Source organism: Alicyclobacillus pomorum DSM 14955 (genome assembly GCF_000472905.1).
Taxonomy (GTDB): Bacteria; Bacillota; Bacilli; order Alicyclobacillales; family Alicyclobacillaceae; genus Alicyclobacillus_A; species Alicyclobacillus_A pomorum.
Genome location: NZ_AXAR01000004.1, coordinates 57,672 through 114,009, shown reverse-complemented (window position 1 = coordinate 114,009; position 56,338 = coordinate 57,672). Strand labels below are relative to the sequence as shown.

The 56,338-nt window shown below is 56.0% G+C and carries 62 protein-coding genes and 3 tRNA genes (1 of these 65 running past the window's edge); 56 read left to right on the top strand and 9 right to left on the bottom strand.

Annotated features, from left to right (window positions below):
- The first annotated feature begins 456 nt into the window (after positions 1–456).
- The 3 genes from YWK_RS0105655 to YWK_RS0105645 all read left to right on the top strand — a co-directional run bounded on the left by YWK_RS0105655 (position 457) and on the right by YWK_RS0105645 (position 830).
- Positions 457–550: transfer RNA gene (locus YWK_RS0105655), tRNA-Ser, on the top strand.
- Positions 551–554: 4 nt separating this feature from the next.
- Positions 555–631, top strand: a tRNA-Met gene (locus YWK_RS0105650).
- Between the two features lie 124 nt (positions 632–755).
- Positions 756–830 (top strand) — tRNA-Thr (locus tag YWK_RS0105645).
- A gap of 35 nt (positions 831–865) precedes the next feature.
- On the opposite strand, the gene YWK_RS0105640 is transcribed toward YWK_RS0105645, so the two are convergent.
- From YWK_RS0105640 to YWK_RS0105625, 4 genes are all read right to left on the bottom strand, one after another.
- On the bottom strand, positions 866–1,048 hold the full coding sequence (locus YWK_RS0105640) for a DUF4025 domain-containing protein (RefSeq protein ID WP_026964040.1): 183 nt from the start codon (positions 1,046–1,048) through the stop codon (positions 866–868).
- Positions 1,049–1,242: 194 nt separating this feature from the next.
- Positions 1,243–1,554 carry a DUF1292 domain-containing protein gene (locus tag YWK_RS0105635; protein WP_026964039.1) on the bottom strand — a complete coding sequence of 104 codons (312 nt, stop codon included), beginning with the start codon at positions 1,552–1,554 and terminating at the stop codon, positions 1,243–1,245.
- Positions 1,555–1,666: 112 nt separating this feature from the next.
- On the bottom strand, positions 1,667–2,032 hold the full coding sequence (locus tag YWK_RS0105630; protein ID WP_026964038.1) for a YlbF/YmcA family competence regulator: 366 nt from the start codon (positions 2,030–2,032) through the stop codon (positions 1,667–1,669).
- 51 nt (positions 2,033–2,083) lie between these two features.
- Entirely contained in the window at positions 2,084–2,284 is a 201-nt protein-coding gene (locus YWK_RS0105625) for a hypothetical protein (RefSeq protein ID WP_026964037.1), read from the bottom strand.
- Between the two features lie 247 nt (positions 2,285–2,531).
- Between YWK_RS0105625 and YWK_RS22625 the strand changes: the two genes are divergently transcribed.
- Both YWK_RS22625 and YWK_RS0105615 read left to right on the top strand, forming a co-directional pair.
- The gene (locus tag YWK_RS22625; RefSeq protein ID WP_281172231.1) at positions 2,532–2,666 is read left to right on the top strand and encodes a hypothetical protein; all 135 of its coding nucleotides are present in this window, start codon (positions 2,532–2,534) and stop codon (positions 2,664–2,666) included.
- Between the two features lie 71 nt (positions 2,667–2,737).
- The gene (locus YWK_RS0105615; RefSeq protein WP_026964036.1) at positions 2,738–3,199 is read left to right on the top strand and encodes a hypothetical protein; all 462 of its coding nucleotides are present in this window, start codon (positions 2,738–2,740) and stop codon (positions 3,197–3,199) included.
- A 44-nt stretch (positions 3,200–3,243) separates the two neighbouring features.
- On the opposite strand, the gene YWK_RS0105610 is transcribed toward YWK_RS0105615, so the two are convergent.
- Positions 3,244–3,513, bottom strand: coding sequence for a DUF3055 domain-containing protein (locus YWK_RS0105610; protein WP_026964035.1), 270 nt, complete (start codon positions 3,511–3,513; stop codon positions 3,244–3,246).
- 43 nt (positions 3,514–3,556) lie between these two features.
- Positions 3,557–4,042 carry an IDEAL domain-containing protein gene (locus YWK_RS0105605; protein WP_026964034.1) on the bottom strand — a complete coding sequence of 162 codons (486 nt, stop codon included), beginning with the start codon at positions 4,040–4,042 and terminating at the stop codon, positions 3,557–3,559.
- A 283-nt stretch (positions 4,043–4,325) separates the two neighbouring features.
- On the opposite strand from YWK_RS0105605, the gene YWK_RS0105600 reads away from it, so the two are divergent.
- Positions 4,326–4,793 carry a cysteine hydrolase family protein gene (locus YWK_RS0105600; RefSeq protein ID WP_026964033.1) on the top strand — a complete coding sequence of 156 codons (468 nt, stop codon included), beginning with the start codon at positions 4,326–4,328 and terminating at the stop codon, positions 4,791–4,793.
- Positions 4,794–4,878: 85 nt separating this feature from the next.
- Positions 4,879–5,076 (top strand): hypothetical protein, encoded by a 198-nt coding sequence (locus YWK_RS0105595; protein ID WP_035466156.1) that lies wholly within the window; start codon positions 4,879–4,881, stop codon positions 5,074–5,076.
- Between the two features lie 39 nt (positions 5,077–5,115).
- Here YWK_RS0105595 and YWK_RS18500 read toward each other — a convergent pair whose 3' ends face one another.
- On the bottom strand, positions 5,116–5,484 hold the full coding sequence (locus tag YWK_RS18500) for a YgaP family membrane protein (protein ID WP_035466155.1): 369 nt from the start codon (positions 5,482–5,484) through the stop codon (positions 5,116–5,118).
- A gap of 162 nt (positions 5,485–5,646) precedes the next feature.
- On the opposite strand from YWK_RS18500, the gene clpP reads away from it, so the two are divergent.
- From clpP to YWK_RS18495, 8 genes are all read left to right on the top strand, one after another.
- Complete coding sequence (gene clpP, locus YWK_RS0105585) at positions 5,647–6,228, top strand: ATP-dependent Clp endopeptidase proteolytic subunit ClpP (protein WP_026964031.1); 582 nt, start codon at positions 5,647–5,649, stop codon at positions 6,226–6,228.
- A 5-nt stretch (positions 6,229–6,233) separates the two neighbouring features.
- Positions 6,234–7,307, top strand: a complete 1,074-nt coding sequence (locus tag YWK_RS0105580; protein WP_026964030.1) for a class I SAM-dependent methyltransferase — start codon at positions 6,234–6,236, stop codon at positions 7,305–7,307.
- Between the two features lie 253 nt (positions 7,308–7,560).
- Complete coding sequence (gene gap / locus YWK_RS0105575; protein ID WP_026964029.1) at positions 7,561–8,610, top strand: type I glyceraldehyde-3-phosphate dehydrogenase; 1,050 nt, start codon at positions 7,561–7,563, stop codon at positions 8,608–8,610.
- Between the two features lie 152 nt (positions 8,611–8,762).
- On the top strand, positions 8,763–9,911 hold the full coding sequence (locus YWK_RS0105570) for a cysteine desulfurase family protein (protein ID WP_026964028.1): 1,149 nt from the start codon (positions 8,763–8,765) through the stop codon (positions 9,909–9,911).
- Between the two features lie 8 nt (positions 9,912–9,919).
- A complete protein-coding gene (thiI, locus tag YWK_RS0105565; RefSeq protein WP_026964027.1) occupies positions 9,920–11,104 on the top strand; it encodes a tRNA uracil 4-sulfurtransferase ThiI in 1,185 nt (394 codons plus the stop codon).
- Between the two features lie 43 nt (positions 11,105–11,147).
- Positions 11,148–11,393 (top strand): hypothetical protein, encoded by a 246-nt coding sequence (locus tag YWK_RS0105560; protein WP_026964026.1) that lies wholly within the window; start codon positions 11,148–11,150, stop codon positions 11,391–11,393.
- Between the two features lie 303 nt (positions 11,394–11,696).
- Positions 11,697–12,341: an RsfA family transcriptional regulator gene (locus YWK_RS0105555; protein WP_245578519.1), complete on the top strand. Its 645-nt coding sequence runs from the start codon at positions 11,697–11,699 to the stop codon at positions 12,339–12,341.
- Between the two features lie 93 nt (positions 12,342–12,434).
- Positions 12,435–13,685, top strand: coding sequence for a Ger(x)C family spore germination protein (locus tag YWK_RS18495; RefSeq protein WP_051375190.1), 1,251 nt, complete (start codon positions 12,435–12,437; stop codon positions 13,683–13,685).
- A gap of 735 nt (positions 13,686–14,420) precedes the next feature.
- Here YWK_RS18495 and ymfI read toward each other — a convergent pair.
- Positions 14,421–15,191 carry an elongation factor P 5-aminopentanone reductase gene (gene ymfI / locus YWK_RS0105540; protein WP_051375188.1) on the bottom strand — a complete coding sequence of 257 codons (771 nt, stop codon included), beginning with the start codon at positions 15,189–15,191 and terminating at the stop codon, positions 14,421–14,423.
- Between the two features lie 170 nt (positions 15,192–15,361).
- Here ymfI and YWK_RS0105535 point away from each other — a divergent pair, with 170 nt between their 5' ends.
- The 33 genes from YWK_RS0105535 (at position 15,362) to YWK_RS0105370 (ending at position 49,430) form a co-directional block, all read left to right on the top strand.
- Complete coding sequence (locus tag YWK_RS0105535) at positions 15,362–16,693, top strand: acetyl-CoA carboxylase biotin carboxylase subunit (RefSeq protein WP_026964023.1); 1,332 nt, start codon at positions 15,362–15,364, stop codon at positions 16,691–16,693.
- 47 nt (positions 16,694–16,740) lie between these two features.
- The gene (locus YWK_RS0105530; protein WP_026964022.1) at positions 16,741–16,953 is read left to right on the top strand and encodes an acetyl-CoA carboxylase biotin carboxyl carrier protein subunit; all 213 of its coding nucleotides are present in this window, start codon (positions 16,741–16,743) and stop codon (positions 16,951–16,953) included.
- A 16-nt stretch (positions 16,954–16,969) separates the two neighbouring features.
- Positions 16,970–17,884: a hydroxymethylglutaryl-CoA lyase gene (locus YWK_RS0105525; RefSeq protein ID WP_026964021.1), complete on the top strand. Its 915-nt coding sequence runs from the start codon at positions 16,970–16,972 to the stop codon at positions 17,882–17,884.
- Positions 17,877–18,659 carry an enoyl-CoA hydratase gene (locus tag YWK_RS0105520; protein ID WP_026964020.1) on the top strand — a complete coding sequence of 261 codons (783 nt, stop codon included), beginning with the start codon at positions 17,877–17,879 and terminating at the stop codon, positions 18,657–18,659. The genes YWK_RS0105525 and YWK_RS0105520 overlap by 8 nt, the downstream gene beginning before the upstream one ends.
- Before the next feature lie 118 nt (positions 18,660–18,777).
- Positions 18,778–20,304, top strand: a complete 1,527-nt coding sequence (locus tag YWK_RS0105515) for an acyl-CoA carboxylase subunit beta (protein WP_026964019.1) — start codon at positions 18,778–18,780, stop codon at positions 20,302–20,304.
- Between the two features lie 235 nt (positions 20,305–20,539).
- Positions 20,540–22,177, top strand: a complete 1,638-nt coding sequence (bshC, locus tag YWK_RS18490; protein WP_051375186.1) for a bacillithiol biosynthesis cysteine-adding enzyme BshC — start codon at positions 20,540–20,542, stop codon at positions 22,175–22,177.
- 217 nt (positions 22,178–22,394) lie between these two features.
- Positions 22,395–22,826 (top strand): division/cell wall cluster transcriptional repressor MraZ, encoded by a 432-nt coding sequence (mraZ, locus tag YWK_RS0105505; RefSeq protein ID WP_026964018.1) that lies wholly within the window; start codon positions 22,395–22,397, stop codon positions 22,824–22,826.
- An 11-nt stretch (positions 22,827–22,837) separates the two neighbouring features.
- The gene (rsmH, locus tag YWK_RS0105500; protein ID WP_026964017.1) at positions 22,838–23,776 is read left to right on the top strand and encodes a 16S rRNA (cytosine(1402)-N(4))-methyltransferase RsmH; all 939 of its coding nucleotides are present in this window, start codon (positions 22,838–22,840) and stop codon (positions 23,774–23,776) included.
- A gap of 37 nt (positions 23,777–23,813) precedes the next feature.
- Positions 23,814–24,173: an FtsB/FtsL family cell division protein gene (locus tag YWK_RS0105495; RefSeq protein WP_026964016.1), complete on the top strand. Its 360-nt coding sequence runs from the start codon at positions 23,814–23,816 to the stop codon at positions 24,171–24,173.
- An 8-nt stretch (positions 24,174–24,181) separates the two neighbouring features.
- Positions 24,182–26,425, top strand: coding sequence for a PASTA domain-containing penicillin-binding protein (locus YWK_RS18485; RefSeq protein ID WP_084453504.1), 2,244 nt, complete (start codon positions 24,182–24,184; stop codon positions 26,423–26,425).
- Between the two features lie 124 nt (positions 26,426–26,549).
- Positions 26,550–28,502, top strand: a complete 1,953-nt coding sequence (locus YWK_RS0105485; protein WP_462934518.1) for a stage V sporulation protein D — start codon at positions 26,550–26,552, stop codon at positions 28,500–28,502.
- Positions 28,503–28,633: 131 nt separating this feature from the next.
- Entirely contained in the window at positions 28,634–30,136 is a 1,503-nt protein-coding gene (locus tag YWK_RS0105480; RefSeq protein ID WP_026964014.1) for a UDP-N-acetylmuramoyl-L-alanyl-D-glutamate--2,6-diaminopimelate ligase, read from the top strand.
- A gap of 13 nt (positions 30,137–30,149) precedes the next feature.
- Positions 30,150–31,127 (top strand): phospho-N-acetylmuramoyl-pentapeptide-transferase, encoded by a 978-nt coding sequence (gene mraY, locus YWK_RS0105475; protein ID WP_026964013.1) that lies wholly within the window; start codon positions 30,150–30,152, stop codon positions 31,125–31,127.
- A gap of 40 nt (positions 31,128–31,167) precedes the next feature.
- Entirely contained in the window at positions 31,168–32,526 is a 1,359-nt protein-coding gene (murD, locus tag YWK_RS0105470; protein ID WP_026964012.1) for a UDP-N-acetylmuramoyl-L-alanine--D-glutamate ligase, read from the top strand.
- Positions 32,527–32,671: 145 nt separating this feature from the next.
- Positions 32,672–33,766: a stage V sporulation protein E gene (gene spoVE, locus YWK_RS0105465; protein ID WP_026964011.1), complete on the top strand. Its 1,095-nt coding sequence runs from the start codon at positions 32,672–32,674 to the stop codon at positions 33,764–33,766.
- Between the two features lie 214 nt (positions 33,767–33,980).
- Entirely contained in the window at positions 33,981–35,093 is a 1,113-nt protein-coding gene (gene murG / locus YWK_RS0105460) for an undecaprenyldiphospho-muramoylpentapeptide beta-N-acetylglucosaminyltransferase (protein ID WP_026964010.1), read from the top strand.
- Between the two features lie 107 nt (positions 35,094–35,200).
- Complete coding sequence (gene murB / locus YWK_RS0105455) at positions 35,201–36,124, top strand: UDP-N-acetylmuramate dehydrogenase (protein WP_026964009.1); 924 nt, start codon at positions 35,201–35,203, stop codon at positions 36,122–36,124.
- A 5-nt stretch (positions 36,125–36,129) separates the two neighbouring features.
- The gene (murA, locus tag YWK_RS0105450) at positions 36,130–37,383 is read left to right on the top strand and encodes a UDP-N-acetylglucosamine 1-carboxyvinyltransferase (RefSeq protein WP_026964008.1); all 1,254 of its coding nucleotides are present in this window, start codon (positions 36,130–36,132) and stop codon (positions 37,381–37,383) included.
- A 22-nt stretch (positions 37,384–37,405) separates the two neighbouring features.
- Complete coding sequence (locus tag YWK_RS18480; protein WP_051375184.1) at positions 37,406–38,287, top strand: cell division protein FtsQ/DivIB; 882 nt, start codon at positions 37,406–37,408, stop codon at positions 38,285–38,287.
- Positions 38,288–38,290: 3 nt separating this feature from the next.
- Positions 38,291–39,007 (top strand): DUF881 domain-containing protein, encoded by a 717-nt coding sequence (locus YWK_RS0105440; RefSeq protein ID WP_035466204.1) that lies wholly within the window; start codon positions 38,291–38,293, stop codon positions 39,005–39,007.
- A 61-nt stretch (positions 39,008–39,068) separates the two neighbouring features.
- Positions 39,069–39,812, top strand: a complete 744-nt coding sequence (locus YWK_RS0105435) for a DUF881 domain-containing protein (RefSeq protein WP_245578518.1) — start codon at positions 39,069–39,071, stop codon at positions 39,810–39,812.
- The gene (locus tag YWK_RS0105430; protein ID WP_035466153.1) at positions 39,809–40,186 is read left to right on the top strand and encodes a small basic family protein; all 378 of its coding nucleotides are present in this window, start codon (positions 39,809–39,811) and stop codon (positions 40,184–40,186) included. Before YWK_RS0105435 ends, YWK_RS0105430 begins: the two co-directional genes overlap by 4 nt.
- Before the next feature lie 123 nt (positions 40,187–40,309).
- Positions 40,310–41,539: a cell division protein FtsA gene (gene ftsA / locus YWK_RS0105425; RefSeq protein WP_026964004.1), complete on the top strand. Its 1,230-nt coding sequence runs from the start codon at positions 40,310–40,312 to the stop codon at positions 41,537–41,539.
- Positions 41,540–41,584: 45 nt separating this feature from the next.
- Positions 41,585–42,679, top strand: coding sequence for a cell division protein FtsZ (ftsZ, locus tag YWK_RS0105420; protein WP_026964003.1), 1,095 nt, complete (start codon positions 41,585–41,587; stop codon positions 42,677–42,679).
- A gap of 231 nt (positions 42,680–42,910) precedes the next feature.
- Positions 42,911–43,933 (top strand): sigma-E processing peptidase SpoIIGA, encoded by a 1,023-nt coding sequence (locus YWK_RS18475; RefSeq protein ID WP_051375182.1) that lies wholly within the window; start codon positions 42,911–42,913, stop codon positions 43,931–43,933.
- The gene (gene sigE, locus YWK_RS0105405) at positions 43,860–44,582 is read left to right on the top strand and encodes an RNA polymerase sporulation sigma factor SigE (protein ID WP_026964002.1); all 723 of its coding nucleotides are present in this window, start codon (positions 43,860–43,862) and stop codon (positions 44,580–44,582) included. Before YWK_RS18475 ends, sigE begins: the two co-directional genes overlap by 74 nt.
- Before the next feature lie 303 nt (positions 44,583–44,885).
- Positions 44,886–45,665, top strand: a complete 780-nt coding sequence (sigG, locus tag YWK_RS0105400) for an RNA polymerase sporulation sigma factor SigG (RefSeq protein ID WP_026964001.1) — start codon at positions 44,886–44,888, stop codon at positions 45,663–45,665.
- 89 nt (positions 45,666–45,754) lie between these two features.
- Positions 45,755–46,048 carry a YlmC/YmxH family sporulation protein gene (locus YWK_RS0105395; RefSeq protein ID WP_026964000.1) on the top strand — a complete coding sequence of 98 codons (294 nt, stop codon included), beginning with the start codon at positions 45,755–45,757 and terminating at the stop codon, positions 46,046–46,048.
- Between the two features lie 70 nt (positions 46,049–46,118).
- On the top strand, positions 46,119–46,943 hold the full coding sequence (pgeF, locus tag YWK_RS18470) for a peptidoglycan editing factor PgeF (protein WP_051375180.1): 825 nt from the start codon (positions 46,119–46,121) through the stop codon (positions 46,941–46,943).
- A 79-nt stretch (positions 46,944–47,022) separates the two neighbouring features.
- Positions 47,023–47,700 (top strand): YggS family pyridoxal phosphate-dependent enzyme, encoded by a 678-nt coding sequence (locus YWK_RS0105385; protein WP_245578517.1) that lies wholly within the window; start codon positions 47,023–47,025, stop codon positions 47,698–47,700.
- 21 nt (positions 47,701–47,721) lie between these two features.
- The gene (locus YWK_RS0105380) at positions 47,722–48,021 is read left to right on the top strand and encodes a YggT family protein (RefSeq protein ID WP_245578516.1); all 300 of its coding nucleotides are present in this window, start codon (positions 47,722–47,724) and stop codon (positions 48,019–48,021) included.
- A gap of 2 nt (positions 48,022–48,023) precedes the next feature.
- Complete coding sequence (locus YWK_RS0105375) at positions 48,024–48,809, top strand: YlmH family RNA-binding protein (protein ID WP_026963997.1); 786 nt, start codon at positions 48,024–48,026, stop codon at positions 48,807–48,809.
- A gap of 111 nt (positions 48,810–48,920) precedes the next feature.
- The gene (locus tag YWK_RS0105370) at positions 48,921–49,430 is read left to right on the top strand and encodes a DivIVA domain-containing protein (RefSeq protein ID WP_026963996.1); all 510 of its coding nucleotides are present in this window, start codon (positions 48,921–48,923) and stop codon (positions 49,428–49,430) included.
- Between the two features lie 67 nt (positions 49,431–49,497).
- On the opposite strand, the gene YWK_RS21785 is transcribed toward YWK_RS0105370, so the two are convergent.
- Positions 49,498–49,674, bottom strand: a complete 177-nt coding sequence (locus YWK_RS21785; RefSeq protein WP_156909038.1) for a hypothetical protein — start codon at positions 49,672–49,674, stop codon at positions 49,498–49,500.
- 171 nt (positions 49,675–49,845) lie between these two features.
- Between YWK_RS21785 and YWK_RS18465 the strand changes: the two genes are divergently transcribed.
- From YWK_RS18465 to carB, 8 genes are all read left to right on the top strand, one after another.
- Positions 49,846–50,463, top strand: coding sequence for a TraR/DksA C4-type zinc finger protein (locus tag YWK_RS18465; protein ID WP_035466197.1), 618 nt, complete (start codon positions 49,846–49,848; stop codon positions 50,461–50,463).
- A 142-nt stretch (positions 50,464–50,605) separates the two neighbouring features.
- On the top strand, positions 50,606–51,073 hold the full coding sequence (gene lspA / locus YWK_RS0105355) for a signal peptidase II (protein WP_026963995.1): 468 nt from the start codon (positions 50,606–50,608) through the stop codon (positions 51,071–51,073).
- The gene (locus YWK_RS0105350) at positions 51,070–52,002 is read left to right on the top strand and encodes an RluA family pseudouridine synthase (RefSeq protein WP_051375178.1); all 933 of its coding nucleotides are present in this window, start codon (positions 51,070–51,072) and stop codon (positions 52,000–52,002) included. Before lspA ends, YWK_RS0105350 begins: the two co-directional genes overlap by 4 nt.
- Positions 52,003–52,282: 280 nt before the next feature.
- Complete coding sequence (gene pyrR, locus YWK_RS0105345) at positions 52,283–52,837, top strand: bifunctional pyr operon transcriptional regulator/uracil phosphoribosyltransferase PyrR (RefSeq protein ID WP_026963993.1); 555 nt, start codon at positions 52,283–52,285, stop codon at positions 52,835–52,837.
- Entirely contained in the window at positions 52,834–53,796 is a 963-nt protein-coding gene (pyrB, locus tag YWK_RS0105340; RefSeq protein WP_084453502.1) for an aspartate carbamoyltransferase, read from the top strand. Before pyrR ends, pyrB begins: the two co-directional genes overlap by 4 nt.
- A 4-nt stretch (positions 53,797–53,800) precedes the next feature.
- Positions 53,801–55,102 (top strand): dihydroorotase, encoded by a 1,302-nt coding sequence (locus tag YWK_RS0105335; protein ID WP_026963991.1) that lies wholly within the window; start codon positions 53,801–53,803, stop codon positions 55,100–55,102.
- Positions 55,089–56,204 (top strand): glutamine-hydrolyzing carbamoyl-phosphate synthase small subunit, encoded by a 1,116-nt coding sequence (carA, locus tag YWK_RS0105330; RefSeq protein WP_026963990.1) that lies wholly within the window; start codon positions 55,089–55,091, stop codon positions 56,202–56,204. Before YWK_RS0105335 ends, carA begins: the two co-directional genes overlap by 14 nt.
- Positions 56,197–56,338, top strand: the beginning of a protein-coding gene (gene carB, locus YWK_RS0105325; RefSeq protein WP_026963989.1) for a carbamoyl-phosphate synthase large subunit. Its footprint extends 3,098 nt past the window's final position; only the first 142 of its 3,240 coding nucleotides appear in the window; it begins with the start codon at positions 56,197–56,199; the stop codon falls past the right edge of the window. Before carA ends, carB begins: the two co-directional genes overlap by 8 nt.

The following is a 56,338-nucleotide window of genomic DNA, read 5'->3' as shown; positions in this document are numbered from 1 at the left end:
TGGATGTCATTGTGGGAAGGATGAAACTGAAATTGTAACGACACTGAAAAGGGGGACGACGTATGTTTTGGATTACCGTTGCCATCCTGGCGGGAGGATTGACGCTGATTGCATATACCGTCAACTCTGTCTACGACTGGGGAATGCTGCCCTTGCGACGAACACGAAGGGATGTGTACAACATGCCATACAACAGGCATTCTGAAAACGAACATCCTTCGAGGAATGGGACTTCTGAGGAGTGATCCGGACTTCATACCGCGACGCCACACCGTTCCAAGCGAAATGTTGAGCGGTAGGGATGAGGTGGCTTGGCATGTGGACGCACAGTGAGGATAAAACTGGAATGAAAAATCACTGATTTTCTGTAAGAATGCACTTGCTTGGTAGCACTTGATCATGCTAACATAACCACTGTCCATAAATCGTTTACTGCTCGTCCAATCGAGAGGACCTGGAGAGATGTCCGAGTTGGTCGAAGGAGCACGATTGGAAATCGTGTAGGCGGTTTAAACCCGCCTCGAGGGTTCGAATCCCTCTCTCTCCGCCACTGTGGCGGCGTAGCTCAGCTGGTTAGAGCACACGGTTCATACCCGTGGTGTCGGTGGTTCGAGTCCACTCGCCGCTACCAAGCGTGGGAGCCTGCGGGGCGCCTGCAGGCTCTGAGCAATTTTTTATCCACTTTGCCAATCCGTGTCGGACGGTTGGCAGCTGGTCTGATTTCAATCGGTTTCACGGATACATCACTTGAAGATGCCACCTTGGCTCAGGGGTAGAGCGGCTCACTCGTAATGAGCAGGTCATCGGTTCGAATCCGATAGGTGGCTCCAGATGAAAAGGGCAATCCATGATGGATTGCCCTTTCTTACGTTTCTGGCCGCGTGTCGTCACGTGTGGCATCCTGCCCCGCGCGGTCTTCCTCTTCGAACAGGCTACCGTCGCTTGTGCCAGCCATATACATGTTGCTGACTTGTTCCCGAGTGACGTCCAGTCCCGACGAGAGATCGGTTGGGGGGAGAGAGTTCGGTCGCGCTGGCTGTTTTGTCACAGAGTCCACCTCCACATCCCACCAAATGTCAGGGCGGGGTTGCTCTTAAGGTATCAACTTTGCAACAAGCTATACCTCGGGGATTGGATCCATGCGTGTACGGTGCCGAGCAGAAGGGGATGTGGAGATGTGGGGTGGAAGGATTGGTACTGAGACCCTAAAAAAGGGGGCCTTGTAGGCCCCCGTGAAGTTCATCAGCTTTCCTCTTCGTCGTCTTCTTCGTCCATATACGCATTGTAGGCATCCACGACTTTCTGCCACTCTTCGTCCGATTCAATATCTGCGAGGACGTAATCGTCGCCTTCTTCGCCTTCAATTCGGAAAATAACACCTTCCTCGATGTCCTCGTCGATAGGAAGCAGGACTGCATAGCTTTTTCCTTCGACTTCGATGACATCTCCGAGTACGAATCGGTGTTCGTTGCCGTCTTCATCTTCCAACAAGATGACTTCTTCGTCAAACTCATGTTCGTGGTCGTGATTGTGGTCGTGTTGATGATCCGCCATGTGCAACCCTTCTTTCGTTCAACTGGGAAAATAACTTGTAAAACATAGCACGTGATGCCATGTTTGTCAACGAAGCAGGAGTCATCAGCATGTATTCGGAGTCTGACAAGCCTCAACCGTGTTCTTCGTCCGACACTTTGCGCAGGACAGCCTTCGCCAACCGTTGGGTCACCGCCTGTAACAGCTCGTTGACCGCAGCCTGAGCTTTCTGGAACTCGGCGACTTCTGGTATTTTCTCCAGATCTGCCAGGAGAGATTCGGAGTCCTTCAGCAAATGAATGTAGTGTTTGGGTGGAACCTTCCGTGCCTGGTATTCAGCCACTTGTTCCTGAAGCGATTTCAGCTGTGCAATCATCCGCTGGGCGGTCGGGTGCGCCTTCATGCGCTGTTCTGCTGCTTGGTACGCCACGATTTCTGGAGCCTGAATAATGAGGTCTGCCAATTCCTCCGTTTCAGCCCAGAGCTCGTTGTGATTCATCATGACTGCCTCCTCTGGTACGACCAAAACGCCAACGGTGCTAGCCTACGCTCAGTGTCCGTGGTGGAGTTCATTGTACTTCTTAAACGGTTCGGTCGGCTGATTCTCCAGTTTGTCTGCAATAACGCCTATGGCAATCGCGACCATCGCGAGAACCACCAACAGCGGGTAGGATTGTGCGACGAGTCCGAGTAACACCAAGGCAAATACTGCGCTGAACAGGATATAGCGGAGTTTACGCGTCTTATGCATAATTGGCGACTCCCTTCAGACACTCAATGAGATGGTAAACCGAATGTCTATACTCGCTATTATACGTGATGACGAACGATGCTCAAACCAGCGATTTGCAAAATCACGATGAAGAATTATCTGTGCTGAACCAATCTATTGGAATTTTGCAAATCCATCAAACAACTTTCGTGAACTCGGCCTTGACCCGGACGCGAATCATTCTTAATCTAAGAACAAAGCCGCGAGGCGAGAGGAGGCACAGCATATGTTTACCAACGGACTGATTGGCATGGCAGTAGCGGCCATCGGACTTTTTTGGATGCTTATCACCTGTGCTTCTGAGACCAAGGAGAATTTTGATAAAGCGTTGGCGAAAGAGATTGAGGACGCAAATGTGTAAGTCTGACACGAAACAGCAGGGCCATTTCCCCTGCTGTTTTGCTGTTCTTGACACGCGGGAGGGCGAACGGAATGCAGCGGGACGACCTGAGGTTCATGTTTCCGAAGGCAAAGCACTACGCGTTTGTTTTTGAAAATGCCCATTTGTTGCTTGTCAGTTGGGACAGAGATGATACCAAACTTCTTTTCGTGATTCAGGAACATCAAGCAGATGCCTTGATGTTGGATTACCCAGGTCAGACCTTCACCCATCGCGTGATGGACATCATCGAACATATTTTCTTTGTACAGCTGGCAGAAGGCGACAAGGAGCCCCGCAAGTACGTGCTGGGTAGTTATTTTGTCGTGGGCAATAGGGCCTATGGGGCATATTATCCAGAGGCCGTATCTGCAGAACCGGAGGTTGTTTTGTTCCGCATCACAGGAGAACCGCCAAACCTGGTGTTGGATCCACTGGACGAGGAAGAGTACGCAGAGGCTGCGGCGGCATTCCGGGAGCAGCACAGCGGCCTCTTGGACATCACTTTGGAGTAGGGGCGTAAAGAAAATGACCGCTGTCGCGGTCATATGGTCGAGCGTTACAGGTTTGCAAGCAGGAATTCGGAAAACTCCCGCGCTTCGTTTTCATCTTGAATCTGAAACGCGTGCATCACATACGGGATGTTGGCCGCGTCTGCATCATTCATGATGGCCGTACGTCCGGATTGGATGTCACAGACCAACTTTTTGCCGTAAAAATGACTCGTGGTGGTGATGGCCAGGTCAAACCTGGCGTAGTCTCCCGCATACCCCACAAAACGCGTGGAGGTGGACTCGATTTCGTCATAGAGAACAAAGGACTGATCCATCGGGGCCTCCTGTCTTACCGCGTGTTTGTGAAGTGCACGCGGACTACGAAAACGAAATTCGCCTCGAGTGCAGGTCATCCGCACTGGGTTCGTTAATGAGTTGTTTCAATTCGTTAGACGCTGCCATAAACAGCGCTTTGTCACGTCGTTCCAACGCTTCGTCAATGAGCTTGCGAAGCTCCTGTTTGCGGTCGTGCCTCCGCTGCACTTCTTCAAGTACTTGCGTGACTTCGCTCGGCATAGGAATGTCTGGGAGGTTAATGAATAGGTATAGCGTGTCTTGTTTTTGGAAAAAGAGCTGGAGTTGTTCCAAAATTTCAGCTGGCTGACTCACTTTTTGTACGCCGCCACCCGTCGGAATGCGGGCAATCATACCATGCCGCCCGATAATCAGAAGGGGCACGTTTTCCAGGACAATATTCGTCATCTCGACCTGATGGTGCTTCGAAGCCAGATAGTCGAGAATCTCTTCAGCACCGGTTGGGAGAATTTTTGTTTTCAGGAGTAGCAAATCTTGTCTCGTAATCATCGCGCACATCCCTCCTTCGAAGATTGGACGGTTGGGATTGAGACGTCGCTATCACAGTCTATGCCCGATGGACGACTGTGCCACGGCGCACTCATTCGTGCTGCCGCGCTTTGGTGTTAGTATTGTATCAGAATTGCGTGTGACATAGAAGAAGGAATGGGCTGGCAAGCCCGTGACACATGCGCGTAGCAGCGGACTGTGATGCAGGATTTTGATTTGTGCAGTGCGTTTCTACGCGGCGCATGTTAAGATAATAACGAATTTTCGGAGAGGTGTGAGAATCGTGAAAAAGGCACTGATGGTCCTCGATGTTCAAGAGGATTTTCTTCGAAACATCTTAGATTACATAGCGCCTCTGTGCCAGCGATACGTCGACGAACACGCAACGGAGTATGATGCCATCGTGCTCACACGGTGGGTGTACGAAGAGATTAATGGAAAGGATACGCTCGTCGTCCGTCACCCGTCAGCTGTTGTTGTTCAAAAAAGCACATATTCAGGGTACACCGAGGACACGAAGCGTTTGTTGGAGGAAAAGAACATCGATGAAGTCCATCTTGCAGGTGTTGACGCGGAGGGAGCCGTGTTGGCGACCATGTTCTCTCTGGTTGACTCCGGTTATCAGGTCAAAATCCTGGAACGCCTGGTGACGTCCTACCACGGTCGGAATTGGGAAGCCATGATGATTGCACGGCACGTCCTCGGTAAGGAAAATGTGCTGAACATCGGCGGCGGCCGTGTATATATCTGAATAGACCGAACCGCTGGCAGCGGCAAACATTCCCCGCAGGATGTTGTGCCGCCCCGTGCATACTAGGTGCGGGGAGGCGGTGGCCATGGACCAGAACTGGGTGTACTTTGCCGGTTTGTACGACTCAAAGTTTGAAGCGTATTGTGCCGTCATGTGGGTGGAGGCGGATGAGCGAATTCGCGGAAGCTCAACACCAAGCGAAGTCCAGGTGTATCAGACCCGCCGTGGCAAATTTGGAGTGCGGTTTCGTCCAGCCAAGGTGGCGTATCAGGCCCTCCGATAAGTAAAAAGGGGTTCGCCGATGATGCGGCGACCCCTTTTCTCATTGATATGAAGTGTTGAGGGAATCGGTCTCACTGAATGTGTACGTTGTTTCCAATGCCCCGTTGGCATGCGAGCCGTCGTTGTCACTGGGCTTTGCGAGGTTTTTTACAGGTTCTCGGAGAGGCGTCCGCTTTGCGGAAGGTTGTGTCCCTTTCTTGTGCGCCTGCGTGTCCTCAGTGGATTGAATTCCCAGCGCATGCATGAGAGGACACCAACCGGTAATTCCTTCTGCGACCTTCATCGCGCCGTAAGTGGTCAATGCAGCTTGTACCAGTGGGTTGCGGCGCGTTTGTACAGCGCTGACGAGTGCGATGGTTCCACTGACCAGGCGTAGGTATTGGTCAGCGGTGCCGATGTTTTTTTGCATGTCCAAACCTCCTCATTTATCGGTAGTATGTCCGTCTGCTGCACGTACCATGTTTGACTTTGACTATCCTTGACTATTAGCCGGGGTTGCGTCATACTGTGAATGGGAATGCTGGATGCTTGCAAGAAGTAGCAAGGAAAACACTTCAAAGGAGGAGATTTCATGAGTTTGGTACCCATTGTTGTTGAACAGACGTCGCGGGGGGAACGCAGCTACGACATCTATTCGAGACTTCTGAAGGACCGCATCATTTTTCTCGGCAGTGCGATTGACGCCGACGTGGCCAACGCTGTGGTGGCGCAGTTGCTGTTCTTGGCAGCGGAAGATCCTGAGAAGGATATTCAAATGTACATCAATAGTCCTGGCGGCTCTGTCTCCGCGGGTCTCGCGATTTACGACACGATGATGCACATCAAACCAGACGTTTCCACTATTTGTGTAGGACTTGCCGCCAGCATGGGGGCCGTATTACTCGCGGCCGGTGCGAAAGGCAAGCGGTATGCCCTGCCAAACTCAGAAGTAATGATCCACCAGCCACTTGGCGGTGCACGGGGTCAAGCGTCCGATATCCAGATTCACGCGGAACACATTCTGAAGACCAGGGATCGGTTAAACCGCATCCTCAGTGAGCGCACGGGCCAGCCCTTGGAACGCGTGGAACAGGACACAGACCGGGATCGATTCATGGATGCGGAAGAAGCGAAAGCCTACGGTTTGATTGACGAAATCATTGTTCGCAAGTGACACGCATGAAGACGAGAACCGTTCAGGACGTACTTCGGGAATCCATTCGAGAGCAAGGCTGTATTTCTTTCTACGAGTTCATGGACATCGCACTGTACCACAACCTCGGGTACTACCAACGGTGCGTAGCGATTGGCAGAGAGGGTGCGGATTTCTATACGTCCGCTCAGAGTCGGCTGTTCTCCGCAACGCTGGGGCGGTATGTTGCACGTTGCTGGAAAGACTTTGGAGAGCCCAGCGCGCTGCAAGTGGTGGAGTTGGGCGCGGGCCAGGGAGAGCTCGCGCTCGGCGTTTGCCGAGCATTGGAGCAACGGTTGCCGACCTCTGTCCAATGGTCGTACTGTATCGTCGATGTGTCCCACAAGCTCAGAGCCATTCAACAAGCATCGGCGCGTGACGCAAAATGGGGCTCCCGCATTCGATGGAGCAATCCACAACCAGATGTGCCCACGGTGCTGATTGCGAATGAAGTTCTGGATGCACTTCCTGTGGAGCGCTTGCGGCGCACCGGTACAGGTCCCCGTGATTGGGAACGCGCACATGTGTGTGAAAGCAAGGACGGGGCATTCTGCTGGATGTGGGCTGCTGCCAGCGACGAACTGGCTGCTTTGGCTGCGCGGTGGCTACCTATCCAACCGGGGCAAATCGCTGAAATTGCCCCAGACGTGGCATCGTTCTTCGCGCGCTGTTGCACGTATGGCGCGCCCATAAAGGCGGTTTTTTTCGACTACGGGATTTCCACTCAGGAATGGTCCGAGGGCGTGCGTCCGAACGGCACGTTGCGGGCCTTCTCGCAACATCGAATTGTTCATCCATTAGAGAACCCTGGGGACGTCGATCTGACGGCGGACGTCCATTGGGACTACGTCGTCCACGCTGCGAGGCTCAGCGGCTGTCGCTGTGCCACGTTGTTGCCACAAGGGAATTTCCTGTTGCGCGAAGGCATTGCAGAGGAACTGCAGGCCCGTGCAGACGCTGCGGCTCCCGGTCAGTACACCCGATGGGTCGGCGAGTTCAAGCAACTGGTGCTACCCGGAGGGATGGGAGAGCGCTTCTGCGTGCTCGAATGTGAATGGTGAAGCGGGGCGAGAGAAGTGCTTCGAAAATTGGCCATTGCGTGTATGATTGCGGGGCTGGTGTTTTTACTGTTAGGGATTCATTTTTTGTACACCAGTAAAGCCTAATTCAATCCACGGTTTGTGACATACTAATGTCGAGAAATACACACATTTAGTATGGTACATTCCTTTCTTTTTGTGTAATATAGATACATAAGAACAAATCGTATGATCTATTTTCGGCGTTTTACACAAAGAGAAGGAGCGTCCCAGGATGACAATTCGTATCGCAATCAACGGCTTCGGACGGATAGGGAGAATGGTCTATCGGCGCGCCCTGGAATTTGGAGATATTCAGGTTGTCGCAGTGAATGGCACCGCAGACGCAGCAACGTTGACCCACTTGTTGAAGTACGATTCTCTGCATGGCACATGGCACAGGGATATTCAACTGACGAGTGACGGTTGGCGTGTTGGAGGGCAGCACACACGCGTTTTCAGCACGCGCAATCCGTCGGAGTTGCCGTGGGGTGAGTTAGATATCGATGTCGTGGTCGAGGCGACCGGGAAGTTCCGTACCCGTGAAACAGCCGGTGTACACCTTGAGCAAGGGGCACGCAAAGTCATTATTACTGCGCCCGCGAAAGGGGACGGCGAAGCAGACGCCACGATTGTCATGGGTGTCAACCACGATTCGTACAATCCCGACGAGCACCACATTGTATCTGGGGCTTCCTGTACGACAAATTGCCTCGCACCCGTGGTCAAGACGTTACACGAGGCGTTCACCGTGGAGAGCGGGCTCGTTACCACCGTTCACGCCTATACCAATGACCAGCGTAATCTGGATAACCCGCATAAGGATTTGCGGCGAGCGCGGGCCTGCGGACAATCCATTATCCCAACGAGTACCGGGGCTGCGAAAGCGATTGGCCTGGTCATACCCGCGTTACAGGGAAAATTGAACGGAGTTTCCCTGCGCGTTCCGACTCCGAATGTGTCGTTGATTGACCTGGTTGCTCAAGTCGAGTCCACGGTCACTGTGGAAGATGTCAACGCAGCTCTGGAAGAAGCTGCGAAATCCTCGCTGTTCGGCATTCTCGGTTATACCGGCGAGCCACTGGTGTCGGTTGACTTCAATGGCGATGAACGCTCGGCCATTGTGGATGGTTTGTCTACCATGGTCATCGGCGGGCACACGGTCAAGGTTCTTGCATGGTATGACAATGAGTGGGGCTACTCTTGCCGAATTGTCGATCTCGCTCGCTGGGTAGGGGCTCCTGTTACGGCGTTGCGCCGGAACGAAGTCGTTGGCCAAAAATAAAACGGGGCCGGAAAAGGTACACGACTCCAGAAGGCACGCGTTGCATGCGTGCCTTCTTTACTTTGCAAATCGCTGACATGTTTCGGTAAGCTAATAAGGCGGAGCGTTCGGACAGACGCTTTCGTCCACATACCACTAAAGGAGTCTCTGCAATGGAAGAGATCTATTTCGACACTGCCGCGACCACTCCACTTCTACCGGAAGTGCGGGATGCGCTGGTGGCGTCGTTTGACGTGTTTGGAAATCCTTCGTCCCTGCACAGAAAAGGGGTGCAGGCGGAAGCGCAATTGAAACGGGCACGAGAACAGGTGCGTAAATGTCTAGGCGTGTCCAGTGGCACACTGGTGTTTACCGGTGGTGGTACAGAAGCCAACAACCTCGCGGTGTTCGGTGTCGCGAAGCAGTATCGGGGACGCGGTGGACACATGGTCACCACGCAGATTGAACATCCGTCGGTTCGAGAGGCCTTTCAGGCGCTGGAACGCGATGGCTGGCACGTCACTTACGTGCCGCCTGCCACGGACGGCAGCGTGTCGGCAGAAGCAGTGCTGGACGCCGTGACAGACGACACTGTGCTGGTCAGTGTGATGCACGTCAACAACGAAACAGGCGCGATACAGCCAATTGCCGACATCGGACGCGCATTGCAGGAGAGGCCAAAAGTATTGTTTCACGTCGATGGCATCCAGGCGTTCGGAAAAGTTCCGAGTGGGATTCGGGATCTCGGTGTGGACTTGTACACCATGTCAGGCCACAAAATCGGTGCGCCCAAAGGGATTGGGGCTTTGTATCTCCGGCAAGGCGTGCGTATTGCACCGCTTCTGTACGGCGGCGGGCAAGAAAACGGATTGCGGTCGGGGACGGAAAACGTGCCCGGCATCATCGCTTTCGGGACAGCTGCAGAAGTGGCTGGGCGTCACGTGGAGGCACGTTGGCAACACGTCGAACAGCTGTCGAATGCACTGGTGGACGGACTCCGGCAATTGCCCAGATGCACGGTCCACCTTCCGAGCCCCAAATCACCGTACATTGTGAGTGCTTCGTTTGAAGGGCTTAAAGGGGAAGTCCTAGTGCACGCGCTGGAAGCCAAGGGGCTGTACGTCTCCACAGGGTCTGCCTGTTCCACGCGGGGCGGACATGTGAAAGCCAGCCATGTGCTGAGCGCGATGGGGCTGTCTCCAGCACAAATCAACGGTACAATACGGTTTTCGTTAGGGCCGTGGCACACATTGGACGACGTCCACCGAGCGCTTGCAATTGTGGAATCGCAAGTTCGCTGGTTGGTCGACTTGGAGAGGTAGGGAGCGCCATGACACAACACATTATCGTTCGATACGGGGAAATCAGCCTCAAAGGCAAGAATCGAGCAGAGTTTGAACGGATATTGGTTCGCAACATGAAGCAGAAACTCGCGGGCTGCAAAGGGGTCCGGATTCACCATACAGGCGGGCGAATGATGGTGGAAAGCGACGAAACGCAGGTCAGCAACGTACTGAGTCGCCTGCAAAACGTCTTCGGTATCGTCTCGCTCAGTCCGGCCAAGGTGACGGGACTGGATGTGGACCAGATGTCCACAGCCGTCGTAGACACGCTGTCTGATGCAGTGAAAGTAGACCATGCGCGGACGTTCAAGATTGAAGTCCGGCGGGCCAACAAACGTTTCCCAATGCAATCTCTTGAATTGGCGCGGGTGTTGGGGGGCCGCGCGCTGCAGGCGGTCTCCGATATCACCGTGGACGTCCATCATCCGGACATCACGGTGTTCGTGGAAGTGCGGGACCAGGAAGCGATGGTGTACGGGACGAAGGTCCCAGCCGTGGGCGGCATGCCCGTCGGGTCTGCGGGGCGAGTCGGTCTGCTGTTGTCCGGTGGCATTGACAGCCCTGTCGCAGGGTGGCTCGCCATGAAACGCGGTGCGGAAGTCGAGGCCATTCATTTCCACAGTTACCCGTTCACGAGTGAGCGGGCATTGCAGAAAGTAGAGGACCTCGCACAGATTCTCGCCGACTGGGGTGGACGCGTCCACATGCACACGGTCCATTTCACTGACGTCCAAACGGAAATCCGTAAGCACTGCCCGGACTCCTTGGGAATTACCATCATGCGGCGAATGATGCTCCGGATTGCTGAGGAAATTGGGCGTCGCCGGAAATTACTTGCGCTTGTCACAGGTGAAAGCCTGGGCCAGGTGGCCAGTCAGACGTTGGAGAGCATGCACGTGATCAACGCGGTGACTCGATGGCCGGTTCTTCGTCCACTGGTGGCGGAGGACAAAGTCGACATCATGAGGCGGGCTCGCCAAATCGGCACGTACGAGACTTCCATCCTTCCTTATGAGGATTGCTGTACGCTGTTCGTTCCGAAGAACCCGGCAACACGGCCGAAGCTGGCCGAAGTGGAGGAGGCCGAGCGCGCGCTTGCAGTGGAGCGACTGGTCGCGGAAGCCGTGGAGCGGACAGAGATGAAGACTTTTACAGCCCGGAATGGCGAGTGAGTGAGCTTTTCTGTGGCACCCTATGCAAGGGAGTGATGTTTGCATGGGGATTGTCCGAACGACATATCGGTTGATTAAATTATTGATGTTTATCTACGGTCTGTGGACCGCCATCCTGCGCGGTCGCTGGTTCGCAGTCGGTATCGGTCTTTGGCAGATCTTGCGAAAGCGGCGGGTGCGGCCCATTCAACCAACGGCGAACATCATGTTTGTCAACGCGTCCGAACCTGCGATTTACCGTCGCACTGGGCTCAGGAGACTGTTTTCTTCGCGGCGTAATGTGACCTGATGGCGAGGGGCGCCATGCGGACCAGCGGTGCGGAAGATAGGTAACAAAAGTCACACACGTTGTTCAACGGCGAACAACTCAATCGGTCGAAATTCGTACAGCTTCCCGTTTCTACGGTCAAACCGATGGGCGGGAAGCTGATTTTGTACGCTCCGGAACGTTGGCCGACAAGTGCGATGTTTACCACTTCGTAATTGGTTCCTGTTGGATGTTAAGTTTAAACCCTTGCAAAATTGGAAATTACTTATGATAGTTTGAACAGTCTATAAGGTTGTTTCGGCAGATTCAGGGGGATCAACAACGATGAAACAAAACTTACGCACCATGAGGCAAGACGCCTGGACGACAGAGGACGACGCGATTCTCGCGGAGGTCGTGATTAAACACATTCGCGACGGTAGTACACAGCTGGCAGGATTCAACGAGGCCAGTCGCAGGCTTGGACGAACGGCTGCCGCGTGTGGATTTCGCTGGAATGCCTGTGTCCGCAAACAGTTTCGTCCGCAGATTGAAGAAGCCAAGGAAGATAGAAAGCAGCGAAAGTCGGAGCGCATTCAGGCACAGATGGAAGGCGGAGATTACGACCATCCGACCGCAACGCTCATGAGTTGGGCACAGGTACTTCGCTTCTTGCGTCAGGAAAAGAACACGGCGCAGCAGTGGGCTACGCGTTGGCGAGCTGCCCAACGGGAAGCGGCCGAGTGGAAATCCAGGTATGAGTGCCAGAACGATGAATTCGGGCGACTGCGAGAGGAACATGAGTCACTCCGTCGCGACTACGAGACCATGGCAAGTGATTATCGCGCGCTGGTGCAAATTGTGGAACGGGCTCGCAAAGCGACATTCCTCGATGCCAGTGATGTCACCTCAGGATTTATGTACCGGATTGACGAGTACGGAAATCTCGAACGCGTCAGCGCTGACAATGCTATGGAGCAGGCAGAGTAGACAGGAAAGGCTCACAGAGGGGCATCCCTTTGTGAGCCTCTTTTCGCATGAAGCCAGGTCGGCTGGGGAAGCTAGTCCTGGCGGGTGATGAATATGGGTTACCATCGTTTGCGTCAAGCTGTCATTACACTCTTAACGTGCGCACTCTGTAGTTGTGTCACAGGTTGTTATGACCGACAGGAGCTGGAACAACAAGCGTTTGTCACAGCGCTTGGCATTGACAAGGCACCGGGTGACATGATTGATTTCACGCTTCGTTTTGCGCTTCCACAGAACCCCGCCGGCGGCGGAGGCGGTGGAAGCTCTGCGGATACACCGCTGGCAGGAAAAGCACCCGTCACGTATCGCGCCCACAGCGTGACGGAGGCATTGCTTATCGCGAATTCCAGTGTGGAGCGCCAGGTGTCTCTCACCCACTTAACCAACATCGTTTTCGGCAAGTCATTGGCTCAAGAGGGGCTCAAGCCGACGATGCAGGTGTTGGTACGGTACCGTGAGTTTCGCCCCACGATTCTCGTGGGTGTGGCAGATGGTACAGCACGCGAAGTCCTTGCAACTCAGAAGCCGATGCTGGATAAAACATCTGGTCGTCTCGCGGATGGCATCGCCTTGACCAGTCAGAGAACCGGTCTGGTTCCGGTGGTGTACCTGCAAGACTTGCACCGCTTTGTAGAAGGTGAACAGTCTGGAGGTGTCTTGCCGCTGTTCTCCATCAATCAGAAGGTCAAGGACGATCCGCAGGGAGAACAAGGCGTGAAGGACGGGCAGGACGTCTTTCAACCGGGAGAAGTGCCGCGAGCGGGTGGAGACCCGGTAGAGTGGCTCGGTGCTGCCGTATTCCGCCACGACCAACTGGTTGGGATGCTCAACGGGCGTGAATCGATACAACTACAATTCCTTTCGGGGATTCTGCGCAACACGAAGCTGGATTTTTCCGATCCACTGGCACCGGGTAAGCACGTCGGTCTCTCGATGCGTAAAGAACGCGCGCCTCGATACACCGTTCAGTTGTCGAATCCAATGGCCATTGATGTGGACGTGCCTCTGGAGGCTGATTTGTTAAATGTAGAGAGTGGTGTGGATTACAGCCGGCCCGAGAACCGCACCAAGCTGGAACAGAGCTTACAGGCGGCTACCGCAAAGGAGTACACGGCACTGCTCACGAAGCTCTACCACGACTACGACGCCGATGTCATTCCCATATCTTCACATGCTCGCGGACATTTCGCCACGGACCAGCAGTTCACATCGTACCCTTGGGCACAGCGATTCCGCACGGCAGACATTCGGGTGCACGTGAGCCTAAGGATCCGGCGATTTGGTGTACAGCTCACTCCGCTCTAAGAATCAGTAAAAAGGAAATGGTGGGGCAGGCGGCCTGAACTCTGGGGGGACCACTCCGGGTGTTGGTGCTCCGGGGCGAGCATACCCTGAGCCCGGTGGTCGGGATGGTGGTGCCCATGGCACTGCATGGTGAGGTGCAGGCGCCGGTGTGCGAGGAACGTTCGGCCAGGGAGGGGGCGTTTGGGTAGAAGGCGCCTCTTGGTTTGATGGTGGGGCATCGTTGTTGGACAGAGCGTTCATTACGGACGAGCCAATCCACTGCAGCATGAGCGGGAACATCGGGTGACGAATCCACTGGACAACCTGCTTTGTATCGAATGAACCCGCTCCGGGAACCTGATCCCGAATCGTCTCGGACAGACTGACAACCAGAGAGAGGAGATCGTTCTCGGCGAGACCCCAAGCACGTGCTTCCTTTCGAAGTTGTCGGCGGAGTCGCTTGAGTTTCACCGTCTCACGAGCAGGTGTGTGCCTTCGTAAAGATGTCTGACGCCCGTGCCTCGTGTGCTCCGCTCTGCGTTTCAAGTGAAGTCTCCCCTTTCCGCGATGGCACGAATCGAGGAGTCGACAGGGCGCGTATGACACGGCTCATGTACGACTCCTCTATGTCTTACCGCGGTGCTCTCCCTATAAGGAATGACGGAGACGAGCCAATCGACAGGGCGGCTGTACCCGAATGCGAAAATCGGGTGTAGTCCGAGCGTTGCAACAACGGGGGCTCCAGTCCAACATCGCTCAGGTAACCAAGCCTCCATTTGGGCTAATCACCTGTCCCGTCACGTACGAAGCGCTGGGGGAGGCGAGAAAAAGCACTGCGTGCGCGACGTCGTCTGGATGACCCAGCCGCCCGACGGGCGTCTCCTCGGCCAGCTCCCGTTTTTCTTCCGGCGATAAATTCCAAAGCATATCGGTCTCAATGGCCCCGGGAGCGACCGCGTTGACGGTGATGCCAGAACGAGCCACTTCCTTGGCGAGTGCCTTGGTAAACGCAATCAGGCCGCCTTTGGAAGCCGAGTATGCCACCTCGAACGATCCGCCAGAGAGTCCCCAGATGGACGAAATGTTGATGATGCGCCCGTACTCTGCTCGGACCATGTGTGGAAGGACAGCTTTCGCACACAGAAACGGCGCCGTGAGATTGCTCTTCATAAGGGATTCCCACTCTTCCAGGGTCGTGTCCATTAACAACTGTGAACTCCCAATCCCTGCGTTGTTCACGAGAATACGAGGGACGCCGAGTTCCGCGGCCGCCGCAACAAGCGAATCCACGTCGGCAGGTTCGGTCACGTCGGCCTGAACCGCAATCGCACGACTGCCCATTTGGTGGATCTGAGCAACAACGTCGTCCGCTGCCGCCTTCGACTGTCGGTAGTTCACGACTACATAGGCTCCTGCTCGAGCCAAAGAGATAGCGATGGAACGCCCAATCCCTCTAGACGCACCTGTGACGATGGCGACCTGGCCAAACAGCGGCCTCGTCGTAGAGTATGGAAATCCTGGTGTCATGACCACCCTTCTCTCGGACAATGTACAGTGAATGATTGTAACACACATCTGAATGTACCGAGAAATGCGGCCAAAGGCCCCGCCGCCTCGGAATGGGCGACTCTTCCACTTTGCAAAGAGTCTTGTGAACTGTTACGCTAATATAGAATGTTGGGGAGAGGGGGAATTCTATGTTTCGCAAAGTTCTGATTGCGAATCGAGGCGAAATCGCGCGCCGGGTGATTCGCACTTGCCAAAGGCTCGGCATCGCAACGGTGGCTGTGTATTCCGATGCGGACGCGGATGCTTTGCACGTCCGTGAGGCGGACGAGGCCGTACGCATTGGTCCACCCCCTGTGGCGCAAAGTTACTTGCAAGTCAACGCCATTGTCCAGGCTGCGCGAGACACGGGCGCCGATGCGGTTCATCCAGGCTATGGTTTGCTCAGTGAACAGCCGGCCTTCGCAAGAGCGGTCCGGGAAGCTGGGATCAAGTTCATTGGCCCCTCAGCAGACGCGATTGCGGCCATGGGCAGTAAAATTGCCGCTCGCAGCATGATGAAAACGGCCGGCGTGCCCATTGTTCCGGGAACAGAGGGTGCTGTAGACCTTGCGGAAGCGCTTTCTTTCGCTGAACAAATCGGGTATCCCGTGATGTTGAAAGCTGCTCACGGCGGCGGCGGAATCGGGATGCAAGTGGTACACAACGCCGACGAGTTGAGCAAGGTGTTCACCTCGAATCAGTCGCGTGCCAAAGCCTACTTTGGCAATGGAGAAATGTTCGTCGAAAAAGTAGTGGAATCACCGCGCCACATCGAGATTCAGGTGCTGTTTGACGAACACGGCAACGGTGTCTTCTTGTGGGAACGCGAGTGCTCTGTGCAGCGGCGGCACCAGAAGGTCATTGAGGAAGCGCCGTCATCGTTTGTCGATGATGAACTGCGCCAAGCGATGGGACAGGCCGCGTTGAAGGCTGCGCAGACGATAGGGTACAGCAATGCCGGGACGGTTGAGTTTCTCGTGGACAGTGCCAAGCAATTCTACTTTCTTGAAATGAACACGCGGCTTCAGGTCGAGCACCCGGTGACCGAAATGATTACGGGACTTGACCTGGTAGAACTCCAGTTGCAGATTGCGGACGGCGCTCTCTTGCCGTTTGCGCAGTCCGACGTTCCGCTCGTCGGTCACGCGATTGAGTGTCGGGTGTACGCGGAAGACCCGGAAAAAATGTTGCCATCGCCTGGCACCATTGAACAGTTGACGTTGCCGACGGGCGAAGGCGTCCGCAACGATGTCGGTGTGGAGAGCGGATCGAAAGTCACTCCGTATTACGATCCAATGATTGGCAAGTTGATTGTCCACGCGCCAAGTCGGTCGGAGGCGATTCGGCGGATGGCGGACGCGTTGTCATCGTATACCGTCACCGGCATCAAGACGAATTTACCGCTGCTTCGCAAGGTCATCGACTCCGATGCGTTTGCACGTGGGGATACGACGACCGATTTTCTGCACAAGTGGTTTTGACCATGTATTGCATCATGAATTTCAAACGAAAGGTGTCGTGAACAAAGATGGCGCAAATTTTCGCTTCCATGGCAGGTACAGTCCTCAGTGTCTCCGTGTCGGTGGGTGACGCGGTGCAAGAAGGACAAGATGTAGTGACACTGGAGTCGATGAAGATGGAAGTTCCGATTTCAGCAGACTCAACGGGCACGGTCAAGGCTGTACACGTTCAGGCTGGAGACTTTGTCAACGAAGGAGATCCGTTGGTCGACTTAGAGTAGAGAGGAGACGGGGACGATGGCCGACCAGGTTGTACTCAAAGAAGTGGGGCCCCGCGACGGATTGCAGAACGAGGCGGGCTTTGTTCCGACCGATGTCAAGGTGGAGCTGGTCAACCGGTTATCGGAGGCTGGGTTTCAGTACATAGAGGTCAGTTCCTTCGTACATCCCAAGTGGATTCCGCAATTGGCGGACGCGGCCGACGTGTTCCATCAGATTCACCGCAAGGAAGGCGTCGAGTACAGTGCGCTGGTCCCGAACGAAAGAGGTTTGGAACGGGCGCTCGAGGTCGGCGTCGACGCGGTCAATGTTTTTATGTCGGCGAGCGAAACGCACAATCTGAAGAACATCAACAAGTCGATAGCAGACACGTTTCCTGTGTTGGAACCCGTCATTCGCGGCGCCAAGCAGGCGGGGAAACCGGTTCGAGGATACGTTTCCACCGTCTTTGGTTGCCCGTACGAAGGTCCAGTGGCAGTGGAGAACGTTCTCTCGGTTTGCTATCGATTATTTGAACTCGGCATCGACGAATTATCCCTGGGGGATACCATTGGCGTCGCAGTGCCCACCCAGGTCCGCTCCGTGGTCGAGACGTTAGCGAAGGAAGTAGATTTGTCTCGCATTGCATTGCATTTTCACGACACGCGCGGGATGGCTGTGGCCAATGTGGTGGCCGGCTATGACGCCGGTGTTCGCGTGTTCGATGGGTCTGTCGGTGGCCTGGGTGGCTGTCCTTACGCACCCGGGGCCTCGGGGAACGTCGCCACCGATGATCTTTTGTACCTGTTTGATGGCATGGGCATCGCCACGGGGATTGACAGTCAGGCGGTAGCGGACATCACGCGTTGGTTTGAAGAGAAACTTGGTCGGCCATTGCCGAGCCATGCTCGAGCGGTCGCCCGGGGACGCGAAAGGGGAGCATCGTGTGACTGAAAAGTTCGTCAACATACAAGAGCAGGACGGCATCGTGACGCTGACGTTGAACCGTCCAGACAGCGCGAACGCGCTATCGCTCGCGTTGCTGTACGACTTGCACGACGCGCTGTACCAAGTCAAGTTTCGTCCTGACGTCCGCGTTGTGATTGTCACCGGCGCTGGCAACAAGGCATTCTGCGCTGGCGCGGACTTGAAGGAACGCAAAGGGATGGACGATACACAGGTTCGGAGAACGGTCAGTCTGATTCGCGGTGTTGTTGAAGACCTCGCCGATTTACCGATGCCGACCATCGCCGCCATCAATGGAGTGGCGTTCGGTGGTGGCACGGAACTGGCACTCGCTGCCGACCTGAGGATTGCTTCGAAGACGGCCAAACTTGGACTCACTGAAACAAGCCTCGCGATTATTCCGGGCGCGGGGGGGACACAGCGCTTACCGCGGCTGATTGGCCTGGCAAAGGCCAAGGAATTGATTTATACCGCGAGGCGCATCGACGCCGACGAGGCGTTGTCGTTCGGGCTCGTCAATCAGGTGGTGGACGCGGAAGACTTGTTGTCAGCTGCGTACCAACTCGCTGCGGAAATTGCAGCCAATGGACCGGTTGCCGTGCGTCAAGCGAAATTTGCCATTGATCAGGGCTTTGGGGTCGACCTCCACACTGGGCTCGCCATCGAGCAAAAGGCGTACGAGGTCGTCATCCCTACGGATGATAGGTTGGAAGGACTCGCTGCTTTCGCAGAAAAGCGCAAACCGAACTACATTGGACGATGATGAATGTGCGTGTCCGATACAGGGGCAACGTCAGGCGCGTGTGAGGCGAATCAAGCGCGTGAAGATGCAGACTTCTCGACCCTGTTCGGACAACCTCTGAAAAGGAGTGAGCCTGTGTATGGGGAACGATAGACTTCAGCAGTTCACGGAAGAAATCAAGTCCGGCGGTGCACCAAAGTACCACGAGAAAAACAGGGAAGCGGGCAAACTGTTTGTCCGCGACCGGCTCAAGTTGTTGTTTGACAACGACCTTCAAACGGAAGACGGCCTATTTGCCAACTGCATGGCCGACGGGTTGCCCGCGGATGGCGTAGTCACGGGGATTGGAACGATTCACGGGCGCCCTGTGGCCGTGATGGCAAACGACAGCACTGTGAAGGCCGGGAGCTGGGGCGCACGCACGGTGGAGAAGATCATCCGCATTCAGGAAGTCGCCGAAAAAATGCAGATTCCCCTGGTATACCTTGTCGACTCGGCGGGGGCGCGGATTACGGATCAAATTGAAATGTTTCCGGGTCGGCGCGGGGCTGGCCGTATCTTCTACAACCAGGTTCGCCTGTCGGGTATGATTCCGCAGGTTTGCGTGTTGTTCGGGCCGTCCGCCGCAGGCGGAGCGTACATTCCGGCGTTTTGTGACATCGTCATCATGGTGGACAAGAACGCGAGCATGTACCTCGGGTCACCACGTATGGCAGAGATGGTGATTGGCGAGAAGGTCACATTGGAAGAAATGGGCGGTGCCCGCATGCACTGCTCGGTCAGTGGATGCGGAGACGTGTTGGCGGCCAACGAGGAAGAGGCCATTCAGTCGGCGCGTCAGTATCTCAGCTACATGCCTTCAAACTTCACCGAAAAACCGCCTGTGGCCGAGCGAAAGTCGCCAGCCGTATTTGAAAAGACGATTTCGCAGATTGTTCCCGAGAACCAGAATGCGCCGTTCAACATGTTGGATCTCATCCAGCGCGTGATTGACGACGGTAGCTGGTACGAAGTGAAAAAGTTGTTCGCACCAGAAATCATCACAGGGTTTGGTCGGATTGGCGGAAAAGTCGTTGGGATTGTCGCGAACCAGCCACGGGTCAAGGGTGGCGTGTTGTTCGTCGATTCCGCGGACAAGGCGGCCCGTTTTATTACGCTGTGCGATGCGTTTCACATCCCATTGTTGTTCTTAGCCGACGTACCAGGGTTCATGATTGGTACGAAAGTGGAGCGAGCTGGCATCATTCGGCACGGCGCCAAGCTGATTGCCGCCATGTCTGAAGCGTCCGTCCCGAAAATCAGCGTCATCGTGCGTAAAGCATACGGAGCAGGCCTGTATGCGATGGCCGGCCCTGCCTTTGAACCGGACTGCTGCCTCGCCTTCCCGAATGCGCAAATTGCCGTGATGGGACCGGAAGCTGCCGTCAACGCGGTCTACAGCAACAAAATTGCGGAACTGCCAGAATCAGAACGGCAGGCGTTTGTTGAACAAAAACGGGAAGAATACCGCCAGGACATCGATATCTATCGGTTGGCATCGGAACTCATTGTCGATGACATTGTCCAGCCGGATCAGTTGCGCGATGAACTCGTGACTCGTTTTGCGATGTACGAAACCAAGTCACTGTCATTCGGGCGGCGGAAGCATCCGGTATATCCCGTCTAACGATAGTACAAGCTTTGGTTGATTGCTGCCCGCTACAGGGCGTTCAAACAGGCGAGCGTGGACGTGGTGGACGTGAGTTCCGGCGGAAACTTGCCGAAAGGGCCCCTGAAGTCATATGCTGGGTACCAGGCACCTTTTGCAGCGGCGATTCGTACCAGGGTGAATTCTCTATACATGTTGATGCGCCGTGTGCAAGGGCCCACAAGTAAGCTTGACGGAAATGGGGAACATTTCTATGGAATGGACGCTGCGCGCAGAGTCTAGCGGAAATCCGCTGACGGACGTGCACCAACACGCGTTCCACCAAGTCGCAGACTTATACCACCTGCAGAACCCGACGGAGTTGGAGACGTATCGTCGGCGGGCAGAACACCTGCAAAGCGAGTTCACTGTCCCTCACCGGGAGGCATTGGTCAGTGCCTTGCGTCCGCATATGCTGGCATTGGGCGCGTCCGAGGCCTGTCTTCGCCAGTTGGAACGGTTGCGAGATCCAAGGAGCGTGGCCGTTGTCACGGGCCAACAGGCGGGGTTGTTTACCGGGCCTCTGTACGCGCTGTACAAAGCGTTGTCTGCCATTGGGATGGCCGAGCGGTTGGAACAGGAACTCGACAGGCCGGTGGTGCCTATTTTTTGGGTGGCTTCGGAAGACCACGACTGGGGAGAAGTCAATCACGCCTACGTTCTGGATGGCGACGAAGAAATTCGCAAACTTCGCCTGCAGCAGGATGTACCATTGCATCAAATGGTGTTTCATACGCAGCTGACACCGGATGCAGTTCAGCGCGTGTTGGCGGACGCGCACCATGCCCTCCCAGAGGCTCCGTACAAATACGAAGTTCTGGCGCAGATTGAAGAAGCGTTCGCAGACGGCATGGCAATGTCAGACTGGTTTGCGAAACAACTCTTACATATGCTTGCACCGAAAGGCATTGTCATGCTGGATCCGTGCTTGCCGTCCTTGCGCGCGTTGATTCGACCGGTCTGGAAGCACGCGCTGCAATACGTCGCCGACGTTCAAACGGAACTTGACGCTGTCTATCAAGACGTGACCCGTCGTGGCTTTGAACCGCCCGTCATCCGCGATGTCACCAACACCACGGTGTTCTATGTGGAGGATGGGAAGCGGTTCGTTCTCGAAACCACAAGTGAGGGACGTCTCCGTGCGCGCGGGCTCGGCGTGGAAAAGTCGTTGGAAGAGTGGCTCGCTCTCGCCGAAGAGCGCCCGGAAAATTTCAGTTCCAACGTACTTCTGCGGCCTGTTGTGCAAGATGCGCTCTTGCCGACGCTCACATACGTCGGGGGTCCGGCAGAGGTCGCCTATCATGCGCTGGCCGGCGCTGTCTTCCGCGCCCATGGTCGAACGCTCCCTCCTCTGATTCTGCGACACCGGCTGCGTCTGTTTCCGCCCACGGTGCGACGGCAGATGGAAAAGTGGGGGCTGACGACGGACGTATTAAATCAACCGTTGGACGTGGCCCATTGGTTGCGCACTCGACTGGAGGGCTCGGCGTTGGAGGATGCTGTTGCTGCGTTACAGGAACAGACACGCGCTCGGTGGGCAGCGTGGGTGGAACAATTCGGCCACGTCGGTCCTCAAGTACGGGAGCTCACGGATCGGCACATCGCGCGGGAACTGGCAGGCATCGAGCGCGTAGCCAGAAAAACCCGACGTCAATTTGAACTCCAGCACGACGTGGAGTTGCGGCAACTCCACCATGTCAATCGCTGGCTGTGGACAGACGGTCATCCACAGGAGCGACGCTTGTCTCCACTCAACCTTTGGACGAAATACGGCGTTCGCTGGCTCGTAGAAGCCCCCATTTGGTTGGAACCTCCTGCTTCAGTTGGCACTTACGACGTGTTCTTCAACTAAAGAATTCACACACAATCCACTGGTCTTGGGATACCCAAGGCCAGTGTTTTTTTGTGCCACGGCCGCTGGACGTTGCAGGTTGGCGCTTCGGTGTGCGAAAAAATCTCGTCAATTTACCGGTGGTGAGAAGGAATCCGTGATTGCAGGGCGAATGCATAGGTGAGTGGTGGGAAGTGGAGCAAAGTGGTGCGAAATGGGGAGAAGGTGGTGAAGACGCTTGTTCATGGGGGAGTATCAACATACGCTCGACGACAAAGGGCGAATGACTATCCCCGTGAAATTCCGCGAAGAGTTAGGTTCCAATTTCGTGATGACCCGCGGTTTGGACAAGTGTCTGTTTGTGTATCCCCGCACCGAATGGGAGATCTTAGAGGCTAAGTTGAAAAGCTTGCCGATGACGCGTGCTGACGCCAGGTCGTTCGTACGGTTCTTCTTTTCCGGGGCGACGGAGTGCGAACTTGACAAACAGGGGCGCGTGTTGATTCCGTCGTCTCTGCGAGAGTATGCAGGCCTCACCCGGGACGCTGTTGTGCTCGGTGTGTCGAATCGTGTTGAAATATGGAGTCAGGAGGCGTGGGCAAGCTACTCCGAGCAAGCTGCGGAGTCGTTCGCAGAGATTGCCGAGAAATTAGTCGACTTAGCGTTTTAGGAGTGACCCATGTGCAAACTTTTGAGCATACCACCGTACTTTTGGAGGAAACTGTCGACGCTGTTTTGCCGCGTGACGGCGGACGTTATATAGACTGCACACTCGGGGGCGCCGGACATAGTGAGCGATTGTTGAACAAGAGTGCCCCGAGCGGTTTGTTGCTGGCGTTTGACCAGGACACGTCCGCTATCGAGCACGCAAAGCAGAAGCTGCAAGCGTACGAAGGGCGCGTACAGTTCGTTCACGCGAACTTTCGACACATTGCAGAAGAAGCTTCCGCGCGAAAGTTTACGGATGTCGATGGCGTGCTGTTTGATCTGGGTGTGTCCTCGCCACAATTCGACGAGGGAGAGCGGGGGTTCAGTTACCGATTTGACGCGCCGCTCGACATGCGAATGGACACGCGCCAGACCCTGACAGCGGCAGATATCGTAAACAAGTATTCAGAGGCTGAACTTGCCCGTATTTTCTTTCAGTACGGGGAGGAGAAATTTAGTCGACCTATCGCGAGGCTGATTGTTCGACGCCGTGAGGAACGGCCGATTGATTCAACCAGCGAGCTGGCTGACTTGGTCAAAGCAGCCATTCCGGCGCCCGCGCGCAGGTCGGGGCCCCACCCCGCAAGGCGGGTGTTCCAGGCTCTGCGCATTGCTGTGAACGACGAACTGGGCGCGCTGGAGGAAGCCTTGCAAGGCGCGTTTCAAGTGCTGAAGCCTGGTGGCAGGATGGCAGTCATCACGTTCCATTCGCTGGAGGACCGTATTGTAAAACACGCCTTTCAGGCACTGGCACAAGGGTGCATATGTCCTCCAGACTTTCCAGTGTGTCGCTGCGGCAACGTGCCGAAGGCGAAGTTGGTGACCCGGAAACCGGTGGTCCCAAGTGCACAGGAAGTTGAGGAGAATCCGCGCAGCCGATCCGCAAAACTGCGCGTCATTGAGAAACTATAAACCATTTTATGAACAGCCACGGGAGGCGACTTGATACATGTTGGCAGTTAAACAAACGACAGTTCGAGAGACGCAGACGCGGTCGACGCAACACACACAGCAACAAACGAGAGCACGTGAAAGGTCTGCCCTGCGCGACCGGCTGAGTCTGGGCTTGTGTCTCGTCACGTGCGTCGGCGTGGGTTGGTTTATCGCGAGCACAGGCGCCAAAATTGATAAGTTGAGTTACAGTGTCGACAACATGCAAACGCAGATCCAGAAGGTCCAAGCGGAGAATGCGTCCCTGACGAGCCAGGTGGATGAACTGTTGCAGCCAAGTCGAATCTTGGGCATCGCACTCGGTCGCCTTCATATGCAGTACGCTGACCCTGTCCAAATTCAAAGCGGCAGCCATTAACGGAGTGGATGGGCTTGAAATCTAGGAAAAGAACACTACGTCCGAGTCGGCACCGCAAACGGGTCATTGCTATGCAGGCGGCTTTTGTGTTGACACTCGGCGCTGTCGCACTGCGCATTTACTACGTCCAGAGCGCCTTTGGTCCGAAGCTGCTGTCGGAAGCGAACCAGGTTCAAAATACCACCCAAGTGGTATTGGCTCAGCGAGGGGCGCTCCTCGACCGCAACGGACATCCTCTCGCTTACGACGTCCCAGCTTTTATGATGGACATCAAGACGGACGCGTTTCCCGACCTGCAGTTGTTAGCCACTCAACTCTCTCCTATCCTTGGTGATTCCGCGGACCATATTGCCAAACAGCTACAAAGCGGGAAACACTGGGTGCGCTGGCCGAGTTCTGTGCTGGAGCCGGACAAGGAGAAGATCCAGCGTATCCTCAAGAATAAGGCCATCTTCGGTACCGACCACACCTCCGATGTGACGTTTACGCCCACGGAAAAGCGGGTGTATCCTTATGGCTCATTTGCAGCCAACACGCTCGGATACGTGACGCACGACGGCGTCGGTGCGAGTGGGCTCGAGGCAGAATACAACAACGTTCTCTCTGGTGAAAACGGAGAGGTATCATACACGAGGGATATCTGGGGCTTCCCATTGCAAACGACCGTTCACACCACGAAACAGGCTGTTCCGGGGAAAAATGTCGAATTGACGATAGACCAAACCATTCAGGGGTTTGTCGAAGCCAAGATGGACGACTTGATGAAGCAGTACAACCCGGACCACGCCGCGATTATCGTCACAGATCCGTTGACCGGTGAAATTCTCGGCATGGCCAGTCGTCCCACATTTGATCCGAACAATTATGTCAACGCGACTCCCGAAGCGTTGTACAACAACTGGGCCGTGAACGACGCGTTTGAACCTGGTTCCACGTTCAAGATGTTGACACTGGCAGCAGGGCTGGCGACACACGTCATTTCGCTGGATCAGACGTTCGTCTCGGGGCATATGAAGGTGGCGGACCGCACCATCAACGACTGGAACCACGTGGGTTGGGGAACGCTGACGTACCGTCAAGCGCTTGAGCAGTCCAGCAACGTTGGATTTGCCACGGTTGCCCTCAAGCTGGGCTGGGGAAACTTGTTGCATTTCATGGATACGTTCGGCTTTTTGAACAAGACGGGTATCGATTTTCCCAATGAGGCGGGTTCCATTATTTTTCCGCCGAAGGACCGCGGGGAAGTGGAGTTGGCGACCTCTGGATTTGGACAGGGCATCGCCGTCACCCCCATGCAGCAAGTGGCGGCCTACGGGGCGATTGCGAACGGAGGCAAGCTGATTCGGCCGCATCTCGCGAAGGCGCTGATAGATCCCAACACTGGCAAGGTGGTCAAGACGTTCCAACCCGTGGTGGAGAATCCGCAAGTCGTGCCCAAGGACGTCGTGCAGCAAGTCAATGACACGTTGGTTCTAGACGTCTCCAAGGGCATTGACAGTGTGGGCCAAATCCCTGGCTACGACGTCGCCGGGAAGACCGGGACGGCACAGAAAAAGACTCCCACAGGTGGTTATTACAAGGACCGGTTCATCGTTTCGTTTATCGGCTACGCGCCGGCGGAGAATCCCAAGTTTGAAGTGTACGTGACGCTCGACTGGCCGAAAACGCCAGAGAGCAACACGTGGGGCAGCACCGTGGCAACGCCAGCGGCGCGAGACATCCTTCAGGAGTGTCTCCAATATGCACACATTCCACCAAAGTCTGGAATGCAATCCTCGTCGACAGCAAACGCGGTGAAGGCCGACACGCATTACGTGCAAACGCCGAACCTGGTCGGGGAGTCTACCACCGATGCCGAGGCTTCACTCAAGAAGTTGGGGCTCGTCGCGAATGTCGTCGGTGACGGTGGCCCTGTGAAGAATCAGTGGCCCGCACCCGGACTGGAGGTTCCAGCCGGTACGAAGATGTACCTGTGGGCACCCGGGGCAGACCCCACGACAGGGGTCATGCCTGACTTGACTGGTGTGTCCATGCGTGAGGCAGGCGACATCCTCGCGGCGATGGGTGTGAACCTGGAGCCGAAAGGCGATGGGTTTGCCGTTTCCCAATCAGTGGCACCAGGTCAGCCAATTCAACGCGGGGCAACGGTGGCGGTGGACTTTGAACCGCCAAAGAATCCGGTGGACCAGGCGTTTGCATCCATTGCAAACGACACTTCGAATGTGGCCGGAAACGGAAACAATTCAAATTAGAGCACTGGCACGCCGATGATAGGGCACCATTCGAACAACTCGGAATGGTGCCCTAAGACATGCTTCTATGGCCAGGATTGTCCGCATAGGATCAATCTAGAAATCTGGCATGGGGGCGACTAGCGTGCGAGTGACTCGTAGGACCATGCGCCGCAGATTCGTCATCTTACTTCTTTGCCTGCTGTTGGCGGTTGGCGGCCTGATTGGTAGATTGGCGTACATTCAAATGGGGCAGTCCTCGTGGTTGAAGGCGCGCGCCGAGTCATCCTGGGAGCGGAACATTCCTGTGGAAGGTACGCGTGGCACGATTTACGACGACAAAGGCCGGGAACTGGTATACACCGCGAGTGCACCGACTGTGATTGCTGTGCCCGCTCAAGTGAAGGACAAGCCAGGGACAGCGCAGGCGTTGGCAGGCATCCTGCAAATGCCGGTGGCGGACGTACTGAAGTTGTTGCAGAAGAAGTCGCTGACCGTGTACATCTCGCCGAAAGGGCGGCGAGTCACAGAGCAGCAGGCGACGCAGATCCGCAACCTCGACCGCTCCGGCATCTACATTTCGGAGGCTGGCAAACGCGCCTATCCGTTAGGTTCGCTGGCGGCTCAAGTGCTCGGTATCACCGGGGCGCAAAACCAAGGCCTGACGGGGGTGGAGAAGCAGTACGACGACATTTTGCAGGGTCAACGAGGCTACATTTCGTTCTATGCCAAAGCGAACGGAGAACGAATGCCTGCGACCGGCGAACATTACCAGCCACCGACGGACGGGCAAGACCTTCAATTGACGATTGACGCTCAGATCCAGCAGTTCGTGGAGCGCGAGGTGGAGCGGGCGGTCGCGGAGTACAATCCGGACCGAGTCACGGCCATTGTGGAAGACCCGAAGACGGGAAACATTCTCGCTATGGCCAATTACCCCAGCTTTGATCCCACACACTGGCAGGACTATCCGTCAACCACGTATAACCAGAACCTGGCCATCTGGCAGACGTTTGAGCCTGGGTCGACGTTCAAGGTGGTCACTTTGTCCGCTGCGCTGCAGGAAAAGAAGGTCAGCCTCGCTGACCGGTTTTACGACCCTGGTTACTACGAAGTCGCTGGACGCAAGGTGAAGTGTTGGAAGGCCGGTGGCCACGGCTCGGAGTCGTTCCTGAACGTGGTCGAAAATTCTTGTAACCCCGGCTTCATTGCACTGGGGGAACGGTTAGGCAAGGAGACGTTGTTTTCGTACATCAAGAAATTTGGATTCGGATCCAAAACGGGCATTGACCTGCCTGGAGAAGGTAACGGCATCCTCTTTAAGTTGAACCGGGTTGGCCCGCTGGAATTGGCAACGACCGCGTTTGGCCAAGGGGTCTCGGTCACGCCCATCCAACAGGTGATGGCCATGGGGGCGATTGCCAACGGTGGCATGCTCATGCAACCGCACGTCGTGCAAGCGATTCTCGACCACGACACTGGGCAGGTCGTTCAACAGGTCAAACCGCAGGAAGTGCGCCGGGTGATTGACGCGGACACGGCGAAACAGGTTCGGGACGCCTTGGAGAGCGTGGTCGCTCGAGGGAGCGGCGGTTCAGCCTATCAACCAGGCTATCGGGTGGCCGGTAAGACAGGCACGGCCCAGGTCGTCGTCAACGGACGCTATGACCCAAGCCACTACATTGTCTCGTTCATGGGGATGGCACCTGCGGACAACCCGCGCCTGGTCGCGTACATTGCCATCGACCACCCGCGTCCACGCAACGGCGCTGCTGTCTTCGGCGGTGTCATCGCTGCGCCGATTGTCGGCCGCATCCTCGGGGATAGCCTGCAGTACCTGGGCGTACCGACATCTAACCAAGGGATTCCGAAAAAACCGAAGCCGTTGGATCCCGTCAAGGTGGAAGTCCCGAACTTGGTTGGAATGACTATTGGCGATGCGAGACGGACAGCGATTCAGAGCAGTGCGCAGCTGAACGCAGAGGTCATGGGCACCGGCAAGTACGTGATCTGGCAGTCACCGCCCGGTGGCACGCTAGTGGAACCCAATTCCAAGGTGCGGTTGTACCTGGGGGACAATCCTCCGAAGGCGAATTGACAAGCAGTCGGAAACACGAGTAGTCTGGTCAATGTAAAATCGAAGGGCGGTTGGCCCCGCCCTTTTTTCTCTACCGAAGAGATTAGACAAATTCATGGCTACAGAGCGGATAGGTTGAGGAGGCAAGCGACATGCTCTTGCGGCAGCTGGTCGCACCGTTGATCAAACACAAACGGATTGATTGCAAGGGAATTGACTTCAACGACGTCGAGATTCTGTCGGTGACGGCAGATTCTCGCAAAGTGACACCGGGTGCGCTGTTCATCGCCATTCGTGGAAACACCGTGGACGGGCACACATTTCTCGCGGAAAGCGCGCGCAAAGGCGCGGCCGCGGCGCTTGTGGAAGAAGCCCATCCGGACCTCGGCATTCCGCAAATCGTGGTTCCGGATACACGGTTTGCCTCCGCAGTGGTCGCCAGCGTATTCTATCGACATCCGTCTCGCCGATTGCAGATGATTGGCGTGACCGGTACGAACGGGAAGACAACTGTGACCCACCTGATTGAGACCATCCTTCAGGCGGCTGGGTATAAGACGGGGTTGTACGGTACCATCGGGAAGCGGATTGACGGAAAGACCGTCGACGTCGTCAACACGACGCCGGAGGCCGTGGAATTGCAGGGGATTCTGCACGAAATGGTGGAGGCGGGGTGCAGTCACGGCATCATGGAGGTGTCTTCCCACGCGTTGGAGCTGCATCGAGTGGCCGGCACGCGGTATCACATCGGGGTGTTCACCAACCTCACGCAGGATCACCTGGACTTTCACGGCACCATGGAGAACTACCGGGCCGCCAAAGGCAAGCTGTTCTCTCGACTCGGCAACGAGTACGGGGATGACACCCGAGGTTCCGCGTACGCAGTGTTGAACGCGGACGATCCCGCTTTCGAGTACCTACGCCAACAAACCGTCGCGGAGTGCATTACATACGCTATCGACACAGAGGCGGACGTTTGGGCAAGGAACGTCCACGTGCGTGCGGAGGGTGTCTCGTTTGACGTGTGCACCTTTGCTGGGGACGAACACGTGCAGTTGGACATGACGGGGCGTTTCAATGTGTACAACGCACTGGCAGCCATCAGTGTAGCGCTGGTGGAGGGTGTGCCGCTTGCGGTGGCGGTTAAGGCGTTGCAGTCTGTGCGGGGCATTCCTGGCCGATTCGAAAAGGTGTCTGCCGGTCAGCCGTACACGGTTCTGGTGGATTACTCGCATACGCCAGACAGCCTGGAAAACGCCCTCTTGACCGTTCGCGAGTTTGCCACCGGCAACGTCATCACGGTGGTTGGATGTGGCGGGGACCGAGACAAAGGCAAGCGGCCGCTGATGGCGCAAATTGCTGCGCGCTACAGTGACCAATTCATCTTGACGAGTGACAACCCGCGCACGGAAGATCCGGAGGCCATTTTGGACGACATGGAAGCAGGCCTTGTCGGGATGGACGCCCGGTATGACAGAATCGTGGATCGGAAGCAGGCGATAGAGGCGGCCATTCAACGGGCGGCCGCGGGTGATGTGGTGCTCATTGCAGGAAAAGGGCACGAAACGTACCAAATCGTTGGCACCGAGAAATTCCACTTTGATGACCGGGAGGTGGCCCGCGCGGCCATTCTACAATCACTGCAGTCATCGTGAAAGGAGATTATCCATGGATTTGCAGGCACTCCTGCTGACTGCCGGAGCGGCATTCGCCATTGCAGTGCTGCTCGGGCCTATCTGCATTCCCATTTTGCATCGGTTGAAGTTCGGACAGCGCGTACGCGAAGAAGGGCCGAAACACCATCAGGTGAAATCGGGCACGCCCACAATGGGGGGCGTGATGATTGTCGTCGCTCTCGTGCTGACGACGTTGAAGTTCAGCTTCACGAGCATGGACGTCCTTTTACTGTTGCTTGCCACGGTGTCTTTTGGACTCATTGGCTTTGCTGACGACTTCATCAAAGTCGTAAAAAAGCGCAACCTCGGCTTGCGGGCAAAACAGAAGCTGTTTTGGCAATTTGTCGCGACGCTGCTCTTGTTTGGCGGTTTGTGGTTGCACTGGAAGCAGCAGGGGCAACATTTTACTGTCAGCATTCCTTTGACGTCGCTGTCCATTGATCTTGGTTTGTTCTACCTATTGTTTTTGTTGTTTGTATTACTTGGCACCACCAATGCGGTGAACTTGACGGACGGATTGGATGGCCTGTTGTCTGGGTGTGCGGCCATCGTCTTCGCGGCGTACGCGTTCTACGCGTATTGGCACACCGAATACGATGTGGCGTTGTTCTGTGCTGCCATGGTCGGCGCATTAATTGGCTTTCTGGTATTCAATCGCCACCCTGCCAAGGTGTTCATGGGGGACACGGGCTCCCTGGCAATCGGCGGAGCGTTGGCTATGGTCGCAGTACTGACCCACAGCGAACTCGGACTCATCCTGTTTGGTCTGGTTTTCGTGGTGGAGTGTCTGTCCGTGATTATCCAAGTGTTTGCGTTCCAGACGTTTGGAAAGCGAGTGTTTCGCATGAGTCCGTTGCACCATCACTTTGAACTGTCTGGCTGGTCGGAGTGGGAAGTGGTGATTGGCTTCTGGCTGGCGGCGTTCATCACGGCGTTTGGCACGCTTGCACTCCTGTCACACGCATCGTAAGCGTTCATTCGGAAAGAGGAAAGAGGAAAGAGGAGAGGTCATGAAAATCGAGAGCGGGCAAAACGTGTTGGTCATGGGTCTGGCGCGCAGCGGTGAGGCTGTTGCACGACTGTTGTTGTCTCACGGTTGCAGGGTGACGGTCAATGAGCGCCGGCAACGGGAGGAATCAGAGCCGGAGGCGGATCAGCTTGCGGCGCTTGGCGCCCGCCTCGTATTTGGCGGGCATCCTCTGTCATTATTAGACGACAATCCGGACTATATTGTGAAAAACCCAGGAATTCCTTATTCAGTTCCGCTCCTCGAAGAGGCAGTTCGGCGAAACATTCCTATCTACACTGAGATAGAAGTCGCGTCGTGGGTCACGACGTCGCCACTGGTCGCCATTACGGGGTCAAACGGTAAGACCACCACGACCACTTTGGTAGGTGAAATTCTGGCAGAGTCCGGTATGGAGCCTGTGGTGGCGGGGAACATCGGGCGTGTGTTATCGGGGCTTGTCACACAGGTACGTCCCGACCAACCGATTGTCCTGGAAGTGTCGAGTTTTCAACTGCTTGGCGTGGAGACGTTGCATCCCCGCGTGGCCGCATTGCTGAACCTGTATCCGGCGCACCTCGACTACCACGAAACGTACGAAGCGTACGTGGATGCAAAATGGCGCTTGTTTCGAAACATGGGGGCTGGCGATGTCGCTGTCTTGAATTTTGATCAGGCTGAAATTCGCCAGCGCGCCGCCCAACTGCGCGCAGACGTGGTATGGTTCAGCCGACAGGGTGAAGTACCGGAAGGAACATTCGTGGCAAATGGCGAGATTGTCGTGCGCAAGTCGGGCGTAGATACCCGCTTGATGGCCACCTCAGCGCTCGGCCTCAAAGGAGAGCACAACTTGGAAAACGCGTTGGCGGCGACTGCCATCGCCATCTGGGCGGGGGCCTCGATGGACGCGGCGAGGAACGTGCTGATGCGTTTTCAAGGCATTGAGCACCGCTTGGAGTTTGTCCGTACGGTTGGCGGTGTAGACTGGTACAACGACTCCAAAGCGACCAATCCGACAGCGGCCATTCGCGCTTTGCGGTCATTTCCGGAGAACGTCGTGTGGATTGCCGGCGGTCTCGACAGAGGGGACGATTTTGGCGTGCTCGTGAATGAACTGCGCGGCAAGGTCAAGGCAGCCGTGTTGCTTGGACAATCTGCGAAGCGCCTGGAGGCTGTCTGCGTCGACGCGGGCGTCCAAAAAACCATGCTAGTGAACACGGTGGAGGAAGCTGTACGCAAAGCAAATGACTTGGCGCAACCTGGAGACGTCGTGCTGTTCTCACCGTCCTGCGCAAGTTGGGACATGTTTGCGTCATTTGAGGAACGTGGACGAATCTTCAAACGCGCCGTGCATACATTGTAGCGTTGGCGATTGGACAGACTTTCGCGTTTTGCTAGGTCCCGCTGCCCGCAACGTCATCAGGGACCGTACCCACTTCTCCCAAATGGAGCAAAGCGCAAAGGTGGTCAGCCCATCGCCGTACTCGCAAAGGAGGTGCGGCTCTGCGGTGGTACGCTCGAAGGGCAATGTTGACTATGTGATTGTCGCCGTGACGCTCGTGCTCTTGTGCATTGGCTTGGTCATGGTCCACAGCGCAAGTTCCGTGATTTCGGCGCAAAAATTCACCGACGCTTTCTACTACGCAAAGCGACAATTGATGTGGGCAGGGCTTGGATTGGTATTGATGTTCATCATGGCCAATTTCGACTACCACAGACTTCGCGCGTGGGCTCCGAAGGTGGTCATCGCCAGTTTCTTGTTCCTCGTTCTGGTGCTGTTGGTCGGTGAAAGCCGCGGCGGTTCCAAGGCCTGGCTCGGCATAGGATCTTTTGGGATTCAGCCCTCGGAGTTTGCTAAATTGGCCCTGGTTCTGTTCCTCGCGCACTATCTTGCGGACGCGGCCGACCGCATGGAGTCATTTGTGCGCGGGTTTCTCCCGCCGCTTTTCATTTCTCTGCTCGCGGTCGGCCTCATCATGCTCGAGCCAGACCTCGGCCAAAGCGTTGTCATTATGGGGACCACGATTGTCATGCTGTACGCAGCGGGAGCCCGTTTGAGTCAGCTTGGGTTGCTCGGGGGCTCCGGGTTGCTCGCCTTCGCTGCGCTGGTCGCCATGGCGCCGTATCGGATCAAGCGCATTGTCGCGTTTTTGGACCCGTGGCAAGACCCGTTGGGTAAAGGGTATCAAATCATCCAGTCGTTGTACGCCCTCGGCTCTGGCGGTCTGGTCGGGCTTGGGCTCGGGAACAGTCGTCAGAAGTATCTGTATCTTCCGGAACCACAGACCGATTTCATCTACTCCATCCTCGGAGAAGAGCTGGGCTTTCTCGGCGGTGCCACGGTACTTGTGCTGTTCGGCGTCCTGGTGTGGCGCGGCTTCCGTACCGCTATGTTCGCTCCGGACGAGTTCGGATCACTTTTGGCAGCAGGCATCACAGGAATGATTGCGGTGCAAGTGCTCATTAACGTGGGCGTCGTCACCAGTTCCATTCCTGCGACGGGCATCACGCTGCCGTTCATCAGTTTTGGTGGATCTTCGTTGACTTTGATGCTGACGGGCGTCGGCATTCTGTTGAACATTTCCCGGCAGTCTTTGCGCTGACGATTTGAAACAGATTGTCACGGGTGCAAAATTCCTCTAAAGTGCTTCAGCACGTCTAGATGTAGTGTTTCTTGCGTTGCGGAAACACTACATATTGTGTTGAAGCGGCTTTCGTCGCTATTTTTCAAATCGCCGGTCATTAGCGAGACAAACCTCCCCTCTGCTATCATGGATGGTCAGAGGGTTTTTTGTGACGTCCTGGAGGGGTGAGGACATGCGCCTGATGTTGACTGGCGGCGGTACGGGGGGCCATATTTACCCGGGGCTCACGTTGCTGCGTTACTTGGAAAAGATGTACGGATCTATAGAGGTCCTTTACGTAGGGTCAGAGCGTGGATTGGAACAAGACATTGTGAAGCGCACGGGTATCCCGTTTGTTTCCATTCCGGCCGCAGGACTGCGGCGGCAATTGAGTTTGTCTGGCCTGAAGACGGCTTGGACGACCGTACGAGGGTACTGGAAGGCGAAGAAGCTCGTTCGTCAGTTTCGCCCGGATGTGGTAGTTGGAACAGGGGGCTACGTGACGTTGCCCGTGGTGTTTGCTGCGGCAGCCTACAACGTCCCGTCGGTCGTTTGGGAGGGCAACGCGCGGCCTGGACTCACCAATCAGCTTTGCGCGCGGAAAGCCTACGGTGTGGCAGTGTGTTTTGAGGATACGAAGAAATGGTTTCCCAAGGCGAACAAGGTGGTTGTGACCGGCAACCCGCGGGCCAGCGAGGTGCTCGAAGTGGACGAAGCCCAACTGGCTGCAGCTCGTCGTCAGTACCGGCTGTCACCAGGGAAGAAACTAATTGTCTGTTTCGCAGGCAGTCGCGGGGCGGAAACCGTGAACGAGGTGTGGGCGAAAACCATTCCTAAATTCGCGGAAAAACCGGATTGGCAGCTGCTATACGTGACGGGGGACAAACACTACGAGGCTGTGCAGTGTTCGCTGTCCGACGTGCCACCGAATGTCACCGTGATTCCGTTTGTACACGACATGCCCGCGGTCTTACCGCAGGCGGCCGCGCTGGTGACCCGGGCAGGGAGTTCCACGCTTGCTGAAATCTGTTCGTTTGGCCTGGCGTCCATTCTGATTCCGTCCCCGTACGTAACGGCCAATCACCAGGAGGAAAATGCCCGCAGACTGGTGGACAAGGGGGCGGCGTTGATGATTCGCGAGTCCGAATTGACGCCGGAAAGCCTGTGGAAGGCGCTGCTGACCGTTTTGGAAACCAATCAGGGCGATGCACTGCGCCGGGCCGCAAAGCAGTTGGCGACGCCGAATGCGGTGCGTGATTTAGGTGCATTAGTGATGGAAGCGTGGGAAACACGGCGCCCATCTTAAATCCTAGAGGGATGTAGAATCACCCATTCCCGGCTGACGCCATATGATGCCATACGGACCTGGGCGCAGGCGTCAGCCAATGTTTGGCTCACGTTGGAGGTTAGAAGATGAATTCGCAAAGCGTCCTCGCTGTCCTGGAGCGATACAACATCCGGGATGTGCTTTTCGATGAACCGATGTCTCGTCATACAACATGGAGAATTGGCGGTCCTGCCGATATCTTCGTCTGCCCAAAGAGTTTGGAGGAAGTGCAGAGTGCCATCCTCGCGGCGCGGGAGCTCGGCATACCGTGGACGGTGATTGGGCGAGGGTCAAATGTGCTCGTCCTCGACGGCGGGATTCGCGGCATGGTCATCAAGATGCACGACAATTTCGCGCGTGTGTCGGTGGACGGCAACACACTGACCGCACAGGCGGGTCGCTCGTTCGTCTCAGCCGCGAGCATTGCGATTCGCCATGGTTTGTCTGGGCTCGAGTTTGCCACCGGGATTCCCGGCAGTGTGGGAGGCGCCGTAATGATGAACGCGGGCGCACACGGCGGTGAAGTGAAAGATGTCCTGCTCTGGGCGGATGTGGTTGACAGCGACGGAAACGTCGAGCGTTTGTCCAACGAGGACTTGAAGTTCTCGTACCGCTACAGTGTGCTGAAGGACCACCCAAAACTGGTCGTGGAAGCTGCGTTTGGACTGAGGGCCGGCGACAGTGAAGCCATGATGCGCACGGTCAAGGAATGGTCCCAGCGGAGAAACCGAACGCAACCGTTGTCGCTGCCGAACTGCGGATCTGTCTTTCGCAATCCGGAAGGTACGCACGCAGGTTTCTTGATTGAGTCGGCAGGTTTGAAAGGACTGAGACGAGGGAACGCGCAAATCAGCGAGAAACATGCCAATTTTATCGTTAACCTCGGAGGTGCCAAGGCGGAAGACGTACTCTGGTTGATGCGCCACGTCCAGGAAACCATCCAGGACCGCTTTTCCATACACCTGGAGACCGAAGTACGGCTCATGGGTGAACCAGCGTCGGGGAGGTGATGGGTGTGGATGCATTTGAGATTCGGGGTGGTCAACCGTTACGCGGGGAAACACGAGTCTACGGCGCAAAGAATGCAGCGCTCCCGATTCTCGCAGCAACAGTGATGACGGAAGAAACCTGCGTCATTGAGGATGTCCCAGATCTTGAGGACGTCAAGGTCATGATGGATATTTTGCGGACTTTGGGAGCGAAGGTGGAACGCGTTGAAGACGCTGTAATCGTCCATCCCAAGGATATCCGTTCGGCCAACGTACCACCCGACTTGATGCGGAGGATGAGGTCGTCCATCTTTCTCATGGGACCACTGCTGGCCCGCTTTGGGGAAGTGCGCGTCAGCAAGCCAGGTGGTTGCGTCATTGGTCAGCGTCCGATTGACTACCACCTGCGCGGTATGCGCGCCTTGGGGGCGAGCATTGAAGAAAAGCACGGATTCGTGCGATGTACGTCCCATCGGCTGTTTGGCAATGAGATCATTCTCGATTTTCCGAGTGTCGGTGCGACGGAAAACCTAATCATGGCAGCTACGCTAGCGGACGGCGAAACGGTGATTGAGAACGCCGCCAGAGAACCGGAAATTTTAGATCTCGCGAACTTCCTCAACAAGTGCGGTGCCAACATTGAAGGTGCCGGAGACGACACGGTCCGGATTCAGGGTGTGCACCACTTGCATGGGGCCACGCACAGGATTATACCGGACAGAATCGTGGCGGGTACGATTTTGCTGGCGGCTGCGGCCACGCGCGGGAAGGTGACGCTCACCGGAGCGGAGCCTGCGCACCTGACGGCACTGCTGTCGAAACTTCGCGAGGGAGGTGTGCGGGTCTCTACGGACCATGATATAATTACCGTTGAATGCCTGAAGCCTTGGCGGGCGGTGGATGTGCGAACGTCGCCGTACCCGGGCTTTCCGACAGATTTGCAGGCACCATTCATGGCTGCGCTGACGACGGCTGTCGGCACCAGTGTGATTCGGGAAAGTGTGTTCGAAGCGCGCTTCAAGCACGTCAACGAGTTGACGCGCATGGGAGCCGACGTATCCGTAGACTTACAGACGGCGGTTGTCCGCGGAGTCGCGCAACTCTCCGGTGCATCAGTTGAAGCGACGGATTTGCGCGGAGGAGCCGCGTTGGTCATCGCCGGATTGATGGCGGATGGGACTACGCGCGTCGAGGGTCTTCAGCACATTGACCGGGGGTACCAGCAACTTGACGTGTACCTCCGCGACTTAGGCGCGGCAATTGTCCGTGTTTCCTCTTAATTCTGTCCACGGAGTGCTAAGAGTGGAAGGCGGTGAAACATCAGCCGCCTTTCATTCGTCCATTGTATATAGCCTGTTGCAGGTGAAATGGCGGTTCCGCCGCTGTTTTGGAGTGGAGGACAAGCTGTTGAGACGTGACATGCAGACAAGGGCAAACGGCGAGGGAGGTCGGCAAAAACGGACCCGCGTTCGTGCGCTCATCCTGGGGTTCTTTCTGTTCCTCGGCGTTGTGATGGTCTTGGAGTCGCCGTTGACGAGAGTCAGGGGAATGGTGGTCACCGGTAACACGTCGGTCACAGAACAGGCCATACTTGAGGCGAGTGACCTGCACAATGGGATGAGCCTGTGGCAAGTCAACGCCTCCGCGATTGCCGACAAGGTGACCGCTGCAGAGCCTCGTGTGCAGTCTGTGACAGTCCACACCGACTACCTCAGTGGCACGGTTACCCTGGCTATCAAGGAAAAGCAAATTGTTGCGGTCCTGGCTTCGTCCGGCCACTTTTACAACCTGTTGAGCGACGGCAAGGTGTACACCCAAGCCGCTGCCAATGCAGGGTTTACCTGGCCGCTGGTGACCAGTGACCATTTATTGAACGTACAGCTCGGACAGGCTCCAGATCCGGCGGTTGCTGATATTTGTCAACAACTGTCCCAGATCCCTCGCGACCAGGCCAACCTAATTTCGGAAGTACACCTCGACAACTTTGGCGTGGCGACCGTCTACCTCGTCAACCATTTTGCTGCCGAGTGTAAACAAGATCAGTTTGCCACTTGCATGAAGGAAATGACGAGCGCTGTCGCTTACTTTAAAGGCAAAGGCTACGCGCCAGGATTGATTGATATGACCGGAGGACAGCCGTATCGATATACTCCGTTTTCCACGCCGTCGGAAGGGAAGGGATAAGTGTTGGTCTCGACCAGAGCCAAGCTCACGTTGTCACTGACCGTCGTGGCTGTCGTCCTTGGGTTCATGATAGCGCTCCAATACAAGCAGCAGTTGGCCGAGCGCGGACCTGTTGGCTATTCCTCGAGTGACACGGAGCAACAGAAGCTGTTGTTGCAGTTGCAAGCCCTCAAGGAGACCAACGCCAAAGCGCAGCAGCAGCTGCAAAACGTGACGTCAAAAATTGCGGCATATGAGAAGCAGACAGGCGATGCCAGTGACCTCTCGCAGATGCGGCAGAAGTTGGAGGACGAGCGCATCCTTGCGGGGATGACAGCAGTCCAAGGCCCGGGCGTACGTGTCACGTTGATGGACGGGACGTCTCCAGCGGGGGCGGATACGGAGCAATACCTTACGCACGACTGGGACGTGCGCAGTGTCATCAACGAGCTGTTTACGGCAGGGGCTGAGGCTGTGTCCATTAACGGATACCGCGTAGTGGCGACTTCGGGTGTGTTTTGCACCGGCCCTGTCGTCAAGGTCAACGACCACCGCATCGGCGCTCCGTTTGACATCGAGGCGATTGGGGACCCCCAGGTTCTCAAGTCTGCGCTTACGCTTCAGGGCGGAATCCTTGACCAGTTGCGCGGCCGCGGCGTGAACGTCTCGGGCCCGGTGATTGTGCAAACCATCAAGATGCCGCCGTTCACTGGCAGCGTACTCAACTCCGGAAGTAATTAGTGTTCGGACAACCTCTTGGCGGTACTTCAGTCCGCCGGGCACATCCGTGGGGGTGATTGTGTTGCAAAAGCGTGCGTTCATTTGGTCCCTGACAGGGATTAGTGCGGTGCTCGGGTTCATGCTCACCGTACAAATCTCTTCACGTCCACGGTCCTCGGCGGAGAGCCTGTCGAGTTACCTCGATTTGCGGACACAGGTGCAAGAACAGTTGGAGGAGAATCGGGTACTGCAAGAGGAGGTTGCGAAGCAAAATGCGTTGCTCCTGCAGTACCAGAACTCAGCCGGACAGGCGACGGAGTTGCGCAAGGCGCTGCAACAGGATGCCAAGAGCGTGGAAGCAGCTGCAGGCACCACGAGTGTCAGCGGCCCCGGTATCACCATCAAAATTCAGCCGGATCCATCGCTGCCCTATGACCCGAAGTACGCGGGCGCATTCGAACAGGCAGCTGACCAGGAGTTGGGGGAAATTGTAAACTGGCTGTTCGCGAACGGCGCCCAAGCCATTAGCATCAATGGCCAACGGCTCGTGACGACGTCGTCCATTCGTCTCGTGGGAGGCCTGGATCCATCGACGAACGTGTTGCAGGTCAACACCAATCCTATCACCAGTCCCTATGTCATCACGGCTATGGGGGATATTGACAAGATGCAAGCGATACTGACTGTGAACAACGTCAAGGACGATTTGAACCTGATGCAGGAAGACTGTGTGATTACTGCACACCCTGGGTCAAAGGGCGTCACCGTTCCGGCGTACACCGGACCGCTGCCAGGACACTGGGCGAAGGAGGTCAACAACGGATGATTTGGTTGCCCGTGATTGGACTGGTACTGGGCGTGGGCATTGGTTTCGCCACCAACGTGGATATCCCAGTTGCCTATTCCTCGTACCTCTCCATTGCTATCCTGGCGGCATTGGACACGGTATTTGGCGGTGTACGAGCGAGCCTCGAAAAGTCGTTTGACGGGGCCGTGTTCATTTCTGGATTTTTCTTCAACACCCTTGTTGCCGCGTTGCTCGCTTACATTGGCGTCCAGCTGGGCGTTGACCTGTATTTGGCGGCTGTCGTTGCATTCGGTGTGCGGCTCTTTCAAAACATCGCGGTCATCCGCCGCATCGCATTTCACAAGATGGGGCAAAAGCGGAACAAGGAGATTTCAGTCCCGCCAAGAACGTAGTGTTGTGAGTTTCACTGTGTGTTTTACGAAAAACTTTGTGTCAAAAAAGAGGATTGTCGAAAACCTTGTTGAAGTAGCAAGGAAGTATGGTGTGTAATTGGCGGTCAGGGAGGTGCCACTCGGTTGGCCAAAGGGGAATACATCGTAAGTTTAGACATCGGCACTTCTAAGGTTCGGGCAATCATTGGCGAACAAGCTGGAAACACGATTAACGTCGTTGGCGTTGGATCCGCGTCGGGAGAAGGCATTCGCCATGGATCCATAGTAGACATAGATTTGACGGTTCAGTCCATCAAAGAAGCTGTCGATCACGCGGAACGCATGGTGGGAATACATATCTCGTCCGCGTATGTAGGTATCTCAGGCAATCACATTCACCTGGAAAACAGCCATGGTGTTGTGGCTGTGTCGTCTCCGGATCGAGAAATTAGTGAAGAAGACATCGCACGCGTACTACAGCAAGCCCGCGTCGTTGCACTTCCTCCCGAACGGGAAATCATCGACGTCGTGGCGAAGGAATTTATTGTGGACGGGCTGACAGGCATCGTTGACCCGAGAGGGATGTTGGGTGTTCGTCTGGAAGTTGAAGCGTATCTCATCACGGGTAGCCGAACAGCCATTCACAATGTCGTTCGCTGCGTGGAGCGCGCCGGTATCGAAGTGGCGAATCTGGTGCTCATGCCGATGGCGGCGAGCACCGTTGCCTTGTCGCATGACGAACGCAAGTTGGGTGTCGCGCTGGTGGACATCGGTGCAGGTGCCACGAGTGTCTCGGTATTTGAAAATGGCGTGCTCGTCGGTTCAAGCATTATCCCGATGGGGGGCGATTATGTCACACACGACATCGCCATCGGCCTGCGAACCCACACGGCTGCGGCGGAACAGGTGAAATTAAGGCACGGCTGTGCTCTGGTCAGTGCTGCATCCGAAGCTGAGAAGTTCAAAGTGCCGCGCATCGGAAGCAATCAGGAGATTGAATACACTCAGTACGACTTGGCAACCATTATTGAACCGCGCATGCAGGAGATCTTCTCTCTCGTTCGCAAAGAAATTGAGAAGATGGGATTCCTGGATCTCCCCAGCGGGTACGTGTTGCATGGCGGTTGCATGGCCATGCAAGCGGCCGGGGATTTAGCACAAGAAGAACTGAGGGCACCGGTCAGGGTGGCGGTGCCTGAGTTCATCGGCGTGCGCGATCCATCGTTTGTCAACGGAGTCGGCATGATAGGGTATGCCTTGCGCTCACACTTGCGCAACAACAACGTGCACGAGACGGTACCCGCTGATAGGCCGCTAAAAACAGGCGGCGGGATGTTTGCCCGACTCAAGGACTGGTTGCGGGACTTCATCTGAGAATTCGACGCACAGCGCAATGGATAAGCATGAGGGGGAGCAGTAATGCTGGAATTTGACGTGGACTACGAACCATTAGCAAGAATTAAGGTCATCGGGGTTGGTGGCGGCGGCTGCAACGCGGTGAACCGCATGATAGAGTCCGGCATCGAGGGCGTCGAATTCATCGTTGTGAATACGGACGCGCAGGCGCTTCAACTGTCCAAGGCGGCGACCAAGCTGCAGATTGGCGAGAAGTTGACGAGGGGACTCGGAGCGGGTGCGAACCCTGAAATCGGCAAGAAAGCTGCGGAAGAGAGTCGCGAGGTCCTCGTCAATGCGCTGCAGGGAGCCGACATGGTGTTTGTCACCGCTGGCATGGGAGGCGGTACAGGGACAGGCGCCGCTCCAGTGATTGCCGAGATCTCGAAGGAATTGGGTGCATTGACCGTCGGCGTCGTCACGAAACCGTTTCGTTTCGAGCAAAAACGACGCATGGCGCAAGCAGAAGTCGGCGTGAATAACCTGCGCGATAAGGTGGACACGCTGATTGTCATTCCGAATGATAGACTGCTTGAAATTGTGGACAGGAACACACCGATGTTGGAAGCCTTCCGCGAGGCGGACAACGTGCTGCGTCAAGGTGTTTCCGGGATTTCAGACTTGATTGCTGTGCCGGGTCTCATCAACGTCGACTTCGCCGACGTGAAAGCCATCATGGCAGAACGCGGATCCGCCCTCATGGGCATTGGGGTGGCGAGTGGTGAGAACCGTGCAAGTGAAGCGGCGAAAAACGCCATCAACAGCCCGCTTTTGGAGACGTCCATCGACGGTGCCATGGGTGTATTGATGCACATCGCGGGCGGTGCGAATATGAGTCTGTGGGAAGTCAATGAGGCTGCAGACATCGTATCCATGGCCGCGGATCCGGAAGTGAACATGATTTTTGGCGCACACATCAATCCTGAGTTGGGCGACGAGGTTGTGGTTACGGTGATTGCGACCGGATTCGACAGCAAACCGAAAGAGTCTGCCCAGCCGCAGGCGCAGGCGCAGACCCATGTTCGCCCGAAGACGTCAGTCATTGAAGAAGTGCCTCTGGCGACCGGAAACAGCTGGGACGTGCCAGCTTTCATGCGGCGCAGAGGACGCGATAAGTAAAAACCGCCCGTGCCGTTCGGGTCGCTGCGTCGTTCGACGTTGCGATCGAAGTGCGGAATCAAGGGCAGCAAACCAGGGGATTTCCGTGGTTTGCTGCTCTTTTTTCTTTTTCAGAGAGCGCCAGAACTCAACGGGATTCACCAAAAACTCTATGGATTCGCAGGCAAGTTCCGACAGGCTTTGTAATAGAGATGTACTATACTGTGGCAAACACCGCATCGAGGTGATGCCATGCCCATCGTCTATGTGGACGTGGTTTGGCTGGTCAACGCCGTCATGGACGCGGTGATTTTGCTCACAACTTGCTGGGTTCTGAAGGTGCCCACAAAGCTCTGGAGAATAGCGGTCGGCGGGATCATCGGGGCCTGCTACGCCTTACTTCTCTTCGCGCCAACACTTTCCACACTCACCACTTGGCCGGGGAAGGCGGTCGCATCGCTCCTCGTGGTCGGCATCGGTGTTCCCTGGCGGAACTGGCTGCAACTCGCTCGGGCGTGTCTCACGTATTACCTTGTCGCATTTGTGTTCGCCGGAGCCGCGATAGCGATGCACTTTGCTGTCCCAGGGACCTCAGTGACGTCAGGCGCCGTCGCGACGGGTCACGGCCTCGCGTTTGAAACCAGTCTGGAGAGTCTGGCATTGTTGGTTTCTATTCCCTGTGGAGTAGGCCTGCTCCAGTTCACACTGAAACGAGCCCAGCGTTCGCGGCAAACGCATGCCTCTCTCTATACGGTACACGCCACCATCGCCGATAGGCGCTGTTCTTTCGTCGGACTCGTCGATACTGGCAATCAACTGCGGGATCCGCTCACGCGCAGACCGGTTTGTATGGTGGATGCTTCGGTCATGAGGCAACTGTTGCCCGAAGCGTTGGCTGAAGCTCTGACCACCGACGATGACGTGATTGCGAATTTGCAGAAGTGCGCAGGTGTTCCTTTTTCCGAACGGCTTTCTCTCGTTCCCTTCCGAGGAGCGGGCGGGCGACAGCAACTGGCAATCGCTGTTCGACCGGACAGCATGGAACTGGAACGGGATGGGAAACGCACAGCGGTGTCGGTTCCGTGTCTGCTAGCGGTTCACCACGAGCCGCTTTCCGTCGAAGGTCGCTTTCAAGCCATCCTACACATCGAAGTACTCACAGGAGTTGACGGGCGTGAAGATGACACTGTTGCCAAAACGGCTGAACATGAAGTTGCGCATACGGCTGCAACTGTTTTGGATCCGGATTCGCATCAAACTTGGCGGCGGGGCTGAAGAGGTCTATTACGTCGGTGGCAGTGATGCACTGCCTCCACCACTGTCGCGGGACGAGGAAGAGTACCTGCTCAGTCGACTCCCTGGTGGAGACGAATCTGTCCGGGCCATGCTGATTGAACGGAATCTACGCCTGGTGGTGTATATTGCGCGCAAGTTTGAGAATACAGGCGTTCACATTGAGGACTTGGTGTCCATCGGAACCATCGGGCTGATCAAAGCAGTCAATACGTTTGATCCAACGAAGAAGATCAAGCTCGCGACGTATGCGTCTCGGTGCATCGAAAACGAGATTCTGATGTTCCTGCGCAGAAATAACAAGCTCAAATCGGAAGTCTCCTTTGATGAGCCGTTGAACGTGGACTGGGACGGGAATGAGCTGCTCTTGTCCGACGTGCTCGGGACAGAGGCGGATACGATATACCGCAACCTCGAGGACGAGGTGGACAGAGAGCTTCTCTATGACGCGCTGGAAAAGCTGTCTGAACGCGAGCGGAAAATCATGGAGCTTCGCTTTGGGCTCGGACGTAGGGAGGAAATGACGCAAAAAGACGTTGCAGACTTGCTCGGCATCTCCCAATCCTATATCTCTCGTCTGGAGAAGCGGATTATCAAGCGCTTGCGGAGAGAGTTTAACCGCATGCTGTAAGGCGGGGGTTTTCCGGCGCAGCGCGAACGCGTTGCGCTCACCCTCATCATTCGTCTCCATGTTGCAAATCGCTGCAGCTGGTTTCGCCATTCAGCACCGATGCCAACGCGCGTGAATCGGCCTACTACGGCCGATTTTTGTGATCCCACCCGACTTTGACGGTTCTTTTCAGCCCCCTTCGGCATCTTCCGATGGTGCATAACTTTACCCTCCTCGGAAATACTGTTGACGACATTCCTTCGCCGTTTGTTTCTCCGCTGGAATCGTAGGCGGCTTGGGTCAGACACCATAGGGGGAAATGGAATGAAGCGAAACAAAGTCGAGATCTGCGGAGTCAATACCTCGCAACTCCCGGTTCTTACGAATGGGGAAATGCGCGAGTTATTTCAATGTCTGCAAGCGGGTGAACTTTCAGCCCGCGAAAAATTGGTCAACGGCAACCTCCGCCTTGTCCTTTCCGTGATCCAACGCTTCAACAATCGCGGCGAGTACGTCGACGACTTGTTCCAAGTCGGTTGTATTGGACTGATGAAAGCTATAGACAACTTTGACCTCGGTCAGAACGTTCGTTTTTCTACATACGCTGTGCCGATGATTATTGGTGAAATCCGCCGCTACCTCCGCGACAACAATCCCATCCGGGTCAGCCGGTCGTTGCGGGACATCGCGTACAAAGCACTGCAAGTGCGCGACCAGCTTACAAACCAGCACCTGCGGGAGCCGACCGTGCAAGAAATCTCGAACGTGCTCGAACTCCCGAAGGAGGACGTTGTCTTCGCGCTGGATGCCATCCAGGATCCCGTCTCGCTGTTTGAGCCGATATACAACGACGGGGGAGATCCCATCTACGTCATGGACCAGATCAGCGACGACAAAAACATCGACAAGACGTGGGTCGAGGAGATTGCCTTGCGAGAGGCGATGAGAAAGCTGAGTGACAGGGAGAAAAAAATTCTCTCCATGCGGTTTTACGAAGGAAAGACACAGATGGAGGTGGCGGAAGAAATCGGCATCTCACAAGCACAAGTGTCTCGTTTAGAAAAAGCAGCCATCCATCGGATGCAAAAGCACATTCAGGTGTAGGACCTGCTGAGCAAGTTCCTGCCTTCCCGGACATATATATGAGGATGACGCAAGCATGAAAGGTGTATCGAGGGAAGGCGGGATGGTCCATGCGTATTTCCGATTTACAGTCGAAGGACGTGGTGAACGTCAGCGACGGGAAGCGGTTGGGCACCATCGGGGACCTTGAAATTGACGCGGACAGCGGCCTCATCCACGCGCTCGTCATTCCCGGACAAAGCCGCTTCTTCGGGATGGTCGGTGGCGGACAGGATTACGTGGTGCCGTGGAATCAAATTGTAAAAATCGGATCTGACGTAATATTGGTGGACTTACGCCCACTGCGCGAAACAGGTTACTATTTGCCGCCTCAATCCGGCAAGCAGGGAACCGGCGGATACTAACCGTAGTCGTGCAATTCGCTCCGCACTGTTGTAATCTGAACAGTGAGCGAAGTTTGAAGGAAGTGGTGCTGTGTATACCATATGGTCTGGGTCTGTCGGGGATCCTGTATGGATCCGTCCAAATTGGCCTTTGCACGAAGTGCGGGGTCTATTTTCGTTTCGCAGAGGCGGCGTCAGCCTGCCTCCATACGAAGAACTCAACGTGGGATTGCATGTTGGGGATGATGCGGACGCTGTACTGAAAAACCGAGAGCGCTGCGCGATAGAAGTGGGCTGTCCTGTTGAACGCTGGGTGGTGGCGGAACAAGTGCACGGCGCGAAAGTGGCCGTTATCACCGAAGCCGAGGCAGGATGCGGTGCGAGAGACGTCCACAGTGCTATCCAGGGTGCGGATGCGCTTGTCACCGATGTAAGCGGCCTTGGGTTAGTGGTCATGGCGGCAGACTGTGTTCCGGTGCTATTCTACGACGGGGTCAGGCAGGTGATAGGCGCAGCACATTCAGGATGGAAGGGTACGGTGCAACACATCGTCCGCCGCGTACTGGAGACCATGCAACAGGCGTTTCAATCCAATCCAGCGGATGTGCAAGTGTGGATTGGCCCGTCCATTCGTCAGTGCTGCTATGAGGTCAACGACGTGGTGGCGGATCCCATCAAAGCAGAGTTTGGCCGACGTGTTCTCGTGAAACGATTTCACCGAGCTGAACGGTATCTGCTGAGCCTGCAGGCGTGCGTGCGGCAGGATCTTTTGCGGTCCGGTGTGCGCCCGGAGCACATTGTCGACACCGGTGTTTGCACGTCGTGCCAGGCTGACGTCTTGTTTTCACATCGGGCGGATGCGGGGCGCACCGGACGTCAACTGGCCATGGTTTGTCTTGTTGAAGATGAAGTGTGAGCAGGGATTTTTCGCGGTGACATGGAACTAGTTTGGCGGAAGGTGATGACATCTGGTCGAAGTGAGAGACTACCGGGCTGTGTTGGCTGACATCCGGCGAACGATTGCCGAAGCATGCCAGAGAGCTAACCGCAGTCCGGAGGAAGTACGCGTCATTGGTGTCACGAAGACCGTGCAGCCCGACGCCATCGCAGCGCTCCGGACGGCTGGACTGCACGATTTTGGCGAGAATCGCTGGCAGCACGCCAAAGAGATGTTGACGGCTCCCGGCGCCGAGGGCGCAACATGGCATTTTATTGGGCACTTGCAACAGAACAAAGTGAAATACGTCGTACGGCACTTTTCTTGGATTCATTCTGTCGATTCTTTAGAGTTGGCGAAAGCCATCAGTGATCAGGCTGTCAAAGTGGGTAAAGCTATCCACGTTTTGATACAGGTCAACGTGTCGGGAGAAGAGCAAAAGTACGGGTTGCGGCCAGAGCAGGTTCCGCAGGTGGCGACGGAGGTCAGCGCATTACCTGGACTGAACCTGCGCGGACTCATGACCATGGCGCCGCACACGGAGGACCAAGCGTGGATCCGCAGTGTCTTTCGCGGTCTAAAGGACTTGCAACGCGACCTTTTAGCGGCCGGGTTTGCACCAGAGGAAGTGGCGGAGCTGTCGATGGGCATGTCGGAGGACTTTCCCATCGCGGTCGAGGAAGGCGCATCCATGGTTCGGATAGGACGGCGATTGATGCATGGACAGGCGCTGTGAAGACGGGCTCATCAGAGGAGAGTGAGTGAAGTGTACGTCGCGGTCATCAACGTTGTACAGGCTATCCTTACAGTGTACTGGTTCCTGCTCATCGCAACGGCGGTCATTTCCTGGGTTCCGGATTTGGCTGAAACCCAGCTTGGGCAACTGCTCGCACGGCTGACAGACCCCTATTTGCGACTGTTCCGCCGGTATATACCAGGGATTCCCCTTGGCGGTGTGGTTCTGGATTTATCCTTTATCGTAGCCGTCATTGTCTTTTACTTTATCGAAGAGGGCATTATGTCAGTGCTTATCGCTCTCCTGAGAGGTTTGACGTAACGATGAACGATGCGACGTCGCTCGCGGGATGGGCGAGGCCTGATGAAAGGCCATTCCTGCGCCGCGTATTCGACATGACAGGGACCGTGATTGCAGACCGGCGCTGGCGACTGACAGACTTTTTGACACCGCGCGAGCAGTACCTGTTGCAATCCGTCGCCAACCACGAAGGTGTCTGTACGGCCATGTGCGGGGGACCGGAGCACGCAGAACGCAAGCGAGCATTGATGATGCCGGAGGATTGGTACCCCGCGGCTGAAGATTTTCAAATCACCTTGTTGTTTGCATCCACACTCAGCGGAGCAGAAGTCACGCACGGCAGCGCACTGGGTTCTCTATTAGGCACTGGACTGAATCGCCGCAAAATCGGGGACATCTATCCTCAGGACGGTGGCGTCTACGTCGCGGTTTGCGACGATGTCGCCGAGTTTCTACTGCAAGAATGGGTACAGGTCGGACGCGATGTGATCCGCGTTGAGAAGGTGACTCGACCCGTGAACCTGCTCGCGCCGCAGTACGAGGAAGAGGTGGTCAGCGTCTCTTCGCTGCGGGCGGACGCGGTACTGGCACAGGCCTGTCGCTGGTCTCGGTCGACTGCGCAACAGGCCATCCAGAAGAGCATGGTCACTTTAAACTTCACAGAACTTGACAAGCCAGACGTCGCGCTGGATGTCGGAGATCTACTGTCCATCCGTGGGTTCGGAAGGATCCGACTGCTTGCATTACAAGGAGAAAGCCGGAAGGGCAGGCAGCGTGTGAAAATCGGCGTACTGCGCTCCGGAAGATAAATTTCCCAGAGTGCAGGAGAACCTTCTTTGCGCGTCGAAAGACATCTAAGCATGCTGTCGACCCTTGCGGTGTTTTGCATAGAGCTGTCGAATTTCAGGAGGTGTCTTGGGATGCCATTGTCCCCTTTAGACATTCATAACAAAGAGTTCAGCCGTGCTTTTCGCGGTTATGACGAAGACGAGGTGGATGATTTCCTGGAGCGAATTATCCAGGATTACGAAGCTTTGATTCGTCAAAATAAGGACTTGGAAGAAAAGCTGGATCAATACGCGGAGCGGCTGCGCCATTTTACAAACATTGAAGACAGTCTTGGGAAGTCGATTGTGGTGGCCCAGGAGACGGCTGAAGAAGTGAAGGCGAACGCACGTAAGGAAGCCCAGCTCATTTTGAAGGAAGCGGAGAAAAACGCGGATCGGATTATTAGTGAGGCGTTGGCGAAATCTCGCAAAATTGCCATGGAGATAGAAGAAGTGCGGAAGCACGCCGCCATCTTCAGGGCGCGTTTCCGCTCGTTGATTCAGGCGCAATTGGAAATGTTGGAGTCCGGTGATTGGGAAAAGTTTGACGTGGACCTGAGCGAACAGAAGTTGCTGAGTGCGGATTTGCAAAAAACGGAATAACGTGACGAAGTGAGTCTGACCCGGTATGCTACCGGGTCTTTTTTGTATCAAGAGGCTCGTAGAGCAGCTACAACAGGCGACTGAACGCGTACATGGCGATTCCAATCAGAAGAACCAAGAAGAACAGGGGACTCAGGTGCGTTTCAAACTGAAACCACTGCTTGGCGAGGAAGCTCGCTGCAATTTCCAGCGCGCCAATCCACATTAAAACCAGTGCAATGGATTGTAGCCGGTATCTGCGCAAATGCCGTCTCTCCATTTCTCACTTCAGCGACTTGCATCGCTCATCTGATACGTCCATCATACAACGTCCGCAGAACGAAAGCGGTGACAGTCTTTTGAACAACTTGCCAGAGCGCGCCTCGGTATCTTCCAGATGCCACTGACCCACACTAAACACGTGGAGGCGATGCGAATGGCAAACTGGAGTAGCCAAAAGGCGTGGCTGGAAAACGTGCGGTCTGACATTCGAAACCGTATGGACCGAACTGGGCAGTACGGTTTGGATGACGCCATGAGCGACGAACTGAGTGAACTGTCTCTGTACGACAATCATCCGGCGGATATCGGAAGTGAATTGTTCGAACGCGGCAAAGACGTTGCGTTGCGGGACCTCGATAAGCTCCGCCTGCAGGAAGTGGACAGAGCACTGGACGCGATAGACGGTGGCACGTACGGGGTATGTGCGGAGTGTGGGGAGCGCATTGATCCGGATCGGTTGGAGGCGTATCCGCTCGCCACGCTTTGCATCGATTGCAAGCGCAAGGACGAGCGGGAACACCCTGACCGGTCGCGTCCGATTGAGGAGGAATTTCTCACGCCCGGATTCGGCAGAACTGACTTAGATGAAACCGACAACGTGGCGTTTGACGGGGAAGATTCGTTACAAGCGGTGTGGCGGTTCAACCAGCGCCCAGGTTACGACGAAGAGTACGACTACCTCGCACAAGACGATTACCTGAACGACAACGAAGGCATTGTCGACGACGTGGAGAAAATCACGAACGACGAGTATAAGTCCCAACTTCCCTAACAGAATGGCTTGGATACCCGGCTTATCGAGTATCCAAGCCATTGTGTCTTGGCTAGCCTTGCGCCAGTTTTGGGGCCCAGGCAATTGTGGTAGACTGTGTGCAGACACTTGGGCTTGACCTGGGTGATGAAAGGTGAGTTTCATGCTCTACATACTGGCACTTCTTGTGTTTGCCGCAGATCAAGGGATTAAGTGGCTCGTACAGACCCACATGGTACAAGGTGAGTCCATCCCGATTTGGCCCTCTGTTCTGGAGATCCAGTACATCCGAAATCCAGGGGCAGCGTGGGGCATTCTTCAGCAGGCACATTGGTTGCTCGTGCTCGTGGCCTTGGCGGTCATTGCGGCGGTGGTGTGGATTGAAAGAAAGTACCGCCCCAAGTTCTGGGTCACCGTCGGCCTCGCGTTGGTCCTCGGGGGTGCGCTTGGAAACCTCTGCGACCGCGTCTTCGCGGGAACCGTGGTAGACTACGTGTATATCGAAGCCATCAACTTCCCTGTGTTCAATTTGGCGGACACCTGCATTGACGTAGGCGTCGTGCTGCTGCTTTGGCGGAGTTTCCGCGCAGACAAATCGGTCAAACAAAACACGGAGGACGTTACGAAATGAGCTTGATCTCTGAAGAGTTGGTGGTAGAGGGCGTAGACGCCGGGGAGCGGCTGGACCGTTGGCTGACGGACGCTTTGCAGGAGCGTGAGTACGACGTGTCGCGCAGCCAGGTTCAGCAATGGTTGGCAGAAGGACATATCACAGGCCCGAGGCCGCGCTTGAAAGCCAGCGATGCCGTCGCTGATGGAGAGCGATACGAGGTTCGGATTCCTGAGCCAGAGCCGGTAGAACTGGTCCCTGACGACGTTCCGTTTGCCATTGTACATAACGACGACGACGTGGTGGTGGTGGACAAGCCGAGAGGCGTGGTGGTGCATCCTGCGGCCGGGCACCCGCGCGGCACACTGGTGAACGGTCTGCTGTTCCGTGGCGTGTCTCTGTCGACGCTGGGAGGAAGTTTACGGCCCGGTGTCGTGCATCGCATCGATAAAGACACCTCCGGACTGTTGATGTTGGCAAAATCGGACCTCGCCTACCACAAGCTGGCTGCACAGTTGAAGGAGCACACGGTACATCGCGTGTACCGGGCCATCGTGCACGGCGTCCTCACGCACGACGAAGGGATGATTGACGCGCCCATCGGACGCGACCCTCGAAATCGGCAGCGAATGACGGTTCGCGATGGCGGAAAGCGAGCCGTAACGCACTTTAAAGTATTGGAGCGGTTTCGCGAGTACACCTATGTGGAGTTGAAGCTGGAGACCGGTCGGACGCATCAAATTCGCGTTCACATGGCCTACATCGAGCATCCGCTTGCTGGCGATCCGCTCTATGGCCGTCGCCATACGCTCGCCATTGATGGACAGGCTCTGCACGCGATGGAACTCGGCTTCACGCATCCTCGGACCGGACAGACGCTGATGTTTCATTCAGACCTCCCGGAGGATATGGAGCGCTTGCTGCAGGGGTTGCGGGCCGAGCTGTTGTAATCGTGGGGACTGTGGCTGGAGCCGGTTCAGCCACAACAGCCACAGACTGCTTGTTCGGATTCGTGCTTGACGAACCGTTTCGTTTGAAGTACAGTAAAACAAACATGAACACTGCCTTTAAACCAATCCCGAGAGGTTGGAAAGGAGTCGCCAAACGTATCCTTGCGTGAACACGCAGGGTCACTTGCGCACATATGCCAAGGTGGCTTCCAATCCGGGAGCCACCTTTTTTGTGTCGCGGCGGCAAAACGGGCAGAATTTGACAAAGGCGGGAAGAGAGATGCAAACCAAGGCACAAATCATGGATGCAGCTGGCATGCAGCGGTCGATGACCCGCATGGCCCACGAAATTCTGGAGCGCAACAAAGGGTTGAACGGGGTGATGCTGCTCGGCATTGAAACGCGCGGTGCCGTGCTGGCGGACCGCATCGCAGATAAATTGTTGAACATTGAGGGCATCCGACCTGAGGTGCATCACATGAACCCGCGGCCGTACCGTGACGATGTCGCCGTGCAAAACGGAGCGCGTCCTCCGTTGGACGGAGTGCAAATTCAAGACAAGATTGTCGTGCTGGTGGACGACGTCTTGTACACCGGGCGGACAGTGCGCGCGGCCCTCGACGGCATCATGGCTACGGGGCGCGCAAAAATGGTGCAACTGGCGGCATTGGTTGACCGTGGGCACCGGGAGCTGCCGATTCGCGCGGACTTTGTGGGCAAGAATGTTCCGACGTCTAGGGAGGAGGCCATTTCAGTACATTTCGCGGAAGTGGATGGGGATGATGGCGTTTGGATTGTGGCCAAAGACAGCGACAAGGAGTCGGACCTGCGATGACAATTTCCACGGTAGTCAAACGCCATTTGGAGACGGGCACGTCGTCCGTACGGCACTTGCTGTCCACCCGCGACGTGACGCGTCACGATGTCACGCGCTGGATGGCTCGTGCGGAGGAACTTCGGGTGATGTCGGCCAAGGATCGCCAAACCATTCTTGCAGGCTCAGTCGTCGCAGCGATATTTTATGAACCCAGCACACGCACCCGATTGTCGTTCGAGTCCGCTGTACTGCGGCTCGGCGGTCGTGTTATCAGCGCTGAAAACGCGCTGGAGCATTCATCGGCCAAGAAGGGTGAGCGATTGGAAGACGTGTTTCGCGTCCTCGGCTGTTACGCAGATGCGATAGTCATTCGGCATCACGAGAACGACGCGATGGCGATGGCTGCACCACAGAGCCCGGTACCTATCATCAACGCGGGAGCGGGGTCAGGCGAACATCCGACCCAGGCGTTGCTCGACGTCTACACCATATGGCGGGAATTGGGCCAAGTGGACGGCCTTGAGATTTGCATCATGGGAGATTTGCGCTACGGGCGAACCGTCCACTCCCTGCTGCAATTGTTGACCAAGTACCGAAATGTCTCTGTCACACTGCTTCACCCTGCGTCACTGGGACTCCCTGAGGAGATGATGCAGGCGCTTCGCAGCCGTGGACTTTCCATACAGACGACGCAAGATCTGACGAGCGCGCTGTCCCGTGCGGACATCGTCTACCAGACCCGGATTCAAACCGAGCGCTTGTCTTGCATCGACGAAGCGCTGGGAACCGAAAAGTTCCACTTGACCTCTGCTTCTCTCTCGGTGATGAAGCCGAGCGCGCGGATTCTGCACCCCCTTCCACGCGTCGACGAAATTCACCCAGAAGTTGATGACGACCCGCGCGCAGCCTACTTCCGGCAGGTGGAAAACGGGTTGTACATGCGCATGGCCATTCTCGAAGACATGGTGAGGAGGTAACCGCGTGAGGCTGAAAATCACAGGCGGACGATTGTTGGACTTGACCGATGGCAGTCTCGCGCCAGCAGACGTACTCATCCATCAAACAGAAGGCACCATTCTCGCCATCGGCCGTGAACTGCCGGAAGCGGATGCGACGGTCGAATTGTCCGGCGAAGTGTTGTTACCTGGCTTTATCGATATGCACGTACATTTGCGCGAACCTGGGTTCGAAGATAAGGAGACCATCGCGACCGGAGCGAAGGCGGCAGCGGCCGGGGGATTTACTCAAATCGCCTGCATGCCCAATACCAACCCACCGCTGCACACGCCTGAACTGGTTCGGTACGTCAGGCGTCAGGCCATGGCGGCGGGCGCAGCGCAGGTCCTGCCGATTGCTTGTATTACAGAAGGTCAAAGCGGTGAGCGGCTGACCGATTTTGCGGGGTTGAAAGAAGCGGGCGCCGTGGCCTTGTCGGACGATGGAAAAGGTGTTCAGCACGGGGGTCTCATGCGGCAAGCGATGATAGAGGCAGCGGCCGTTGGGTTGCCCCTGTGCATCCACGCCGAGGATGAGACCATCGCGGGTCGCGGCGTGTTGCACAAAGGCGCGGCGCGCAGACTCTCGTTGCCTGATATCCCAGGCGAGGCGGAGTCAGCTATGATTGCGCGCGACATTCTCCTGGCGGAACAGACTGGCGCTCACCTGCATGTTTGTCACGTCAGCGTGGAGTCTGCAGTCGCCCTGATTCGCTGGGCGAAATCACGGGGGATTCACGTGACTGCTGAAGTCACACCGCACCATCTACTATTGACCGAAGACGTCATCACGTCGGACGACGCCGTGTACAAAGTGAATCCGCCGCTGCGCAGTGAACGGGACAGATTGGCTTGCCTCGAAGGATTTCTGGACGGAACGTTGGATATGGTGGCGACCGACCACGCGCCGCACACTGTACAAGAAAAGCAGCGCTCGATTTTAGAGTCTCCGTTCGGCATGGTTGGTATCGAAACGGTGTTTCCACTGCTGTACACCTACCTGGTCATGCCTGGAAAACTGTCACTGGTCGACCTCGTCAAAAGAATGTCTACCATTCCAGCGCACAAGTTTGGCTTGCCAGGTGGCGTCATCCGCGTTGGCGGCAAGGCGGATGTGGTCGCGGTAGATCTCGATAACGAGCGGGTGATTTCACCCGATACGTTTCTGTCCAAAGGGCGCAACACGCCCTTCGCCGGATGGCGTGCTGTCGGTTTTCCGACGTTGACTGTATGTGGTGGGAAGATTGTCTATAACAAACAGGAGGCAAGCCAGTATGGGACTATCTAAACCAAGCCGGCCAACGGCTCGACTTGTTCTTGAAAATGGGCTCGTCTTCTCCGGCGTAAGTTTCGGAGCGACCGGTGAGTCTTTCGGTGAAGTGGTATTCAACACAGGAATGACAGGATATCAGGAAATCCTGACTGACCCTTCGTACTACGGACAGATTGTGACCATGACGTATCCTCTGATTGGCAACTACGGCGTCAACGTGGACGACGTGGAATCCCGCAAGCCGCACGTTCGCGGATTTGTGGTGCGCGAGTTCGCGGAAGTCCCGAGTCACTTCAAGAGTGCAGGGACGCTCGAGAACTACCTCCAGCGCAACCACATCATCGGTATCGCGGGCATTGATACGCGGAAGCTCACGAAGGCCATCCGGAGTCACGGCACCATGAAGGCTGTGTTGACGACGCTGGATACACCGGTGGAGGAGCTCCGCGAACGACTTCGCAATCCGTTTCCAAGAGATCAGATTGACCACGTGACCACGGGATCTGTGTACCGTTGTCCTGGCAGCGGTCGGCGCGTGGTCGCCATGGATTTCGGCATGAAGGCAGGCGTTGTTCGCTCGCTGTTGGCGCGACAATGCGACGTGATTGTGGTGCCGGCGAGAACCACGGCTGAGGAAATTCTTGCGTGGCAGCCGCATGGCGTCATGCTCAGTAACGGACCTGGCAATCCAGAAGACGCAGACTACGCGATTGAAACGGTGCGCGGCCTGCTCGGGCGGGTTCCGATGTTTGGGATTTGCTTAGGGCATCAGCTCATGGCGCTAGCGTGTGGTGCGAAGACCGAGAAGATGCGGTTTGGACACCGAGGGGCAAACCATCCAGTGAAAGATCTGCGGACCGGCAAAATTTCCATCACGTCGCAGAACCACGGGTATGTTGTTAACCCCGACTCTCTTGCGGGGACGGACCTCGTGCTCACGCACGTCAACCAGAACGATGGCACTGTGGAGGGACTCACGCACCGCAAGTACCCCGCCTTCTGTGTGCAGTACCACCCAGAAGCCAGGCCGGGCCCGGACGACTCGGATGGCCTGTTCGACGAATTCATGCAATTGATGGACGACGTTCGGGAAGGGAGATGGACAGCGCGTGCCTAAGCGTACGGATCTTCGGAAAATTATGGTGATTGGCAGCGGCCCCATTACCATTGGCCAAGCCGCCGAGTTTGACTACGCCGGGACGCAGGCCTGCGAGGCGTTGCGCGAAGAAGGATACGAGGTCGTCCTCGTGA

Bases quoted from the DNA above. Each gene is read 5' to 3' on its own strand.
- YWK_RS0105635 (WP_026964039.1), bottom strand. From the start codon at position 1,554: ATGGCGGATCATCAACACGACCACAATCACGACCACGAACATGAGTTT.
- YWK_RS0105630 (WP_026964038.1), bottom strand. From the start codon at position 2,032: ATGAATCACAACGAGCTCTGGGCTGAAACGGAGGAATTGGCAGACCTC.
- YWK_RS0105625 (WP_026964037.1), bottom strand. From the start codon at position 2,284: ATGCATAAGACGCGTAAACTCCGCTATATCCTGTTCAGCGCAGTATTT.
- YWK_RS22625 (WP_281172231.1), top strand. From the start codon at position 2,532: ATGTTTACCAACGGACTGATTGGCATGGCAGTAGCGGCCATCGGACTT.
- YWK_RS0105615 (WP_026964036.1), top strand. From the start codon at position 2,738: ATGCAGCGGGACGACCTGAGGTTCATGTTTCCGAAGGCAAAGCACTAC.
- YWK_RS0105610 (WP_026964035.1), bottom strand. From the start codon at position 3,513: ATGGATCAGTCCTTTGTTCTCTATGACGAAATCGAGTCCACCTCCACG.
- YWK_RS0105605 (WP_026964034.1), bottom strand. From the start codon at position 4,042: ATGATTACGAGACAAGATTTGCTACTCCTGAAAACAAAAATTCTCCCA.
- YWK_RS0105595 (WP_035466156.1), top strand. From the start codon at position 4,879: ATGGACCAGAACTGGGTGTACTTTGCCGGTTTGTACGACTCAAAGTTT.
- YWK_RS18500 (WP_035466155.1), bottom strand. From the start codon at position 5,484: ATGCAAAAAAACATCGGCACCGCTGACCAATACCTACGCCTGGTCAGT.
- clpP (WP_026964031.1), top strand. From the start codon at position 5,647: ATGAGTTTGGTACCCATTGTTGTTGAACAGACGTCGCGGGGGGAACGC.
- YWK_RS0105580 (WP_026964030.1), top strand. From the start codon at position 6,234: ATGAAGACGAGAACCGTTCAGGACGTACTTCGGGAATCCATTCGAGAG.
- gap (WP_026964029.1), top strand. From the start codon at position 7,561: ATGACAATTCGTATCGCAATCAACGGCTTCGGACGGATAGGGAGAATG.
- YWK_RS0105570 (WP_026964028.1), top strand. From the start codon at position 8,763: ATGGAAGAGATCTATTTCGACACTGCCGCGACCACTCCACTTCTACCG.
- thiI (WP_026964027.1), top strand. From the start codon at position 9,920: ATGACACAACACATTATCGTTCGATACGGGGAAATCAGCCTCAAAGGC.
- YWK_RS0105560 (WP_026964026.1), top strand. From the start codon at position 11,148: ATGGGGATTGTCCGAACGACATATCGGTTGATTAAATTATTGATGTTT.
- YWK_RS0105555 (WP_245578519.1), top strand. From the start codon at position 11,697: ATGAAACAAAACTTACGCACCATGAGGCAAGACGCCTGGACGACAGAG.
- YWK_RS18495 (WP_051375190.1), top strand. From the start codon at position 12,435: ATGGGTTACCATCGTTTGCGTCAAGCTGTCATTACACTCTTAACGTGC.
- ymfI (WP_051375188.1), bottom strand. From the start codon at position 15,191: ATGACACCAGGATTTCCATACTCTACGACGAGGCCGCTGTTTGGCCAG.
- YWK_RS0105535 (WP_026964023.1), top strand. From the start codon at position 15,362: ATGTTTCGCAAAGTTCTGATTGCGAATCGAGGCGAAATCGCGCGCCGG.
- YWK_RS0105530 (WP_026964022.1), top strand. From the start codon at position 16,741: ATGGCGCAAATTTTCGCTTCCATGGCAGGTACAGTCCTCAGTGTCTCC.
- YWK_RS0105525 (WP_026964021.1), top strand. From the start codon at position 16,970: ATGGCCGACCAGGTTGTACTCAAAGAAGTGGGGCCCCGCGACGGATTG.
- YWK_RS0105515 (WP_026964019.1), top strand. From the start codon at position 18,778: ATGGGGAACGATAGACTTCAGCAGTTCACGGAAGAAATCAAGTCCGGC.
- bshC (WP_051375186.1), top strand. From the start codon at position 20,540: ATGGAATGGACGCTGCGCGCAGAGTCTAGCGGAAATCCGCTGACGGAC.
- YWK_RS0105495 (WP_026964016.1), top strand. From the start codon at position 23,814: ATGTTGGCAGTTAAACAAACGACAGTTCGAGAGACGCAGACGCGGTCG.
- YWK_RS18485 (WP_084453504.1), top strand. From the start codon at position 24,182: ATGGGCTTGAAATCTAGGAAAAGAACACTACGTCCGAGTCGGCACCGC.
- YWK_RS0105480 (WP_026964014.1), top strand. From the start codon at position 28,634: ATGCTCTTGCGGCAGCTGGTCGCACCGTTGATCAAACACAAACGGATT.
- mraY (WP_026964013.1), top strand. From the start codon at position 30,150: ATGGATTTGCAGGCACTCCTGCTGACTGCCGGAGCGGCATTCGCCATT.
- murD (WP_026964012.1), top strand. From the start codon at position 31,168: ATGAAAATCGAGAGCGGGCAAAACGTGTTGGTCATGGGTCTGGCGCGC.
- murG (WP_026964010.1), top strand. From the start codon at position 33,981: ATGCGCCTGATGTTGACTGGCGGCGGTACGGGGGGCCATATTTACCCG.
- murB (WP_026964009.1), top strand. From the start codon at position 35,201: ATGAATTCGCAAAGCGTCCTCGCTGTCCTGGAGCGATACAACATCCGG.
- YWK_RS0105430 (WP_035466153.1), top strand. From the start codon at position 39,809: ATGATTTGGTTGCCCGTGATTGGACTGGTACTGGGCGTGGGCATTGGT.
- ftsZ (WP_026964003.1), top strand. From the start codon at position 41,585: ATGCTGGAATTTGACGTGGACTACGAACCATTAGCAAGAATTAAGGTC.
- YWK_RS18475 (WP_051375182.1), top strand. From the start codon at position 42,911: ATGCCCATCGTCTATGTGGACGTGGTTTGGCTGGTCAACGCCGTCATG.
- sigG (WP_026964001.1), top strand. From the start codon at position 44,886: ATGAAGCGAAACAAAGTCGAGATCTGCGGAGTCAATACCTCGCAACTC.
- YWK_RS0105395 (WP_026964000.1), top strand. From the start codon at position 45,755: ATGCGTATTTCCGATTTACAGTCGAAGGACGTGGTGAACGTCAGCGAC.
- YWK_RS0105375 (WP_026963997.1), top strand. From the start codon at position 48,024: ATGAACGATGCGACGTCGCTCGCGGGATGGGCGAGGCCTGATGAAAGG.
- YWK_RS0105370 (WP_026963996.1), top strand. From the start codon at position 48,921: ATGCCATTGTCCCCTTTAGACATTCATAACAAAGAGTTCAGCCGTGCT.
- YWK_RS18465 (WP_035466197.1), top strand. From the start codon at position 49,846: ATGGCAAACTGGAGTAGCCAAAAGGCGTGGCTGGAAAACGTGCGGTCT.
- lspA (WP_026963995.1), top strand. From the start codon at position 50,606: ATGCTCTACATACTGGCACTTCTTGTGTTTGCCGCAGATCAAGGGATT.
- YWK_RS0105350 (WP_051375178.1), top strand. From the start codon at position 51,070: ATGAGCTTGATCTCTGAAGAGTTGGTGGTAGAGGGCGTAGACGCCGGG.
- pyrR (WP_026963993.1), top strand. From the start codon at position 52,283: ATGCAAACCAAGGCACAAATCATGGATGCAGCTGGCATGCAGCGGTCG.
- pyrB (WP_084453502.1), top strand. From the start codon at position 52,834: ATGACAATTTCCACGGTAGTCAAACGCCATTTGGAGACGGGCACGTCG.
- carA (WP_026963990.1), top strand. From the start codon at position 55,089: ATGGGACTATCTAAACCAAGCCGGCCAACGGCTCGACTTGTTCTTGAA.